Source organism: Luteibacter sp. (genome assembly GCF_036500425.1).
In the GTDB taxonomy this organism is placed as follows: domain Bacteria; phylum Pseudomonadota; class Gammaproteobacteria; order Xanthomonadales; family Rhodanobacteraceae; genus Luteibacter.
The window spans coordinates 1-55,999 of sequence record NZ_DASYCB010000059.1 but is presented as its reverse complement, the minus strand read 5'-3'; the positions used below and the strand labels follow the sequence as shown (position 1 = coordinate 55,999).

The 55,999-nt window shown below is 65.0% G+C and carries 57 protein-coding genes and 1 tRNA gene (1 of these 58 cut by a window edge); 35 read left to right on the top strand and 23 right to left on the bottom strand.

The annotated features are described in order from the left end of the window. The 16 genes from aspS to queC form a co-directional block, all read left to right on the top strand. Positions 1–1,760, top strand: the 3' portion of a protein-coding gene (aspS, locus tag VGN46_RS15195; RefSeq protein ID WP_331644668.1) for an aspartate--tRNA ligase. The gene continues 13 nt to the left of window position 1, outside the view; 1,760 of the gene's 1,773 nt are visible here — the last part of the coding sequence; its start codon lies beyond the left edge, outside the window; the stop codon is at positions 1,758–1,760. Positions 1,761–1,779: 19 nt separating this feature from the next. Then, complete coding sequence (locus tag VGN46_RS15190) at positions 1,780–2,418, top strand: alpha/beta hydrolase (protein ID WP_331644666.1); 639 nt, start codon at positions 1,780–1,782, stop codon at positions 2,416–2,418. 150 nt (positions 2,419–2,568) lie between these two features. Beyond that, positions 2,569–3,315 (top strand): YebC/PmpR family DNA-binding transcriptional regulator, encoded by a 747-nt coding sequence (locus VGN46_RS15185; RefSeq protein ID WP_331644664.1) that lies wholly within the window; start codon positions 2,569–2,571, stop codon positions 3,313–3,315. A gap of 44 nt (positions 3,316–3,359) precedes the next feature. Continuing rightward, the gene (gene ruvC, locus VGN46_RS15180) at positions 3,360–3,881 is read left to right on the top strand and encodes a crossover junction endodeoxyribonuclease RuvC (protein WP_331644662.1); all 522 of its coding nucleotides are present in this window, start codon (positions 3,360–3,362) and stop codon (positions 3,879–3,881) included. After that, positions 3,878–4,474, top strand: coding sequence for a Holliday junction branch migration protein RuvA (gene ruvA, locus VGN46_RS15175; RefSeq protein ID WP_331644660.1), 597 nt, complete (start codon positions 3,878–3,880; stop codon positions 4,472–4,474). Before ruvC ends, ruvA begins: the two co-directional genes overlap by 4 nt. 8 nt (positions 4,475–4,482) lie before the next feature. Then, positions 4,483–6,375 (top strand): potassium transporter Kup, encoded by a 1,893-nt coding sequence (locus VGN46_RS15170; RefSeq protein WP_331644689.1) that lies wholly within the window; start codon positions 4,483–4,485, stop codon positions 6,373–6,375. Between the two features lie 150 nt (positions 6,376–6,525). After that, positions 6,526–7,566: a Holliday junction branch migration DNA helicase RuvB gene (gene ruvB, locus VGN46_RS15165; RefSeq protein WP_331644658.1), complete on the top strand. Its 1,041-nt coding sequence runs from the start codon at positions 6,526–6,528 to the stop codon at positions 7,564–7,566. After that, entirely contained in the window at positions 7,563–7,961 is a 399-nt protein-coding gene (gene ybgC, locus VGN46_RS15160; protein WP_331644656.1) for a tol-pal system-associated acyl-CoA thioesterase, read from the top strand. Before ruvB ends, ybgC begins: the two co-directional genes overlap by 4 nt. A 39-nt stretch (positions 7,962–8,000) precedes the next feature. Further along, positions 8,001–8,684: a protein TolQ gene (tolQ, locus tag VGN46_RS15155; RefSeq protein WP_331644654.1), complete on the top strand. Its 684-nt coding sequence runs from the start codon at positions 8,001–8,003 to the stop codon at positions 8,682–8,684. A gap of 16 nt (positions 8,685–8,700) precedes the next feature. Beyond that, complete coding sequence (gene tolR, locus VGN46_RS15150) at positions 8,701–9,141, top strand: protein TolR (protein ID WP_331644687.1); 441 nt, start codon at positions 8,701–8,703, stop codon at positions 9,139–9,141. Beyond that, a complete protein-coding gene (locus VGN46_RS15145) occupies positions 9,128–10,069 on the top strand; it encodes a cell envelope integrity protein TolA (RefSeq protein WP_331644652.1) in 942 nt (313 codons plus the stop codon). The genes tolR and VGN46_RS15145 overlap by 14 nt, the downstream gene beginning before the upstream one ends. A gap of 113 nt (positions 10,070–10,182) precedes the next feature. After that, positions 10,183–11,499, top strand: a complete 1,317-nt coding sequence (gene tolB, locus VGN46_RS15140) for a Tol-Pal system beta propeller repeat protein TolB (protein WP_331644650.1) — start codon at positions 10,183–10,185, stop codon at positions 11,497–11,499. A gap of 254 nt (positions 11,500–11,753) precedes the next feature. Then, positions 11,754–12,263, top strand: a complete 510-nt coding sequence (pal, locus tag VGN46_RS15135) for a peptidoglycan-associated lipoprotein Pal (protein ID WP_331644648.1) — start codon at positions 11,754–11,756, stop codon at positions 12,261–12,263. Further along, the gene (ybgF, locus tag VGN46_RS15130) at positions 12,263–13,105 is read left to right on the top strand and encodes a tol-pal system protein YbgF (RefSeq protein WP_331644646.1); all 843 of its coding nucleotides are present in this window, start codon (positions 12,263–12,265) and stop codon (positions 13,103–13,105) included. Before pal ends, ybgF begins: the two co-directional genes overlap by 1 nt. A gap of 4 nt (positions 13,106–13,109) precedes the next feature. Continuing rightward, complete coding sequence (queE, locus tag VGN46_RS15125) at positions 13,110–13,802, top strand: 7-carboxy-7-deazaguanine synthase QueE (RefSeq protein WP_331644644.1); 693 nt, start codon at positions 13,110–13,112, stop codon at positions 13,800–13,802. A 20-nt stretch (positions 13,803–13,822) separates the two neighbouring features. Further along, complete coding sequence (gene queC / locus VGN46_RS15120) at positions 13,823–14,506, top strand: 7-cyano-7-deazaguanine synthase QueC (RefSeq protein WP_331644642.1); 684 nt, start codon at positions 13,823–13,825, stop codon at positions 14,504–14,506. 46 nt (positions 14,507–14,552) lie between these two features. Here queC and VGN46_RS15115 read toward each other — a convergent pair whose 3' ends face one another. From VGN46_RS15115 to VGN46_RS15070, 10 genes are all read right to left on the bottom strand, one after another. Continuing rightward, on the bottom strand, positions 14,553–14,966 hold the full coding sequence (locus VGN46_RS15115) for a hypothetical protein (RefSeq protein ID WP_331644640.1): 414 nt from the start codon (positions 14,964–14,966) through the stop codon (positions 14,553–14,555). 130 nt (positions 14,967–15,096) lie between these two features. Beyond that, positions 15,097–15,172 (bottom strand) — tRNA-Lys (locus tag VGN46_RS15110). A gap of 59 nt (positions 15,173–15,231) precedes the next feature. Next, positions 15,232–16,176 (bottom strand): DedA family protein/thiosulfate sulfurtransferase GlpE, encoded by a 945-nt coding sequence (locus VGN46_RS15105; RefSeq protein ID WP_331644638.1) that lies wholly within the window; start codon positions 16,174–16,176, stop codon positions 15,232–15,234. Between the two features lie 82 nt (positions 16,177–16,258). Further along, the gene (locus VGN46_RS15100; protein WP_331644636.1) at positions 16,259–17,623 is read right to left on the bottom strand and encodes a HAMP domain-containing sensor histidine kinase; all 1,365 of its coding nucleotides are present in this window, start codon (positions 17,621–17,623) and stop codon (positions 16,259–16,261) included. 139 nt (positions 17,624–17,762) lie between these two features. Further along, a complete protein-coding gene (gene phnD, locus VGN46_RS15095) occupies positions 17,763–18,797 on the bottom strand; it encodes a phosphate/phosphite/phosphonate ABC transporter substrate-binding protein (RefSeq protein ID WP_331644634.1) in 1,035 nt (344 codons plus the stop codon). A gap of 99 nt (positions 18,798–18,896) precedes the next feature. Then, a complete protein-coding gene (locus VGN46_RS15090; protein ID WP_331644632.1) occupies positions 18,897–19,595 on the bottom strand; it encodes a response regulator transcription factor in 699 nt (232 codons plus the stop codon). A gap of 87 nt (positions 19,596–19,682) precedes the next feature. After that, positions 19,683–21,539: a hybrid sensor histidine kinase/response regulator gene (locus tag VGN46_RS15085; RefSeq protein WP_331644630.1), complete on the bottom strand. Its 1,857-nt coding sequence runs from the start codon at positions 21,537–21,539 to the stop codon at positions 19,683–19,685. 121 nt (positions 21,540–21,660) lie between these two features. After that, on the bottom strand, positions 21,661–22,335 hold the full coding sequence (locus tag VGN46_RS15080; protein ID WP_331644628.1) for a TVP38/TMEM64 family protein: 675 nt from the start codon (positions 22,333–22,335) through the stop codon (positions 21,661–21,663). Positions 22,336–22,372: 37 nt separating this feature from the next. Then, positions 22,373–22,930, bottom strand: a complete 558-nt coding sequence (locus tag VGN46_RS15075; protein ID WP_331644626.1) for a nucleoside deaminase — start codon at positions 22,928–22,930, stop codon at positions 22,373–22,375. Next, positions 22,930–24,657: a glutamine--tRNA ligase/YqeY domain fusion protein gene (locus VGN46_RS15070; protein ID WP_331644685.1), complete on the bottom strand. Its 1,728-nt coding sequence runs from the start codon at positions 24,655–24,657 to the stop codon at positions 22,930–22,932. Before VGN46_RS15070 ends, VGN46_RS15075 begins: the two co-directional genes overlap by 1 nt. 101 nt (positions 24,658–24,758) lie before the next feature. On the opposite strand from VGN46_RS15070, the gene VGN46_RS15065 reads away from it, so the two are divergent. Next, the gene (locus VGN46_RS15065; protein ID WP_331644624.1) at positions 24,759–25,028 is read left to right on the top strand and encodes a DUF2007 domain-containing protein; all 270 of its coding nucleotides are present in this window, start codon (positions 24,759–24,761) and stop codon (positions 25,026–25,028) included. Positions 25,029–25,057: 29 nt separating this feature from the next. Then, positions 25,058–25,576, top strand: coding sequence for an adenine phosphoribosyltransferase (locus tag VGN46_RS15060; protein ID WP_331644622.1), 519 nt, complete (start codon positions 25,058–25,060; stop codon positions 25,574–25,576). Here VGN46_RS15060 and VGN46_RS15055 read toward each other — a convergent pair. Continuing rightward, positions 25,566–26,183, bottom strand: coding sequence for a hypothetical protein (locus VGN46_RS15055; protein ID WP_331644620.1), 618 nt, complete (start codon positions 26,181–26,183; stop codon positions 25,566–25,568). The genes VGN46_RS15060 and VGN46_RS15055 overlap by 11 nt on opposite strands. A gap of 12 nt (positions 26,184–26,195) precedes the next feature. After that, positions 26,196–27,155 carry a DNA-binding transcriptional regulator OxyR gene (gene oxyR / locus VGN46_RS15050; RefSeq protein WP_331644618.1) on the bottom strand — a complete coding sequence of 320 codons (960 nt, stop codon included), beginning with the start codon at positions 27,153–27,155 and terminating at the stop codon, positions 26,196–26,198. Between the two features lie 158 nt (positions 27,156–27,313). Between oxyR and VGN46_RS15045 the strand changes: the two genes are divergently transcribed. From VGN46_RS15045 to VGN46_RS15025, 5 genes are all read left to right on the top strand, one after another. Further along, the gene (locus VGN46_RS15045; RefSeq protein WP_045830364.1) at positions 27,314–27,862 is read left to right on the top strand and encodes a peroxiredoxin; all 549 of its coding nucleotides are present in this window, start codon (positions 27,314–27,316) and stop codon (positions 27,860–27,862) included. Positions 27,863–28,121: 259 nt separating this feature from the next. Beyond that, entirely contained in the window at positions 28,122–28,664 is a 543-nt protein-coding gene (locus VGN46_RS15040) for a carboxymuconolactone decarboxylase family protein (RefSeq protein WP_331644614.1), read from the top strand. Between the two features lie 160 nt (positions 28,665–28,824). Beyond that, positions 28,825–29,184 (top strand): DUF1428 domain-containing protein, encoded by a 360-nt coding sequence (locus VGN46_RS15035; protein ID WP_331644612.1) that lies wholly within the window; start codon positions 28,825–28,827, stop codon positions 29,182–29,184. A gap of 95 nt (positions 29,185–29,279) precedes the next feature. After that, positions 29,280–31,958 (top strand): M1 family metallopeptidase, encoded by a 2,679-nt coding sequence (locus VGN46_RS15030; protein WP_331644610.1) that lies wholly within the window; start codon positions 29,280–29,282, stop codon positions 31,956–31,958. A gap of 92 nt (positions 31,959–32,050) precedes the next feature. Continuing rightward, positions 32,051–33,043: a LacI family DNA-binding transcriptional regulator gene (locus VGN46_RS15025; protein WP_331644608.1), complete on the top strand. Its 993-nt coding sequence runs from the start codon at positions 32,051–32,053 to the stop codon at positions 33,041–33,043. Positions 33,044–33,115: 72 nt separating this feature from the next. On the opposite strand, the gene VGN46_RS15020 is transcribed toward VGN46_RS15025, so the two are convergent. Continuing rightward, a complete protein-coding gene (locus VGN46_RS15020; RefSeq protein WP_331644606.1) occupies positions 33,116–34,231 on the bottom strand; it encodes a Gfo/Idh/MocA family oxidoreductase in 1,116 nt (371 codons plus the stop codon). Positions 34,232–34,419: 188 nt separating this feature from the next. Here VGN46_RS15020 and VGN46_RS15015 point away from each other — a divergent pair, with 188 nt between their 5' ends. Next, positions 34,420–35,301, top strand: a complete 882-nt coding sequence (locus tag VGN46_RS15015) for a phytanoyl-CoA dioxygenase family protein (RefSeq protein WP_331644604.1) — start codon at positions 34,420–34,422, stop codon at positions 35,299–35,301. On the opposite strand, the gene VGN46_RS15010 is transcribed toward VGN46_RS15015, so the two are convergent. From VGN46_RS15010 to VGN46_RS15000, 3 genes are read right to left on the bottom strand one after another with little or no spacing between them, the layout of a single operon-like run. Beyond that, positions 35,295–36,005, bottom strand: a complete 711-nt coding sequence (locus tag VGN46_RS15010; RefSeq protein ID WP_331644602.1) for a TIGR02117 family protein — start codon at positions 36,003–36,005, stop codon at positions 35,295–35,297. The two genes, VGN46_RS15015 and VGN46_RS15010, sit on opposite strands and share 7 nt — an antisense overlap. Positions 36,006–36,058: 53 nt before the next feature. Further along, on the bottom strand, positions 36,059–36,913 hold the full coding sequence (locus VGN46_RS15005; protein ID WP_331644600.1) for an alpha/beta hydrolase: 855 nt from the start codon (positions 36,911–36,913) through the stop codon (positions 36,059–36,061). 41 nt (positions 36,914–36,954) lie between these two features. Further along, positions 36,955–37,809 carry an alpha/beta hydrolase gene (locus VGN46_RS15000; protein ID WP_331644598.1) on the bottom strand — a complete coding sequence of 285 codons (855 nt, stop codon included), beginning with the start codon at positions 37,807–37,809 and terminating at the stop codon, positions 36,955–36,957. A gap of 88 nt (positions 37,810–37,897) precedes the next feature. Between VGN46_RS15000 and VGN46_RS14995 the strand changes: the two genes are divergently transcribed. The 3 genes from VGN46_RS14995 to VGN46_RS14985 all read left to right on the top strand — a co-directional run bounded on the left by VGN46_RS14995 (position 37,898) and on the right by VGN46_RS14985 (position 39,914). Further along, a complete protein-coding gene (locus VGN46_RS14995) occupies positions 37,898–38,659 on the top strand; it encodes a hypothetical protein (protein ID WP_331644596.1) in 762 nt (253 codons plus the stop codon). A gap of 84 nt (positions 38,660–38,743) precedes the next feature. Next, positions 38,744–39,568 carry a peptide chain release factor N(5)-glutamine methyltransferase gene (gene prmC / locus VGN46_RS14990; RefSeq protein ID WP_331644594.1) on the top strand — a complete coding sequence of 275 codons (825 nt, stop codon included), beginning with the start codon at positions 38,744–38,746 and terminating at the stop codon, positions 39,566–39,568. Positions 39,569–39,605: 37 nt separating this feature from the next. Next, entirely contained in the window at positions 39,606–39,914 is a 309-nt protein-coding gene (locus tag VGN46_RS14985; RefSeq protein ID WP_331644592.1) for a hypothetical protein, read from the top strand. Positions 39,915–39,939: 25 nt separating this feature from the next. On the opposite strand, the gene dxs is transcribed toward VGN46_RS14985, so the two are convergent. Further along, entirely contained in the window at positions 39,940–41,835 is a 1,896-nt protein-coding gene (gene dxs, locus VGN46_RS14980) for a 1-deoxy-D-xylulose-5-phosphate synthase (protein ID WP_331644590.1), read from the bottom strand. Positions 41,836–41,912: 77 nt separating this feature from the next. Next, positions 41,913–42,515: an HNH endonuclease gene (locus VGN46_RS14975; RefSeq protein WP_331644588.1), complete on the bottom strand. Its 603-nt coding sequence runs from the start codon at positions 42,513–42,515 to the stop codon at positions 41,913–41,915. 271 nt (positions 42,516–42,786) lie between these two features. Here VGN46_RS14975 and VGN46_RS14970 point away from each other — a divergent pair, with 271 nt between their 5' ends. Then, positions 42,787–43,548 (top strand): SapC family protein, encoded by a 762-nt coding sequence (locus VGN46_RS14970; protein ID WP_331644587.1) that lies wholly within the window; start codon positions 42,787–42,789, stop codon positions 43,546–43,548. Positions 43,549–43,685: 137 nt separating this feature from the next. Here VGN46_RS14970 and VGN46_RS14965 read toward each other — a convergent pair whose 3' ends face one another. The 3 genes from VGN46_RS14965 to VGN46_RS14955 all read right to left on the bottom strand — a co-directional run bounded on the left by VGN46_RS14965 (position 43,686) and on the right by VGN46_RS14955 (position 46,634). Next, complete coding sequence (locus VGN46_RS14965) at positions 43,686–44,165, bottom strand: GNAT family N-acetyltransferase (RefSeq protein ID WP_331644585.1); 480 nt, start codon at positions 44,163–44,165, stop codon at positions 43,686–43,688. Between the two features lie 165 nt (positions 44,166–44,330). Then, entirely contained in the window at positions 44,331–46,109 is a 1,779-nt protein-coding gene (locus tag VGN46_RS14960) for an acyl-CoA dehydrogenase C-terminal domain-containing protein (RefSeq protein WP_331644583.1), read from the bottom strand. Between the two features lie 33 nt (positions 46,110–46,142). Continuing rightward, positions 46,143–46,634 carry a hypothetical protein gene (locus VGN46_RS14955; protein ID WP_331644581.1) on the bottom strand — a complete coding sequence of 164 codons (492 nt, stop codon included), beginning with the start codon at positions 46,632–46,634 and terminating at the stop codon, positions 46,143–46,145. 151 nt (positions 46,635–46,785) lie between these two features. On the opposite strand from VGN46_RS14955, the gene VGN46_RS14950 reads away from it, so the two are divergent. After that, a complete protein-coding gene (locus tag VGN46_RS14950) occupies positions 46,786–47,265 on the top strand; it encodes an SET domain-containing protein (RefSeq protein WP_331644579.1) in 480 nt (159 codons plus the stop codon). 106 nt (positions 47,266–47,371) lie between these two features. On the opposite strand, the gene fusA is transcribed toward VGN46_RS14950, so the two are convergent. Continuing rightward, a complete protein-coding gene (gene fusA, locus VGN46_RS14945) occupies positions 47,372–49,411 on the bottom strand; it encodes an elongation factor G (protein WP_331644577.1) in 2,040 nt (679 codons plus the stop codon). Between the two features lie 192 nt (positions 49,412–49,603). On the opposite strand from fusA, the gene VGN46_RS14940 reads away from it, so the two are divergent. Beyond that, complete coding sequence (locus VGN46_RS14940; RefSeq protein WP_331644575.1) at positions 49,604–50,602, top strand: hypothetical protein; 999 nt, start codon at positions 49,604–49,606, stop codon at positions 50,600–50,602. Positions 50,603–50,688: 86 nt separating this feature from the next. After that, the gene (locus VGN46_RS14935) at positions 50,689–52,620 is read left to right on the top strand and encodes a hypothetical protein (RefSeq protein ID WP_331644573.1); all 1,932 of its coding nucleotides are present in this window, start codon (positions 50,689–50,691) and stop codon (positions 52,618–52,620) included. A 37-nt stretch (positions 52,621–52,657) separates the two neighbouring features. On the opposite strand, the gene VGN46_RS14930 is transcribed toward VGN46_RS14935, so the two are convergent. Further along, entirely contained in the window at positions 52,658–53,137 is a 480-nt protein-coding gene (locus VGN46_RS14930; protein WP_331644571.1) for an RDD family protein, read from the bottom strand. A 153-nt stretch (positions 53,138–53,290) separates the two neighbouring features. Here VGN46_RS14930 and VGN46_RS14925 point away from each other — a divergent pair, with 153 nt between their 5' ends. The 4 genes from VGN46_RS14925 to VGN46_RS14910 all read left to right on the top strand — a co-directional run. Continuing rightward, a complete protein-coding gene (locus VGN46_RS14925) occupies positions 53,291–53,701 on the top strand; it encodes a hypothetical protein (RefSeq protein WP_331644569.1) in 411 nt (136 codons plus the stop codon). A gap of 41 nt (positions 53,702–53,742) precedes the next feature. Next, positions 53,743–54,654, top strand: a complete 912-nt coding sequence (gene xerD, locus VGN46_RS14920; protein ID WP_331644567.1) for a site-specific tyrosine recombinase XerD — start codon at positions 53,743–53,745, stop codon at positions 54,652–54,654. Positions 54,655–54,747: 93 nt separating this feature from the next. Then, positions 54,748–55,500: a DsbC family protein gene (locus VGN46_RS14915; RefSeq protein ID WP_331644565.1), complete on the top strand. Its 753-nt coding sequence runs from the start codon at positions 54,748–54,750 to the stop codon at positions 55,498–55,500. Positions 55,501–55,658: 158 nt separating this feature from the next. Continuing rightward, the coding region (locus VGN46_RS14910; RefSeq protein ID WP_331644563.1) for a hypothetical protein at positions 55,659–55,999 on the top strand (341 nt) is incomplete at its 3' end.

Sequence of the window (55,999 nt, the reverse complement as noted above, 5' to 3'; positions counted from 1 at the left end):
TTTGCGGCCTCATCGATGAGTCCCTGGTCGGCCAGGAAGTCACCCTGTGTGGCTGGGTCAACACCTTGCGCCTGCAGAGCCACGTGGCTTTCGTCGACCTGCGCGACCATGAGGGCATCGCCCAGGTCGTGATCGAGCGCGAAAATACCGATGCCTTCACCGTGGCCGGCGAGCTGGGTTACGAGTACGTCATCAAGGTGACCGGCCAGATCCGCAAGCGCCTGTCGGTGAACGACAAGCTGAAGACCGGCACCATCGAGCTGCTGGCCGACAAGGTCGAGATCCTCAACGCCGCGCGCGACCTGCCGTTCGCGCTGCACGAGAACCCGAACGAGGATATGCGGATGACCTACCGCTACCTCGACCTGCGCCGCCCCGAGATGCAGAAGCTGATGCGCACGCGCACGGCGCTGGTCCGTGAGCTACGCCGCTATCTCGATACCGCGGGGTTCCAGGATATCGAGACCCCGATCTTGACCAAGGCCACGCCCGAAGGCGCACGTGACTACCTTGTGCCCAGCCGCGTGCATCCGGGCCAGTTCTACGCGCTGCCGCAGTCGCCGCAGCTGTTCAAGCAGATCCTGATGATGGCCGGCTTCGACCGCTACTATCAGATCGCCCGCTGCTTCCGTGACGAAGACCTGCGCGCCGACCGCCAGCCGGAATTCACCCAGCTCGACCTTGAGTTCGCCTTTGTTGAAGAGCGTGATGTGCAGGGCTTTGTCGAGAACCTGATCCGCCACGTCTTTCGCGAAGTGCGCGGCGTCGAGCTCGATGCCACCTTCCCGCGCATGACCTATGAAGAGGCCATGCGCCGCTTCGGCTCGGACAAGCCCGACCTGCGTATCGCGCTGGAACTCACCGACATCGCCGAAGCGGTGAAGCACGTGGAATTCAAGGTCTTCGCCGATCCGGCCAATGACCCGGCGGGCCGCGTGGCCGCGCTGCGCGTCCCGGGGGCTGCCGATCTGTCGCGCAAGGATATCGACGTGCTCACCGAGTACGCCGGCCGTTACGGCGCCAAGGGCCTGGCCTGGCTGAAGGTGGATGACCTGGCCAAGGGCCGCGAGGGCATCAACTCGCCGGTTGCCAAGTTCCTCGACGATGCTGCGCTCAACAAGGTGCTGGAGCTGACCGGCGCCGGCAACGGCGACATCGTGTTCTTCGGCGCCGGCCGCTGGAAGGTCGTCACCGATTTCATGGGCGCCTTGCGCCTGAAGCTGGGCCGCGACCGTGGCCTGGTCGAAAACAGCTGGAAGCCGCTGTGGGTCACCGATTTCCCGATGTTCGAGTGGGACGAAGAGGAAAAGCGCTTCGTGGCGCTGCACCACCCGTTCACTGCCCCGAATATCGATGACATCGCCGATCTGCGCGCCAACGCTGCCGTGGCACTGAGCCGCGGTTACGACATGGTGCTCAACGGCAACGAGATCGGCGGCGGTTCCATCCGTATCCACCGCCCGGAGATGCAGAGCGCGGTGTTCGAGCTGCTGGGCATTGGCCCGGACGAGGCCGAGGCGAAGTTCGGCTTCCTGCTCAAGGCACTGCGCATGGGCGCGCCGCCCCACGGTGGCCTGGCCTTCGGTATCGACCGCATCGCGGCCCTGATGGGCGGCACCGAGTCGATCCGCGACGTCATCGCCTTCCCCAAGACCACCAGCGCGCAGGACCTGATGACCGACGCCCCGTCGGCGGTCTCGGCCCCGCAGCTAAAGGAACTGCATGTCCGCGTCGATGCCGCGGAGCCGTTGAAAGTCTGACCGCTGTCCTTCGAAACCGATGAATGCCGTATTGCCCGATGTGATCCTGCTCCACGGCCTGTGGATGCGTGGCTTCGCCATGGCGATGTTGCACCGGCGCCTGCGTGAGGAAGGTTTCAACGTCCATCAGTTCGAGTACATGAGCGTGGCCGCGCCGCCTGAACAGGCGATCGCGCGGCTGCGCAAGCGGATCCGGGCCCTCGCCCCTGGCCCGGTTCACGTGGTGGGCCATAGCCTGGGCGGGATCCTGGCCCTGCTGGCCTGCCGGGAGATGGACGAACCGGGTGGGCGTATCGTCTGCCTGGGTTCACCGCTCAACGGCAGCGGCGCGGCCCGTGGCCTCACCCACCACTGGGGTGGCGATGTGCTGCTGGGCCGTTCCCGCGAGTTGCTGGCGCACGGGCTGGACCACTGGGATGGATCGCGCGAGGTCGGCATGATCGCCGGCCGCCAGCAGGTCGGCCTGGGTTCGCTGCTCGGCGACGTGGGCGACCAGCATGATGGTTCGGTCGGCGTGGAAGAGACCCGCCTGCCGGGCCTCACCGCCCACTGCATCCTCGAAACCAGCCACACTGGCATGCTGGTCTCCGCTGACGTAGCCCGCCAGGCCGCGTTTTTCCTCAGGGAAGGCCGCTTCGATACTCCCCTCATCCCCTGACCGCACTGCCCCTTGTAGGAGCACGCTTGCGCGCGATGGGTGCTCGCCACGCGCCCCATCGCGCGCAAGCGCGCTCCTACAGAAACACGTTGCGCTCCAGTTCCGTTAGAATCCCGCCCCTGTCTATCTGGTTAGGTCCGGGAAACGCTCATGGGTAGAGGCCCGTCCATCGAAGGTCGCAAGAACGCCGAAGACGCCAAGCGCGCCAAGGTATTCACCAAGCTGATCCGCGAAATCACCATTGCTACCCGTGGCGGCGTGCCCGACCCCAACGGCAACCCGCGCCTGCGCGCGGCTGTCGACAAGGCCCTGGCCGCCAACATGACCAAGGACACCATTGAGCGCGCGATCAAGCGCGGCTCGGGCGCCGATGGCGGCGCCGATATGCACGAGATGCGCTACGAGGGCTACGGCCCGGCGGGCACCGCGCTGATCATCGATTGCGTCACCGATAACCAGACCCGCACCGTGGCCGACGTGCGCGCCGCGCTGACCAAGCTCGGCGGGAACATGGGCACCACCAATTCGGTGGCGTTCCAGTTCACCCGCGTGGGCCAGGTCGTGATCCACACCGGCGGCGATGCCGATGTGGAAGCGAAGCTGGAAGAGGCCGCGATCGAGAACAACGCCGAAGACATCGTGATCGCTGATGGCGTGGGCACCGTTTTGCTCGCCGCCGACCCGATTGCCGTTGAGGAGATGCGCAAGGCGATGGTCGCGGCTGGCTTCGAAGTGGAAAGCTCCGACGTGGTCATGCACCCGAATGGCCCGCTGGTCACGCCCACGGGCGAGGCCCTGGAGCAGTTCCAGAAGCTGCTCGCCCGCCTGGATAGCCTCGACGATGTGGATGAGGTCTACCACAACGCCGTGCTGCCGCAGGACGCGGACGACGAGTAAGGCCCCGGCCTTGCCCGCACCGCACGCGATCCGCTTTCGCCGCCATGACACGAATCCTCGGCATTGACCCGGGCAGCCAGCGCACGGGTGTCGGAATTATCGACGTCGCCGAGAACGGCGCCCTGGTCCACGTCTGGCACGGCGCCCTGGTGATCGGGGGGGAGGCCACCTTCCCCCTGCGCCTGAAACGCATCTTTGACGAACTTTGCGCCATCATCGGCACGCACGGTCCGGCGGAAGCCGCGATCGAGCGTGTCTTCATGGCGCGCAACGCCGATTCGGCCCTGAAACTGGGCCAGGCGCGTGGCGCGGCCGTGTGTGCCGTGGTCAGCCAGGGAATCGTCGTGCACGAATATGCAGCGACCGAGGTCAAGCAGGCGGTGGTCGGTACCGGCCGCGCCGACAAGACCCAGGTCCAGCACATGATCGGGATGATCCTCGGCCTGAAGGGTCCGCTGCAGGCGGATGCGGCCGACGCGCTGGCGATCGCGATCGCCCATGCGCATACCCGTTCCAGTATTGAACGCGTGGGTATCCCGCGCACGGCATGGAGACGTCGCCGATGATCGGCCGCCTGCGCGGAACCCTGGTTAGCAAGCAGCCGCCCTCGCTTCTCATTGAAGTGTCGGGTGTCGGCTACGAGGTCGATGCGCCCATGTCGACCATCTACGACCTGCCGGCAACCGGCCAGGAAGTCATCCTGCTCACCCACTACGCGGTACGCGAAGATGGTGTGTCGCTGTACGGCTTCCTCCGTGATGCCGAGCGGGCGATGTTTCGCAACCTGCTGAAGGTCAGCGGCATCGGCGCGAAGATCGCGCTTGCCGTGCTTTCGGGGGTCTCCACTGACGAACTGTCGCGCCTGGTGCATGCCGGTGACGTGGTGGCACTTACCAAGATTCCCGGCATTGGCAAGAAGACCGCCGAACGCATGGTGGTGGAACTGCGCGATCGCGTGGATGCGGTGGGCGTGCGCCTGCCGGCGGGTAACGGTGGCGCCGCCGCCCCGGTCGATCCGGTGGGCGAGGCCACGGTGGCGCTGCAGCAACTCGGCTACAAGCCGCCCGAGGCCACTCGCCTCGTTAGTAAGGTGGCCGCTGAAGGCGATACCGCCGAAGCCATCATCCGCAAGGCGCTGCGCGCCGCGCTGGGAAGCTGATCATGGGCATGTCCCACGCTGAAGAATTACGCAACGCGCACGGCAAGAAGCTGGCGAAACTGGCACTGGGCGCCATCGGTATCGTGTTCGGCGATATCGGCACGAGCCCGCTGTACACCATGAAGGAAACCCTGGGTACGCACGGCATGACGCCACAGCCCCTGGCGGTGCTGGGTGTGCTTTCGCTCATCTTCTGGTCGCTGCTGATGGTGATCTCGCTGAAGTACGTCACCTTCGTGATGCGTGCGGATAACAAGGGCGAGGGCGGCATCATGGCGCTGATGGCCCTGGCCCAGCGTAGCGTGGCGGGGTCGCCGCGCACGCGTTGGGTGCTGGCGGCGATCGGTATCTTTGGCGCCTCGTTGTTCTATGGCGATGGCGTGATCACGCCGGCCATGTCCGTGCTCTCGGCGGTGGAAGGCCTGGAAGTGGCCGCACCGACGCTGGATACGTACGTATTGCCGATCTGCCTGGTGATCCTGTTCGTGTTGTTCGCGATCCAGCGCCACGGTACGGACCTGGTCGGCAAGGCCTTCGCGCCGGTGATGGTCGCGTGGTTCATCGTGCTGGCCATCCTTGGCGTTCGCCAGATCGCCCAGCACCCACAGGTGTTGTTCGCGTTGAACCCGTACTACGCCGTGAAATTCTTCACCGAGCACGGCATGCAGGCATTCATCGCCCTCGGTGGCGTGGTGCTGGCGCTCACGGGCGGTGAGGCGCTGTATGCCGACATGGGCCACTTCGGCAAGAAGCCGATCCGCATGGCCTGGTTTTTCTTCGTCCTGCCGGCCCTGTTGCTGAACTACTTCGGCCAGGGTGCGCTGCTGCTGCATGACCAGACCGCGATCGAAAACCCGTTCTACAAAATGGTGCCGGAGAACCTCCTGTACCCGATGATCGCGTTGTCCACGGCAGCCGCGGTCATTGCGTCGCAGGCCGTCATCTCGGGCGCGTTCTCGATGACCCGCGAAGCCATGTCGCTGGGCTACTCGCCGCGCATGGCCGTCGTGCATACCTCGCGCGAGATGTCCGGGCAGATCTTCGTGCCCTGGATCAATCGCCTGCTGCTGGTGCTGGTGTTCGTCGCGGTGATCTTCTTCCGCTCCTCGAACAACCTTGGCGCCGCTTACGGTATTGCCGTGACCGGCACCATGACCATGACCACGCTGCTGGCGCTGGTCGTGGCCAAGCGTCGCTGGAACTGGCATTGGTCGGCGGTCATCACCGTCGGCGTCATCTTCCTGGTCACCGACCTGGCGTTCTTCGGCGCCAATGCGCTGAAGATCGCCCACGGCGGCTGGTTCCCGCTGGTGCTCGGCGTGGTGATCTTCACCATGATGACCACGTGGCGGCGTGGCAGGGACCTGGTGGTGCGCGAGATCAAGCAATCCGGCCTCGCGCTGGAGCCCTTCGTGGCCAACATCGCCGACCACCCGCCGCTGATCGTGCCGGGCACTGCGGTGTTCCTCACGGCGAACCAGAACAGCGTGCCGCATGCCATGCTGCACAACCTCAAGCACAACAAGGTGCTGCACGAGCGCAACGTGCTGCTCACCGTGGAAATGCTGGAAACGCCGGTGGCCGATTACGAAGAGCGGATGGAAGTGCTCGAGTTCGGCAATGGCTTCTATGGCCTGCAGCTGCGCTACGGTTTCGCCGAGGATCCGAACATTCCGCAGTCGCTCTCTCGGGCCAGTTCGCTCGGCCTCGATTTCGACATGATGGACACCACGTTCTTCCTCTCGCGCGAAACGATCGTGGCGGATGTCCGTCGCCCGGGCATGGCCCTTTGGCGCGACAAGCTGTTCGCCTTCCTTGCCCGTAACGCGCTGCCCGCCACTGCGTTCTTCCAGATCCCGGGTAACCGCCTGATCGAGCTGGGCGCGCAGGTCGAGATCTAGTCGCGTGCGCGGATCGCGCGCAAGCGCGCTCCTACAACCGCCGCTCTGTCTGTAGGAGCGCGCTCGCGCGCGACCCGGCAAGACCCCATAGCACCTGTAGGAGCGCGCTTGCGCGCGATCCGGGCTGGCGTGGCATGCCATAATGCCGCTATGTCCGAGCACCGCATCATCTCTTCCGCCGCCGCCATGGATGACGAGGCGCTGGAAGCCAGCATCCGCCCGAAGCGCCTGGCCGAATACCTCGGCCAGCAGACGGTGCGCGAACAGATGGCCATCTATATCGAGGCCGCCCGTCGTCGCGGCGGTGCGCTCGACCATGTCCTGATCTTCGGGCCGCCTGGCCTGGGCAAGACCACGCTCTCGCATGTCATCGCCAATGAGCTCGGGGTCAATGTCCGTTCCACCTCGGGCCCCGTCCTCGAGCGCGCCGGTGACCTGGCCGCGCTGCTGACCAACCTCGAGGCCAATGACGTCCTCTTCGTGGACGAGATCCACCGCCTTTCGCCCGTGGTCGAGGAAGTGCTCTACCCGGCGATGGAAGACTTCCAGATCGACATCATGATCGGCGAGGGGCCGGCCGCGCGCTCGATCAAGCTGGACCTGCCGCCGTTTACCCTGATCGGTGCCACCACCCGCGCCGGCCTGCTCACCGGCCCGTTGCGCGATCGTTTCGGCATCATCCAGCGCCTGGAGTTCTATAGCGTCGACGAGCTGACCGCGATAGTGCGCCGCGCCGCGAAGATCTTCGGCATCGACTGCGACCTCGAGGGCGCGATCGAGATTGCCCGCCGTTCGCGGGGCACGCCGCGTATCGCCAACCGCCTGTTGCGCCGCGTCCGTGATTACGCCGAGGTGCGTGGCGATGGCCGCATCACCCATGAACTGGCCCGGGCGGCGACGGATATGTTGAAGGTGGATGCACAGGGCTTCGATGACCTCGATCGCCGCCTGCTCAGCACCATCATCGAGAGTTTTGAAGGCGGCCCGGTGGGCGTCGAGTCGCTCGCGGCCGCGCTCAGCGAGGACCGTGGCACCCTGGAGGATGTGGTGGAGCCCTACCTCATCCAGCAGGGTTACCTGATTCGCACGGCCCGTGGCCGGATGGCCTCGGCCAAGGCCTGGCGTCACCTGGGCCTGAACCCGCCGCCCCGCCAGGCCGCCGCCCCCGACCTGTTCCAGGACGCCCCGTGAGCCTGTTTTCCTGGCCCGTGCGGATCTACTGGGAAGATACGGATGCCGGTGGGGTGGTCTACCACGCCAATTACGTTCGCTTCATGGAGCGCGCGCGCACCGAGTGGCTACGTGCCCAGGGCATCGACCAGTTGGCCCTGCGCGAGACCACGGGCCTCGGCTTCGTGGTCCGGGACATGACCCTGGAGTTCCTGCGCCCGGCCCGTCTGGATGATGAACTCCTGGTCACCCTGGCCGTCAAAGAACGGCGTTCAGCAAGTATGCTGTTCGGTCAGGAGATCGTGCGGGGGGATACCACGCTGTTACGCGCCACGGTGCGCGCGGCATGCGTCAACCTCGACTCGATGCGCCCGGCCCAGATTCCCCCGGATCTGTTCCGCCCCGAATTCCCCTAATTACCAAGCCCCAGATACCCGGCGGAGAGCCTTCAAGCGATGAACGGTGGACTTAATATTTTCAAGCTGGTGATGGAAGCCAGCCTGCCCGTGCAGCTCGTGATGCTGCTGCTCCTGGTCTTCTCGTTCATGTCGTGGGTGATCATCATCCGCAAGTACGGCCAGCTGAAAGAAGCCCACAGCAACGCGGAAGCGTTCGAGGACCGTTTCTGGTCGGGCGCCGACCTGGCCGCCCTGTTCCGCGAAGTGGGCAATCGCGATGGCAAGCACGGCATCGAGAATATCTTCGAAGCCGGCTTCCGCGAATTCGCCCGCCAGCGCCAGCGCCGTGTTTCCGATGCCGATCGCATCACCGAAGGCACCGAGCGCGCCATGCGCGTGGCCGGTACCCGTGAGATCGGCAAGCTCGAGCAGAACCTCGAGTTCCTCGCCAACGTCGGCTCGATCAGCCCGTATATCGGCCTGTTCGGTACCGTGTGGGGCATCATGGGCGCCTTCCAGGGCCTGGGCGAAATGAAGGACGTGACCATCTCCGTGGTCGCTCCGCACATTTCCGAAGCCCTGATCGCCACCGCCATGGGCCTGTTCGCCGCCATCCCGGCCGTGTGGGCGTACAACCGCTTCGCCACCAAGGTCGAACGTGTGGCATCGCGCTACGAGGTCTTCCAGGAAGAGTTCTCCTCGGTGCTGCAGCGTCAGATCCACGCCGACGACGTCGCCTGAGCCCGCCGCCATGGCCATGCGTAACACCCACCGTCAAAAGCGGAAACTGAAGTCCGAGATCAACGTCGTGCCGTACATCGACGTGATGCTCGTGCTGCTGATCATCTTCATGGTCACCACGCCCATGATGAACCTCGGCGTCGACATCCAGCTCCCGCAGACCAATGCCAAGTCCCTGCAGGACAAGAAAGATCCGATCGTCGTCTCCGTGGACGAGCAGGGGCAGATTTACCTGACCGCCAACGGGACCAAGCGCGAGCCGGTCAGCGTCGATGATTTCACCAAAAAGATCACGGCCTTCCACGATGCCAACCCCGAGCTGCAGGTGCTCCTCGCGGGCGATGCGCGCGTGGGCTACGGCAAGGTCTACCAGATCCTCCCGATCCTCCAGGCCGCTGGCGTCTCCAAGATCGGCCTCATGAGCCAGCCCCAGTCCGCGCCGAATGGAAAACCGTAACGGTACGCCGCGCGCGGTCGTCCTGGCCGCGCTACTGCACCTGGGCATCGTGGCCTTCCTGGCCATCGCGGTGATCCCCTGCACGGACTACGAAAAGTGGGCCGAGGCCATCGGCGTGCCTGCGGAATGGAACCCGATGAAGTGCCCGGCGCCGATCATGCTGCCGGGCGAAATCATCGAGGCGACGATCGTTGGCCCCACGGGCGCCCCGCCACCCAAGGCGACCAAGGCCAAGCCGGTGCCGGATTCCACGCCGCCTCCGCCGGTCACCCCGACCCCGACTCCCCCCAAGGAGAAGGTGCCGGTGCCGACCTTGCCACCGCCGCCCAAGCAACCTGACGTGGTCGACCAGGAAAAGGTCGTCGACGATGCCGTGCAGAAGGCTGAAGACGCGAAGAAGCTGCAGGAAGAAAAGCAGCGCCAGCGCCAGGCCGAACTCGACGCCCAGCAGGAAGAAAAGAAGAAAGAGCAGCAGAAGAAGATCGACGACATCTTCAAGCAGCTCGATGCCGCCAAGGCGCAGACCAAAAAGGCGGATTCCTCGAAGAAGCAGGCCGAGCAGCAGCTGAAGGACCTGGCGAACGCCAAGGACGATGGCCGCGAGAACCTGCCCTTCGCCGAGAAGGCCCAGACCGGCCAGAACGGCAAGGATGACAGCAAGCAGGCCTTGTACATCGCGGCGATCCAGAACGCGGTGACGCCGAACTGGCTGCGCCCGGACAACACGCCCCCGGCACCTTGCATGGTCCACATCGTGCAGATCCCCGGCGGCCAGGTGCTGAGTGCCAAGGCCGACGCGAGCTGCCCGTACGATGCGGCCGGCAAGGCGTCGATCGAGAACGCCGTGCTGCGCGCCCAGCCGCTGCCCTACCAGGGCTTCGAGGACGTGTTCCAGCGCAACCTCACGTTCACGTTCAGGCCGCAATGATGTAGCCCGCCTCGCCCGGTCGCCGGGTGGGGCGGTTCAGATACGGGTCACGCTAAACGCGGCCCACACGTTAAGATTCCGTCGACGTCCCCAGCCAGGCCATGAACCCACCCATGCGCAGAACGCTTTCCCGCTTCGCTCTCCTTCTGGCGGCCATGGCCGCTTTCGTGGCCGGCCCCGCCGCCGCGCAATCGCTCAACGTCGATATCGTCGGCGGCCTCAAAACGGCCACCCCGATCGCGGTGGTGCCGTTTGCGCAGGCTGGTGGCGCCCCGCTGCCCACCGATGTGGCGGACGTGATCCGCGCCGATTTCAACCGCTCGGGCAAGTTCCGCTCGCTCGACAAGGCGGATATCGTCGAGACCCCGTCGCAGGGTTCCGACATCAAGTTCGCCACCTGGCGCCTGCTCAAGCAGGATTTCCTGACGATCGGCCGCATCAGCGATGCGGGCGGCGGCATGGTCAAGGTGGATTACGAACTATGGGACGTGAACCGCCAGCAGAGCCTGCTCGCCCAGTCGTTCACCGCCCCCACGGGTGACCTGCGTGGCGTCGCCCACCAGATCGCCGACCAGATCTATGAAAAGATCACCGGTGTCCGCGGCGCTTTCTGGACTCGCATTGCCTATGTCACCGCGGTGGGTACGGGTAACAACACCACCTATTCGCTGATCGTCGCCGACTCGGATGGCTTCAATCCGCAGGTCGTGGCCCGTTCGCGTGAGTCGCTGCTCTCGCCGGCGTGGTCGCCGGATGGCAGCAAGATCGCCTACGTGTCGTTCGAAAGCGGCAATTCGGCCGTCTATGTGCAAAACATCTCCACCGGTTCGCGTAGCTTGATCGCCGCACACCCCAAGGGCATCAACTCCGCCCCGGCCTGGTCGCCGGACGGCAGCAAGCTCGCGGTGAGCCTGTCCTACGTGGGTAACCCGGAGATCTTTATCATCGATGTCGCCAGCCACGCCGAAACCCGGGTGACCAACAACTTCGCGATCGATACCGAGCCCACCTTTACGGCGGACGGCCAGAGCCTGATCTTCACCTCGGATCGCTCCGGCAAGCCCCAGCTGTACCAGACCTCGATCTCGGGCGGTAACGCCCAGCGCCTCACTTTCCAGGGCGGCTTCAACGCCAGCGCCTCGGTCAGCTTCGATGGCAAGCAGATTGCGATGGTGCAGGGCAACGGGAACGTGTATCGTATCGCTATCATGGACCGCAGTCTGGGCGGGCAGGTGCGCTTCGTTTCCCCGGGTAACGTGGACGATTCGCCCAGCTTCGCGCCCAACGCAAGCATGCTGCTTTATGCCGCATCGCAGGGTACGCGTGGCGTCCTGTATGCGGTTTCGGCGGATGGCCTCGTGCGTCAGCGTCTTGTCCTATCGGATGGCGACGTGCGCGAACCGTCCTGGGGACCGTACCGACAGCGTTGATGGCGCGCCCGTCAGGGCTGCGACATCAACACCGTCCGGGGCAGGGCGCGGCTAAGTCCGCGCCTTTCCTGCGGGCGATAGAATAAAGGAACACCCGGTGGTCGCCCCCCAAGGCGGCCGACGGAGCGAAGGCGTAGGGTGCGGGACAGCGCCCCGTCTACGTGGAAGCAAGTACAAAAACAGCCGGTCAACCGGCGGTGTCTGTCCCGAAACCAAAAAAGACTGTCGGAACTCAACTGTTGAAGGAACGTCCCATGAATAAGACCGTTACCGTCACCCTGGCCGCTCTGCTCTGCGTGGGCGCGGCCGCGTGCGCCAAGAAGAACACCAAGCCGGCTCCGATGCCGGAACAGCAGCCGGTCGCCACGACCCAGGCCCCGACCAACGATGGCAAGTACCAGCCGTCGGATCTCGATACCGATGCCTGCCTGCGTCAGCGCGTCGTGTACTTCGATTTCGACAAGAACGACGTGAAGCCGGAATTCCAGCAGATCATCGCTTGCCACGCCAAGTACCTGCAGGATCGTCCGCAGTCGGCCATGACCCTCGAGGGTAACACCGACGAGCGCGGCACCCGCGAGTACAACCTGGGTCTCGGCGAGCGCCGTGGCAATGCCGTCTCCAGCGCCCTCCAGGCTGCTGGTGGTTCGGCTGGCCAGGTCAATGTCACCTCGTACGGCAAGGAAAAGCCGACCTGCAAGGAGCATAACGAGGATTGCTGGGCCAAGAACCGTCGCGTTGAGATCGTCTACACCGCGAAGTAATGAAGAAGTCTCTGGCTAAATGTTTCATGGCCAGGCTTGGCGTGGCGGGCGCAATCGCGTCCGCCACGCTTTTTGCGTCTGTGGCCCCGGCTCAGGATCGCCTAAGCCTCGCCGATCGCGTCGCGCGGCTCGAGCAGCAGAACCAGGCCAATTCGGGTACGACGCAACTGGTGAACCAGGTCAATGACCTGCAGCAGCAGGTGGCCCAGCTCCAGGGTCAGATCGAAGAGCTGCAGCACCAGAACCAGCAACTCCAGGATTCCCAGAAGGCGCAGTACGCGGATGTCGATTCGCGGCTGGGTCGTGTTGAAAAGGGTGGTGCGCCCGCCGGCCAGCCGGCCGCAGCTTCCGGCCAGGCACCGCAACAGGCCGCGCCCGCCGCAGGTGCTCCGCAGGCAGCTGCCCCGGCACCCGCCGCGAGCGCAGGCGGCAACAACCCGGGCGCCGCGTCGCCGGCCGAACAAGCCGCGTACGATGCTGCGTTCAAATCGCTGCGTGGCGGCGACTACGTCACGGCGTCACGCGGCTTCCGCGACTTCCTCGTGAAGTACCCGGATAGCCAGCTCGCGCCTAACGCCTATTACTGGCTGGGCGAGTCGTACTACGTCACGATGAATTATCAGGTGGCTATCGAGGCCTTCCAGCGTCTGGTCAAGAATTACCCGCAGAGCGACAAGGTCTCCGATGGCCTGCTCAAGGTGGGTTATTGCCAGATCGAACTCAAGCAGCAGGATGCTGCCGTCGCCACGCTCAAGCAGGTGACGACAAAGTATCCCGGCACCAAGGCCGCTGGCCTCGCCCAGGAACGCCTGCGCCGTCTGCAGCGCCAGACGGCCAACTGAGCCCATGAACGGTAACACCGCAATTCCGGCGGATGTTCCGCCGGCCGCTGCCGTCGCGGAGCGCCTGCGGATCACCGAGATCTTCCACTCCGTGCAGGGTGAGGCCGATGCCATCGGCTGGCCCACCGTCTTCGTGCGCCTCACCGGCTGCCCGCTGCGTTGCGTGTGGTGCGATACCGAATACTCGTTCCACGGCGGCCAGTGGCACGACATCGACGCGATCGTCGCCGAGGTCGCCAGCCATGGTGCGAAGCATGTCTGCGTGACCGGCGGCGAGCCGCTCGCGCAGAAACGCTGCCATATCCTGATGCGCAAGCTGTGCGATGCCGGCCACGAGGTTTCGCTGGAAACCTCCGGCGCGCTTGATGTCTCGCAGGTCGACCCGCGCGTGCGCAAGGTCATGGACCTCAAGGCGCCTGATTCGGGCGAAAGCGCCCGCAATCTTTGGTCCAACCTCGATCACCTGCTGCCACACGACCAGGTGAAGTTCGTGATCGCCAGCCGTGGCGATTTTGAATGGTCGCGTGACGTTGTCCGCGAACACGGCCTGGACAGCAAGGCGATGGTGCTGTTCTCCCCGGTGTGGGGCAAGGTCGGCCCGCGTGAGCTCGCCGAATGGATCCTCGCCGAACGCCTGCCCGTGCGTTTCCAGCTCCAGCTACACAAGCTGCTGTGGAACGACGCCCAGGGCCGCTGATTCCCGATCAAGGTACCCGCATGAACGCTTCGAACTCCTCCTGCAAGGCCGTCATCCTCGTTTCGGGCGGCATGGATTCCGCCGTCACGATCGCGATGGCCCGCGAACAGGGCTTCGACGTGTATGCGCTTAGCGTGGCTTATGGCCAGCGGCATAGCTCTGAACTGGAAGCGTCGGAGCGCGTGTCGAAGATGCTCGGCGCCGTGGCGCACAAGACCGTTCACGTCGACCTCCGCACCATCGGCGGCTCGGCCCTCACGGCTGACATCGATGTACCGGAAGACGGCGGCGAGGGCATCCCGGTCACCTACGTGCCGGCACGCAACACCATCATGCTTTCGATCGCGCTGGGTTGGGCCGAAGTGCTCGGCTCCAACGATATCTTCTGCGGCGTCAACGCAGTGGACTACTCCGGTTACCCGGATTGCCGCCCCGCTTTCATCGATGCGTTCCAGACGCTCGCCAATGTCGCGACGAAGGCCGGCGTCGAAGGTGCAGGTATCCGCATCCACGCACCGCTCATGCAGATGGGCAAGGGCGACATCGTCACCGAAGGCGTCCGCCTTGGCGTCGACTTCTCGGAAACCGTCAGCTGCTACCGGGCCGATGCGCAAGGCCGTGCATGTGGCCACTGCGATGCCTGCCGCCTGCGTGCGGAAGGGTTTGCAAAGGCCGGTGTGCCGGATTCGACGCGGTACGTTTAGCCCCGATGATAGGTACGCCGCCGCGTCAAACGCTGTGTCCGCCACATCACGCGCCGGATCCGGACGCGATGCGCATCATCGTGGCCACATAGGGCTGCAACAGCCACCACGCCACCCCAAGGATGGCAAGAAGAACGCCCCCACTCCCACCCAGGACCCACGCCTTCGAGGCGCCATGCGCGACCTTTTCCTCAAGCCGTGAAAGCGACTGCGCGATACTTGCAATGGACTCTTCGACGCGAGTGAAGCGATCATCGATGCGGGTGAAGCGCTCGTCGATGCGGGTGAAGCGCTCGTCGATACGATCCTCCAATTTCGTGAAGCGTGCATCGATGCGCAGCTCAAGGTTTGCGAAGCGATCATCGAACTTCGTGGAGAGCGCCTGTAGCTCGGCGCGCGTCGCCAGCTCACCCGGTGCGTGGCAGGGCGAGAGCAAGGGAGACGAAGGGTGGCGACTCATCTGGCGAACTCCGTGACTTAGGGAGTCGCTACGTTACCCGCTCAGGGTGGTCGCGAGGATGAGAATCGTGACCAACATCGACGCGGCAATGCCGATACGTGCTGTAGGGGAAGCGGAAGCATGGCGCACGTGGTGGGTCGTGACGGACTCGAACCGTCGACCTACGGATTAAAAGTCCGCTGCTCTACCGACTGAGCTAACGACCCATGCGCACGTAGCCGACTAGTTTAGTGTGCGGGGCGGGGTGGCACAACCCAAGCGCCGTTCAGGTGGCCAGAACAATCGCTTCGACGTCACGCCCGGCATCGCGCCAGGCGGTGATCCCGCCGGTCAGCGGCCGGACATTGGCGAAACCCAGCTTGGAGAGCCGTTCGGCCACCTTGGCGGCCGAAACCTCGTTCGGGCACGAACAATAGATCACTACCGACGTATCACGGGGCAGGGTGGCGAGGTCGGCGCTGGCCGTGCTCAGGTCGAATAGCTGCGAACCCGGGATGACGAACGGGTCGTCCCGGCGGTTGGACATGCTGCGCACATCGACGATGAGCGCGCCCGGGTCATTAGCCAGCAGGATCGCCAGCTCATCCACGGAAATGCGGCTCTTGCGCAACCTGGCGATCAGCAGCGTGCGGCGGATGTAGCGGAAGGTGATCCACACGACCAGGGTGATAGCTGCCAGGGTCACCAGGCCAACACCGAACTGTTTCAGCAGGGCCAGCACCGCATCGATCTGCCGGTAAAACAGCATGCCGACCGAAAGTCCCACCGAGATCCACAGGGCCGCGCCCACGAGGTCGTACACCGTGAAGCGACTGAACCGGGTGTCGCCGGCCCCCGCGATCGGTATAGCCACGAGCGAGAGGCCCGGGATGAAGCGCGACACCAGCAGCAACTTTACCCCGCGCTTCTCGAAGAACCCGCTGGCGCGGCGCACGCACGTATCCGGCGACAGCGAGATCCGGCACAGGCTATCCAGCACCCGGTAGCCATAGCGCCGGCCGGTGAGGAACCAGGCCGTATCGCCCGCGAAGGCGCCCGCGAGCGCGGCCGCGAACGTTGCCAGGATCAGGATGGGATCGCGGGCCAGCACCAGCGTGCTGCCGACAACGATGAGGGTGGGCATGGCGGGGACGGGCAGGCCGATCGCACCGGCGAACACACCAAGGAACGCCACTACCGGGGCGGTATCCGACCAGTTGACGCTCGCCACGACCGTATCCCCGGAAGCTTGGTTTCAGTGGCGCAAGCGTACCCCGGTCCCTGCACGAAACACAGGGGTCAGGCTCGCGTTTTCACATCGCCGTGTGGTGGCTTAGCCTCGACACCTGCCGGGGCGCGGAGCTGGCCGCCGCACCCTCGAGTTGCACCCAGAACAGCGTCCCGCGGCCTGGGCTGGAGCGTACGCCGATCGTGCCGCCGAGCAGGTCGGCGATACGCCGGGCCACTGCCAGACCCAGCCCGTAACCGGGGTGGCCGGGCAGGCGGGTGAAGTCTTCGAAAAGCCGTTCCTGCTGTCGGGACTCCAGGCCCATGCCATTGTCGCGCACCTCCAGACGCACGGCATCGCCACGGCGGCGCATGGCCACGAGGACACGGCCATGTGGGGTGCTGATGACCGCGTTGGAGACCAGCCGGTGAATCAGTTCGCCGAGCAGGTTGGCATCACTACGCACCGGTAGGCGACCGCCGCGCCAGTGGATATCCACGCTGAGCCGCTCGGCATCGTTGGCAATGGCATCACGCTCGCGTACGAACAGGTCGGCAGCGACCACGTCGTTGCTGGCGGGCTCGATCGCACCCGCGTCAAACCTGGCCAGGTCAAGCAGCCCTTCCAGCAGTTCGTTGAGCCGCGTGACGTTCGTACGCATCTGCCCCTGGACGGCACGCTGGCGCAGATCATCGCCAGGCTGCATACCGCCGACGAAGAGCGAGAGCGCCTGCAGCGGCTGTCGAAAATGGTCGCCGACCTGCTCGATGAAGCGGGTTTGCCGGGCCATTTCCTGCATGCGCTGGCGGAACGCATCGGCCAGCGCCGCGTCATGCCGGCTGCGCAACTCACGCAGTTCGCCGAGAAGGCGTCCGACGGCAAGTTCCAGCGATTCCGTATCACCCAGTCCGCGATCTTTTCGCGCGCGAAGATCAGCGTCGATTCGTGCCTTCACGCTATCCATGGCATCGAAGGCATCGGTGTGTTCGCGCTCCACGACCCGTTTGCTGGCGAGATAGACCGCGATAATGCCCGTGCCCAGCAAGAGCACCATCAAAAGGGCGGCCAGCCGCCGCTCGCGCAGCGCCGATGCATCCGAGACCGTCTCAAGCTCGCCCAACGGTGTCGCCACGCTGACGCGCAACTTTTGCCCCGTGTGCAACGGACGCCCGCTATCCAGCACCACATCGGTGCCTTCATTGCGGTGGAGGATCACGAGCACGGTTGGCGAACTGCGCGAGAGCGTGCGCGCGAGCGCGTCACGTATCGCATCGTCTCCCGAGTTCGGTGTAATCACGCCGGCCAGGCGCACGGCCTGGATGCGCGCCACATTGCGCGATTCCTGCGTGATGCCCCGGAGGTGCATGATGCCCAAGGTCCCGGTAAGCGCGAGCGCAATCGCCACCATCGGCAGCAAGCCCTTGCGGACCTGGTGCTCGCTCGACGGCATGGACCGTCCGGGCGGGGTGGTAGACACGATCATGCAGCGGCCTCGGGGAGGAACTCATGACGAATCTATGAAACACCCGGGCGTGGCGCGATAGACAAGGGGAGCTAAGACAGGCGGCGTATGCCTTTCGGCCGATGGCCTATTTGCCACGCAGGCGCGCGACCAGGCCATCGTGATCGGTCTGGATTTTCTTGAAACGCGCTTCGCGCGCGTTCTCGCTTACCCACTGCGCCGTGGTCGCGCGGCGCTTTTCAAGGGTGTATTCGATATCGGCGAACGGCACGAGGCACGCGTTACTTGCGGGCGCGAAGCCGCTGATGTCGTGGATGAGCTTCAGATTGGCTTCCTGGCGCGGCCCATCCTTTCCCTTGCCGTATTCCGTGATGAACGACGCCACCTTCTCGCGCAGCGGTGCGGGCAGGTCATTGCGGATGACGATGACGGCATGCGGGATCAGCGAGGATTTCCACAACACGCGCAAGCGGGCGTACTGATCCGGGAAGTGCTGCTGGAAGCGCTCGAGATCGGCGGTGTTGTTCGTGGCGACGTCAGCTTCGCCATTGGCCACGGCCAGCGCATTGTTCTGGTGGTTATCGACGTGCACCTTGGCAAAGAAGGTGTCGGAATCCACGCCGCGCGCTGCGAACAGCTGCGTTTCGGGGACCAGGTAGCCCGACACCGAGAGCGCCTCGCCGCGCGCGAAACGCCACTGCCCGGGCTTGGCGAACAGCTGGTCCAGGTTAGCGATGCGCGAATCGGCAGCCACCAGCAGCACGGCGTAATAACCCTTTGAGCCGTCACCACGGGTGAGCTGGCCGATCACTTGCATGTTCTGCCCCAGTACGGCATCGAGGGCGAGGCGGCCGGAGAGGAATGCGATATCCACACGCTGCTCGCTGATGGCCTGGGCAATGCCTTCATACGTGGTGACGGATACCGCCCGAACGGGGCGGCCAAGGGCTGTGTGCAGGTCATCGAGCATGGGTCGCCAGGCTTCAAGCGACTCCGCGGGCCCCCCGATAGGGAGGATGCCAAAGGTCAGCGGGGCGTTCGGATCGATATCGGTGCCGCCAGCGCAGGCAACACCAGGATGCAGGCTTAGCCATGCCAGCAGCATGGCGGCGAGCCAGCTGCGAACATACCCCTTGGTCGTGCCCGCACTGCCTGCCCGCATGCGACCGCCTCGCGTCGTGTGACGTACCGTCCCCCGGCGCTCCCTGCCTGCCCGGGCGCCAGCTTACGCCGGCACCATGGCAAAAGCGTGTCCTGTGTGTCAGTCCCCGAGGTGCTGTGCAGCCACGAGGGCCTCAAGCCGGTTGCGCACATGCAGTGCCCGGAAAATCGCCGCGAGGTGGATCTTGACCGTGCCCTCGCTGATGCCGAGTTCACGGGCGATCAGCTTGTTTGGCCGGCCCTTGGCAAGCAGCTTGAGGACGTCGATCTGGCGATCCGTCAGTACCGTCGCCAGGCGCTCCTTGGTGGTCAGGCCATCGCCGCCGGCCGTGGCAAACGCTGGGAGCATGGGGCTGGCTGAAGCCGCCTTCATGGCCTCGGGCGGCACGTAGATGCCGCCACCGACCACCAGGCGTACGGCGTTCAGAATGACATCCGGGGGGGACGATTTGGGGATATAGCCCTGCACACCCAGGTCCAGAACGTGCCGGATGGCCGCGGGATCTTCGGTGCCGGAAAGCACGATGACGGGACGGGCACGGTCGACCGGAAGGCCCTCGCCCTCGTCAGACGGTTCCTTCAGCGCCGCGACCGCATCCTTGATGTGCTGGACACCATCGGCGCCAGGCATGGCCATATCGATCAGCGCGATATCGGGCAGGGGCTTCTTGTTAAGTTGGGCGCGTAGTGACGCCACCGTTTCAGCCTCGACGAAATCGACGTCATCACCCAGCTCGCGAAGCTTCAGCTTCACGCCCTCGATGATCAGACGATGATCGTCCGCGATCAGAACTCGCATGCCACTCCTCCGCCCGCACTGCCACGAGCATCCCCGTTCAAAGGACCATAGCCCTCCCGGCTCCCGGCGGCAAGCAGGCCATTTGCCTCAGACGGCTGCATGATGGACAGACCACGCGGAAACCATTACATCGTGGAGCCGTTCGGGTGAGACCGGCTTGTACAGGACCTGCGTGGTTGTGGTGTCCACGCTGGCGAGGAAGTCGCTGCGGGTTTCGCCGGTGATCAACACCCGGGCAAAGGGTGGTGGGTCGCCCGGCCGGCGCCGGTAGTAGCGGTCGAGCAGGGCCAGCACATCCAGGCCGGTGCCCTCGCGCAGGCGCAGGTCGGAGATGACCAGGTCGGGCGGCTGCATCCACAGGTGCACGGCCTCCATCGCCTGCTGGGCATCCTCGGCGGTCATCACCTCGCACCCCCAGCTACCCAGCAGGTAACTGATGCCCGCCAGGATGCTTGGCTCATCATCAATCACCAGCACGCGCATGCCGGCCACATCGCGCTGCACGCCAGGTTCGGGTGCCGGCGACGGCGCCGGTTCCGGCATGGGGTTGGCGGCCACCTCGGGCAGGGTGATCGAGAAAACACTGCCCTTCCCGGGCCGCGATATCACCGTGGCTTTCGTGCCAAGCAAGACGGAGAGGCGCTGCACGGTAGAGAGACCCAGGCCGAGCCCGCGCCGGGTTCCCTCGGGACGCCCGGCTTCCGGACCACTTTCGATCCGGTAGAACTCATCGAAGATGTGTTCCAGGTGTTCACGCGGGATGCCCAGGCCGGTATCCCATACATCGATGCGTACCGTGCCGTCGTCACGCCGGCGGGCACCCACGAGTACGCCACCACAGCGCGTATAGCGAAGCGCGTTGCTCACCAGGTTGTTGAGGATGCGGGCGAGCATCGTGCGATCGGTGCGTACCCAGGCCCCGGTGGTGCGCACGACCAGGCGCAGGTCGTGCTGTTCGGCCACCATGCGGAAGTTGACGCTCACCTCTTCAAACACTTCGTCCAGCGCCACATCGCGCGGCACGGCCTTCATGGCACCGGTATCCAGTCTCGAAAGGTCGAGCAGCTCGCTGAACAGGTGGTCCAGCGACTCGACGCATTCCTGGATGTGCGCGATACGATTCAGCCGTACCGGATCGAATTCATCCACCGCCAGGCCGGACGAGAACAGCGTCAACGCATACAGGGGCTGGCGAAGGTCGTGCGATGCCGCGGCGAGGAAGCGTGCCTTGGCCACGCTGGCGGCTTCCAGCGCTGCGTTCTTGCGGGCCAGTTCGTCGGTGGCCGTCGCGATTTCGCGTTCCATGCCGATCTGCGCGTGCAGCAGCTTGGACGCGGCGCCGTTGAAACCGCGCTGCAGATCGCCGATTTCCGTGTCGTCGGTAACCGGCACCACCACCGTACGGTCGCCGAGGCCGAGCTGGCGCACGGCGATCGCGAGGTTGCGCAGCGGCGCGCTCATCCACCGCGCGGCCGACCAGCCGATCATGATGGCGATGAGCAGGCTCAGCGATAACCAGATAAGTGCGTTATGGACGCTGGCGCGCTGCGCGGCGACCGCGTCCTCCACGCTGACATCCACGGTGACCGCACCGACCACGCGGTGGCTGACCGGATCGAGCACATCGCGTGACACCGTGAGGTTGTCGTCGTCCTCGACCGAACCGTTCACGCGATCCGCCAGGATCTCACCATCGCGATCGGCGATGCGTACGCGGGATACCTGCGGAAGCTGCACGATGGATTGGGCGATGCGGCCCAGTTCGCGGCGCTGCTCGCTGCGCAGGGCCTCGCCGGAGACGGTGGCGGCCTGCTGGGCGATGGCGTCCGCGGTGGAGCGGCCCATCTCGTGCAGCGTATCCATCTGGTGACGAGTGAGCAGCGTGACGAGCAGGACCGCGCTGATTGCGGTAGGGGCGAGCGCAACGCAGGTCAGGCGCTGCACAAGCGATGTGCGCCGCCATACCTTTTCAAGCCATGAAGCCGATCCATCCCGCATGCCTGTCCCCTGGCGCCGCCCGGGCCGGCGCGAGCCATTAGCCTAGCGCAGTTTGCCGCGCCGGGCGTCAGTTCCGGCGGCGTCCTTGCCATGCCTTCAGTAGCGCGGGCAGGGTCGAGATGAGCAGGAACAAGGCGAGTGGTACGAGAAGACGCGCGTTGGCCAGGTGGGATGCAGTCACCGGACCCTGGCCCAGCGTATCGGCCAGGCCGGCGCCGATCGCACTTTCCACGGCGATCGACACCGTCCCGCCGACCCAGGTCGCTGCCACGAAAAGCCAGAGCGGGCAGCCTACCCATGCAAGCGCGAGCGTCATGGCGCCGAGCGGGACGATCGGAACAAAGCGTAAGGCGAAGGTGTGCCGCACCGGGTGCCGTTGGTAGCGCTCGCGCAAGCGTTCGGCGAAGGCGGGAGGCTGGCGCGTGCCGGCGGAAAACGCGTGCCGGCCCGCCGCGTACAGGGCGACCGAGCCGACGACGAGCGCGACCGACCCGAACAGCGTGCCCTCCAGGGTGCCAAACAGCAGGCCGCCAGCCAGCACCAGCACGATCGTACCTGGCACGCCGGTGGCGATGGCCAGCGCGAGGGCGACGGTGAAAGCGAGGCGGGAGAGCAGGGGATTCGCTTCCACGAAGGCGCGCACCGAGCCTTCACCCTTCACGAGGTGCGATGCGTCGACGTTTTCGAGGACGCCGCTGGCGATGACCGCGATGCCGAGGACAACCAGTAGAACAAGCGGCAAGGCGGCGCGCCATGCGCGCCGGCCGTCGCCCTGTGCCTTAGTAGGTGGCGCCGATCTCGCCATAGTGGCGCAGCACTTTGCGTGCATCGTCACGCAGGATATCGCGGCGCACGGCGATGCCGCGGCGCTCCAGTTCGCCTATCCAGTCGGTGGGCAGCGGGCCTTCATCAAACGTGGTGAGTTCTTCCACGTCGCTGGCGCGCGCGCCAATCAACAGCGTATCCACACCGGCCCACACCGTCGCGCCGTAGCACTGGCAGCAGGGCTGCGAGCTGGTGGCAAGGGTGAAATGGCTGCCATCTTCGTTTAGGCGGAAGCGTTGCAGGCGTTGCTGGGCCAGCATGTACGCCATCATCTCCGCGTGCGCCACGGAACAGCTATGTGGCACCACGCGGTTCACGCCCACGGCCGCGATGCGGTCGTTGCCGTCAAACACCACCGCACCGAACGGGCCACCGGTGACGCTATCGACATTGCGTGCCGAGAGCTCGATCGAGAGCCTGACCTTGGCCTCGTCGCCTTCATAACTCTTGGAGGCATCGACGAAATCGTGGACCCAGGCGGGCAGGGTGAGATGAACCTGTGCGTACAACATCAGCCCTGCTTCGCCCATGAATCGCGCAAGGTCACCACGCGGTTGAAGACCGGGGCATCGTGCGTGTGGTCGTGCATATCGGCAACGAAGAAGCCAAGACGCTCGAACTGCACGCGGTCTTCGCGCGCGAGACCCGCAGCGGCCGGTTCCACATAGCCGTGCACGACGCGGCGCGATTCCGGGCTCAGGTGATCCTTGTAGGTCTTGCCGTCGGTGTCGTCATCCGGATCGGTCACGTCGAACAGGCGATCGTAAAGGCGCACCACGGCCGGCACGGCATCACGTGCGCTTACCCAATGGATGGTGCCCTTGACCTTGCGATCGGCACCCGGCAGGCCGGAGCGCGATTCAAGATCGAGGGTGCAACGCAGCTCGATGACTTCGCCGGCGTCATCCTTCACCACTTCATCGCACCGGACGATGCCGATGCCGCGCAGGCGCACTTCGCCTTCCGGCTTCAGGCGGTGGAAGCCCTTCGGCGGCACTTCGGCGAAGTCTTCGCGCTCGATCCACAGCGAGGGCGAGAACGGCACGTTGCGCGTACCAAAGCTCTCATCCTTCGGGTGGTTCGAGAAGGTCAGTGTCTCGGCGTGATCGGCGGGAAGGTTGGTGATGGTGAGTTTCACCGGATCGATCACGGCAAGGCGGCGCGGCGCCTTCGCGTCGAGATCTTCGCGGATGCAGCCTTCCAGTACGCTCATGTCGATCGTGCTGTTCTGCTTGCTTACGCCGACACGCTCCCAGAACAGGCGGATGCCAGCCGGGGTAAAGCCACGGCGACGCACGCCGGCGATCGTCGGCATGCGCGGATCATCCCAGCCATCGACCAGGTTTTCCGTGACCAGGGTGATCAGCTTGCGCTTGCTCATCACCGTGTAATTGAGGTTGCCGCGCGAGAACTCGATCTGGCGGGGCTTGCTCGGCACGGTCGGCAGGCCGGCGGCGACCAGCGATTCCCACAGCTGCGGGTCATTGGCCAGGTCGACCTTGTCGACGCACCAATCGTATAGCGGGCGGTGGTCTTCGAATTCCAGCGTGCACAGCGAGTGCGTGATGCCTTCGACCGCATCGGAGAGCGAATGCGCGAAGTCATACATCGGGTAGATCGGCCATGCGTCACCGGTGTTCTGGTGGTGCACCTTGCGGATCCGGTACAGCGCCGGGTCGCGCAGGTTGATATTGCCCGAGGCCATGTCCATCTTCGCGCGCAGGGTCTTGCTGCCATCGGCGAACTCGCCGGCGCGCATGCGCTGGAACAGGTCGAGGTTTTCTTCCACCGAACGGTCGCGGTGCGGCGAATTACGGCCCGGTTCGGTCAACGTGCCGCGGTACTCGCGCACTTCGTCGGCGGAGAGATCATCCACATAGGCCACGCCCAGGCGGATCAGCTTGAGCGCCGCGCGATAGAACACCTCGAAGTAATCCGAAGCGTGGCGCAGTTCGGCCCATTCAAAACCCAGCCACTTCACGTCGCGCTGGATCGCTTCGACGTATTCCACGTCCTCTTTCGACGGATTGGTGTCGTCGAAGCGCAGGTTGCAGGTACCGGCGAACTCCCCGGCCAGGCCGAAGTTCAGGCAGATGGACTTGGCGTGCCCCAGGTGCAGGTAGCCGTTCGGCTCCGGCGGGAAGCGCGTGTGGATCACCGTGTGCTTGCCGGAGGCCAGGTCGTCGCGGACGATCTGGCGGATGAAATGCTGCTGCAGGATGGGTGTTTCGGTCGACATCGTGGGGTGGCTCTGCTGTGGGTGCGGCACAAACATGTGAGTTTACCTTCCCTGCGCGCGGGATGCTTGCCGTGGCGCCGTGGGCCGGGTAGCTTGCCCCCATGCGGATCGTTTACCACGCCCAGAGCCTTATCGATGCCCATCTCGTGCGGGATGCGCTGGAGCAGGCGGGGATCCCCGCATTCATATCCGGCGAGTACCTGACCGGCGCCATGGGCGAACTCCCCGTCATGGGCCTGGTGGCCGTGATGGTGCCCGACAGCGCGGTGGAAGCCGCCGAAGGTATCGTCCGCTCCGTGGATGCCAGGCTGGCCGAGGCGCGCGCCGCGGCGGCAGAAGGTGACTTCGACGCCGGTATCCTGCCGGCCTGAAAGCCGGCACTCCCCTACAGGAACGACCCATGCAGGCCATTTTCGACCTTGTCCGCGACGTCCCGGATTTCCCGCGGCCGGGCATCATGTTCAAGGACATCACCCCACTGCTGGCCGATGCCGCTGCCTTCGCCGAGTGCATCGAGGCGCTGTGCGGCCCGTGGCGCGGGCAAGGCATTGGCGCCGTATGCGGTATTGAGTCGCGCGGGTTCATTTTCGGCGCTGCTATGGCCCAGTCGCTTGCCGCCGGTTTCGTGCCGCTACGCAAGGCCGGCAAATTGCCGCCGCCGGTGGTAGGCATGGATTACGGCCTGGAATACGGGCTGGATCGGCTGGAAATCGGTACGGATGCCCTGAAACCCGGCGAGCGCGTGCTCATCGTCGATGATGTGCTGGCGACCGGCGGGACACTGGATGCCGGGCGCCGTCTGGTCGAACGCCTCGGCGCCGAGGTGATGGGCGCGAGCGTGGCGATCGAGCTGGGTGGCCTGAACGGGCGCGCGCGCTGGGCCAGCGTGACGCCATTGCACGCGCTGGTTACTTACTGACCGGTTGCCCCGGACGCTCTTCGGTAATGCTTTCCACGAGCACGATTTCGCAGCCGCCGGCACCGGTGTCCTCGCGGGTGAGCGAAGTGTCCCAGTGCCAGCCGTCGTCGCGCTTCACATCGACGAGAAAACCTTCGAAGTGGACCACCTCGCCCTGGCGTACATCGCGCAGCTGGGCCGCGGCGGTGTCGTTGGCCGGGATCATGTGCATGTTGGCGCTGGAATCCTCGATCTCGTGGCGTGGGATCGGGAAGTGGTCGGTGTACCAGAAATAGAACCGGTTCGACTGCGAGATGCGGATCTTGTCCAGGACAGAGGCATCTGACATGCGGCCCCAACCCATCGCAAGATCCGTCGGTGCGATCGGCGCCAGGTCATCGAGCTGGTAGTCCTCGCGCGAAAGCACGCGCCCGGTCATCGCGAATTTCGCCCTGGGTTCGAGTTTGAAACGGCCGCGGCCCAGCTCCGTGCCGCGGCGGATGTCCTCCTGGTCCGGCACATCGCCCGCGACAATGCCTGGCGCATTGTGCACCGGCCTATGTCGCCACCAGTTGTAGCCGCCCCAGCTACACAGCACCAGCAGCAGGACGACGAGCCATGAACGCATCAGCGAAAACCGTCAGGGTGTCGGGGAGGCAACGGTTGACGGCCGCCCCGGTTGACCGGTGGCACAACCCTGCGCGCTGAAGAGTTCGGATGGGATATCCCGCATCACCTCGGCGAGGGCCTCGAAGAACGGCGTCATGGCCGAGCTCTTACGCCAGAGCATGGCGATGCGTCGGCTGGGTGCGGGTTCCTCGAACTCGATGAGCTGTACGTTGGGCGATTGCGCGACAGGTGGCTTCACCGCCAGGGTCGGGAGCAGGGTGATGCCCACATTGGCCGAGACCATCTGGCGCAGCGTCTCCAGGCTCGTGGCGCGGAAACCGGTCTTTTCGCCGGCGCCGGCCAGGTGGCAGACCTCGAGCGCCTGGTCCCGCAGGCAGTGGCCATCCTCCAGCAGGAGCAGGTTCTGCTCGGCGAGGTCGTCCATGCGCAGGCGGCGGTGCCCCGCCAGCGCGTGGCCGCTTGGTACGGCGAGCACGAACGGCTCCTCGAACAGGAATTCGGTATGCAGGGAGTCGTCGTGGACCGGCAGCGCGAGGATGCCGGCATCCAGGGTGCCCTCGCGCAGCATGTGCAGCACCTGCTCGGTTTTTTCTTCGCGCAGCAGTAACTCCAGGCGTGGGAATCGCTCACGGAGGTGCGGGATCACATGCGGCAGCAGGTACGGTCCCAGGGTGGGGAAGATGCCCAGCCGGATCGTGCCCGATTCCGGATCCCGCGTGCGCTGCGCGATCGCCTTGATCTCTTCGACCTGGGAAAGCACGCCCCGGGCGCGACGGGCGATCTCGCGGCCGGTCTCGGTCAGTAACACCTTGCGCGGTGTCCGTTCGACCAACGCGACCCCCAGCTCATCCTCCAGCTTCTTGATCTGGGTGGAGAGCGTGGGCTGGCTGACAAAGCTGGCTTCGGCGGCCCGGCCGAAATGGCGGTGCTCGGCCAGGGCGACCAGATAGGATAAGTCTCGAAGGTTCACGGGACGGTCTCGAGAGGTGTTGCGATAGCCATAGACTATCACATTCATGCCTACAATCGATTTGAGATATATGTCCCCCTTCGTTAACCTTGCTTCATCGCTCGCTTCCCCAGGCGGGCAACCCTTGTAAACCAACCCTCACTCTGGAGAGTCGATCCATGCTGACCATTGGCGATAAGTTCCCCGAATTCAACCTCCTGGCCGTCGACGGTGGCCCGCTGGCCAACAAGATCGAAGACGCGTTCACCACGATCTCCGACAAGTCGTACGAAGGTAAGTGGAAGCTGGTGTTCTTCTACCCGAAGGACTTCACCTTTGTCTGCCCGACCGAGATCAAGGGTTTCAGCGACCTCAATGAGCAGTTTGCCGACCGTGACTGCCAGATCCTGGCCGCCTCGACCGACAGCGAGTTCGTCCACCGCGCATGGCGCATGGACCACGCCGACCTGAAGGACCTCAAGTTCCCGATGCTGGCGGATATCAAGAAGGAGCTCACCTCGGCTCTCGGCATCCTGACCAACGACGGCGTCGCCCAGCGCGCGACCTTCCTGGTCGATCCGAACGGCGAGATTCAGTTCGCTTACGTCACCGCCGGTTCGGTCGGCCGTAACCCGGACGAAGTGCTGCGCGTCCTCGACGCCCTGCAGACCGACGAGCTGTGCGCCTGCAATTGGAAGGCCGGCGAAGAGACCCTCAAGGTCGCTTAAGCCTTAGCGTTAAAAGTCCCGCGCCGCATCGCTCCCTCCCCGCGCGGCGCGGGCAACTCGTGTAGGAGCGCGCTTGCGCGCGATTGGGGGTCTGCGCAAGCACCCATCGCGTGCAAGCACGCTCCTACACAACCCTCTGCTACGCCCCCTATTCCCCCGGCACGCACCCCGCGTGCCCCGCGTGAACCGGTGCTCCCGCGCCGAGCCATTCCGCGACCCTCTTTCCCTTTGTCCTTTAATTACGATCAGGAGCACACCGATGAGCATTGCCGACCTGCGCAGCCAGCTGCCCGAATACGCCAAGGACCTCAAGCTCAACCTCGATTCCGTGCTGAGCGAAGCCGGCGCCCCTGGCCTGAACAAGGCGCAGATCGCCATGATCGCGCTGGGTTCGGCCTACGCCGCGCGCTTCAAGCCGCTGACCGAAGCCGTCGCCGCGTTCGCCGCCGAGCACGCCACGGCCGAGCAGCTGACCGCCGCCAAGGGTTCGGCCGCGATCATGGGCATGAACAACATCTATTACCGCTTCCAGCACCTGGTCTCGCACCCCGAGTACGAAACCATGCCGGCCAAGCTGCGCATGAACGTGATCGGCGCTTACAAGGGCGATGCGAAGAACGACTTCGAACTGGTCTCGCTGGCCGTGTCTGCCGTGAACGGTTGCGGCATGTGCATCGATTCGCATGACAGGGTGCTGCGCGAAGGTGGTGTCACCGTGCAGGGCATCCAGAGCGCCGTGCGCATCGCCTCGGTGATCCATGCGGTCGCCGTGGTGCTCGACCAGGCTGATGCTGCTGGCTGAGTAACTTCGTAGCTCCGCCGCAACACCTATCGCGCGCAAGCGCGCTCCTACACCGGCCCGCGCAGGTCTTTTGTAGGAGCGCGCTTGCGTGCGATCGTCTTAACGAGGCCTTACCCAAGTCAGGACCATGCTCCGCCGACCAACACGCGGAGGGTGTGCCATGAGCTACGTCGATGGTTTCGTTCTGCCCGTACCCGAGGCCAACCTGGCCGAGTACAAGAAGATGGCCCGCCTGGGCGCCAAGGTCTGGATGGACCACGGGGCACTCTCCTACACGGAAGCGGTGGCGGACGACGTCAAGCCTGGCAAGTCCACCTCCTTTCCTCAGTCCGTGAAGCTCAAGCCCGGCGAAACCGTGATCTTCGCGTGGGTCGTCTACAAGAACCGCCGCGACCGCGACCGGATCATGAAAAAAGTCATGGAAGATCCACGGCTTGCAAAGTTCATGGACCCGAAGAACATGCCGTTCGACGGCAAGCGGATGTTCTGGGGCGGGTTCAAGCCCATCGTCGAGATGTGACGCGGTGCAGTACGGAAGGGGTGCCTTCCGGCACTGGGTCAAAGGTCACCCCTCTACGCACGATGGGCGGGATTTTCCACAGGGACCCCACCCACATGCGCCGTATCGTCCGTCCTCTTCTTCTCACCGCGCTCGCCGCTTGCTGTGGCGCCGCGTTTGCCGCCGGCACGGACGCCGCGCCGCCGCTTGGTCACCTCCCGGACTGGGCCCAGCCGGAAAGCTACAAGCTCGCTTTCAAGGTGGACCCGAAGCAGGAGAACTACTCCGGCTCGACCACGATCAAGCTCAAGCTCACCCAGCCGTCTGATTTCGTCTGGATCCACGGTAAGGAGCTGAAGGTCTCCAAGGTCGTCGTCACCGACGCCGCCGGCAAGAAGCACAACGGCAAGTACACCGTGGCGGCCGAGAAGGAAGGCGTCGCCCGCCTCGACCTCGGCGCTAAGCTCGACGGCGAGATCACGGTCGCGATCGACTTCACCGCGCCGCTGAACAAGCAGCTGCAGGGCCTGTACAAGGTCTCGCACGAGGGCGTGCCGTACGCCATGACGCAGATGGAGCCGGTCTCGGCCCGTTACGCGTTCCCCGGCTTCGACGAGCCGCGTTTCAAGACCACGTATGACTTGAGCCTCACCATCCCGGCTGACGATCAGGGCGTGGCGAACACCGCGCAGGTGAAGGAAGAAAAGGCAGGCGCTGGCTGGAAGACCCTGACCTTCTCCACCACCAAGCCGCTGCCGACCTACCTGGTCGCTTTCGCCGTCGGCCCGTGGGATGTGGTGAAGGGCCCGGATATCAGCCCCACCCAGTACCGCACCACGGCCACCCCGCTGCGCGGCATCGCTGCGAAGGGTGAAGGCCACCGCATGCAGCACGTGCTGGGTGAAACCAACTCGATCATCCACACGCTCGAGGATTACTACGGCTTCGGCTACCCGTTCGACAAGCTCGACCTGCTCGCCGCGCCGGACTTCAGCGCAGGCGCGATGGAAAACGCGGGCCTGGTCACCTTCCGCGACTGGCTGCTGCTGATCGATCCGGATTCGGCCGCAAATTATGTGCGTGGTTCGTTCAACGTCAACGCGCATGAGCTGGCCCACCAATGGACCGGCGACACCGTCACCATGGCGTGGTGGAACGACCTGTGGCTGAACGAAGCGTTCGCCACCTGGATGCAGCAGAAGGTGACGCAGAAGGTGCACCCGGAATATCGCGCCGATCTTGACCGCGTCCGCGGCGCCCAGGGCGCGATGACCAACGACAGCCTGGTCAGCGCGCGCAAGATCCGCCAGGAAATCACCGGCAACGGCGATATCGAAACCGCGTTCGACGGCATCACGTACCAGAAGGGTGCGGCCGTACTCGGCATGTTCGAAGGCTTCGTGACAGAGCCCGTGTTCCAGAAGGGCATGCGTGCCTACATCCAGAAACACAAGTTCGCCAACGCGACCGCCGACGATCTCGTCGATTCGATCGCCGAAGCCGCGGGCCAGGGCGAGCAGTTCAAGAAGGCGTTCAACAGCTTCCTCGACCAGTCCGGCGTGCCGTATGTGACGACCGAAGTGAAGACGGAAGGCGGCAAGACCGTGCTGCACGTGAAGCAGAGCCGTTACCTGCCGCTCGGCAGCACCGGTGATGCGAACCGCGTGTGGGGCGTGCCGATGTGCGTGCGCTACGCCGTCGCCAGCGGCGACAAGGTGAAGTGCGAGATCTTCGATGCCGCTGAAGGCAGCATCGTGCTCGACGGCGCCGCGAAGAACACCTGGGTGATGCCGAACGCCGACGGGCGCGGTTACTACCGCTTCGCCGAGAGCAAGGCGGACCTCGCCAACCTGGCCAAGGTGGTCGGCAAGCTGACCGACGCCGAGCAGCTGGCCTATGCCGATGCCGTGCGCGCCGGCTTCCAGCACGGTGACCTCGACGCCGGCGACGTGCTCGCCGCGCTGAAGCCGATCACCGCGGCGAACACCCGCGAAGTGTTCACCGCACCGATGGGCGCGTTCACCTGGATCATGGACCACGAAGCCACCACTGACACCCAGCGCGCCGTACTGCGCAAGTGGGCCATCGACGCGTACAAGCCGAGGCTGGCGTCGCTGGGCTATCGCAAGAAGGCCGGTGAGAAGGACAACGACACGCTCACCCGCAATGCGCTCGTCGCCTTTCTTGCCGACAAGGACATCGCGGACAAGGACGTGCGCGCTGAGATGCTGAAGCAGGGCGATGCCGCGCTGACGCTGAAGGATGGCCGCCTCGACCTCGACGCCGCTGACCCCGACCTGCTTGCCACTGCCTTGGGCGTATCGGTGCAGGAGCACGGTGCAGCCGCCGTCGACGCGCTGATCGCCGAAGTGCCGAAGACGTCTGACCCGGCCAAGCGCAATGCGATGCTCGTGGCGCTGGGCGATGCGAATGATGCCGCTGTCGCCAACAAGGCCCGCGACTTTGCCCTCAGCAAGGACGTGAAGGTCGGTGAGATGGCGATGGTGCTGGCTGGCGGTCGCGATAGCGAAAAGTCGCGTGACGAACTGTGGCAGTGGTTCACCACGAACTACGACAAGATCGTCGCCCGCACTGGCAGCTTCGCCGGTGGCAAGCTCCCGGCACTGGGTGCGAAGGGTGGTTGCTCCAAGGCCGAAGCCGACCGCCTCAGCGCGTTCTTCAAGCCGCGCATGGGCCAGGTCAGCGGCGCCGAACGCGGCCTCGCCCAGACCAGCGAGGAAATCCTCCTGTGCTCGGCGCTGAAGGACAAGCAGGACGCGAAGACCATCAAGTGAGTTGATGTGACGCCGTGACATGAAAGGGCCGGGGATTTCCCCGGCCCTTTTTTGTTGGGTTGTCGGGGCTGGGTATGGGTTACGCTTAGTCCATGCACAGCCGCACCACCACCGCCCGTGATGTCGCCGAACTTGCCGGGGTTTCGATCTCGGCGGTTTCGCGCACGTTCACGCCGGGCGCCAGTGTGTCGGCGAAGACGAAGGAGAAGGTGCTGGCTGCGGCGGAGTCGCTTGGCTACCGCCCGAACCAGCTGGCGCGCAGCCTGATGACTGGCCGCACCGCGCTGATCGGTCTGGTCTCCAACCATTTCGCGAACCCCACCTTCATGGAGGTGTTCGATCTGTTCACCCGCGAGCTCCAGGCCCGTGGGTTACGGCCGCTGCTGGCGAACCTGGGCGAAGACGAGGATGGCAGCCAGGCGCTGGACATGATGCGTCAGTACAGCGTCGATGCCGTACTGATCGCCACCTCGGCACCGCCTGCCGGCTTCGCGGCCTCTTGTCGGGCGGCGGGCATGCCGGTGATCCACGTGTTCGGAAGGGCAGGGCGGGGTTCGCCCGTGCCGGTGGCGACAGTGGATAACGTGGCGGGTGGGAGGCTAGTCGGCGAGACCATGCGCCAGCGCGGGCTGAAGAAGCTCGTATTCCTCGGTGGCTCGCCGCATGACGCGTCTTCGATCGACCGCGCCAATGGTTTTGCCGAGGCCGCGGGCAAGGCGCTGCGCCGCACGGTGTTCGCCGGCAACTACACGCACGACCACGGTCGTGATGCGATGCTGGCACTGCTGGACGACGATGCATTGATCGACGGTGTGTTCTGCGGCGATGACGTCCTCGCCATGGGCGCGATGGACGCCTGCCGCGAACGCGGCGTGGACGTGCCTGGGCAGATCAGCGTCGTCGGCTTCGATGATATGCCGCTCGCCGCGTGGGCCGCGTATTCGCTGACTACGGTCCGGCAGCCGATCCGCGCCATGATCCTCCACGCCATCGAACGCATCGCCGCCTGGGTCGAAGACGCCAACGCCGTGCCCCGCAGCAAGCTCTTCCCCTGCGAACTCATCGAACGCACGAGCCTTCGATAAACACGCTTTTGTAGGAGCGCGCTTGCGCGCGATGGGGTTTGCGGCAAGATCTGATCGCGCGCAAGCGCGCTCCTACAGGTTGATCCAGCGCCTTTCGTGCGTCGATACCAGGGCCGCCTCGACGATTCGATCTACCGCATACCCGTCGCGAAACGTCGGCCAGACCGCTTCGCCCGTCTCCACCGCCCGCAGGAAGTCGCGCATCTCAATCACGATCTGGTCGTTGTACCCCGTGCCATGGCCGAAGCCCATGTTGAAGGCGAGGTAATCCGGGTGGGGCGGCCCCATCAACAGCTTCTGGAAGCCACGCCGCGCAGGTTCGCGCGAGGCGTCGTATAGCCATAGCGCGTTCTGGTCTTCCTGGTCGAAGTACAGCGCGCCCTTCGTACCGGTCACGCGATACGTGTAGCCCATCTTCCTCCCCGCAGCGACGCGGCTGAAACTCAGGCTGCCACTGGCGCCATTGGCGAAGCGCAACAACATCTGACCCTGGTCGTCGTTCTCTACCCGCTCAGGTCCGTTCGGACCAGGTCGGGTGGCGTGCACGATTTGCGTGTCGGCGATGAGGCTGCTGATGGGGCCCACGAGGCGAAGGCATGCATTGACGATATGCGGTGCCACGTCGGCAAGGGCGCCTGCCGCGGTTCCCGTGCTGATCCGTGTGCGCCACGAAGCGGGCAGGGCAGAATCATGCAGGTAATCCTCGACGTGTTCCGCCGTCACCTGGATCACGTCACCGATCTCCCCCGCGTCGATCATCTGCTTCGCCAGCTGGCTGGCCGGCGTACGGATGTAGTTGAAGCCGACCATGCCCGCCAGTCCGGCGCTCTCGATCGCCTCGACCATGCGCAGCGATTCGGTGGCATCGCACCCCAAAGGCTTCTCACACAGCACCGGCTTCTTCGCTGCCACGCAGGCAAGCACCATCTCCAGATGCGTGCGCGGCGGCGTGGCGATGATCACGGCATCGACCGCCCGATCATTCACCAGCTCGAGCCAATCGCCCGTTGAACGCCGCCACCCCCATCGCGCCGCATGCTCCGCTGCACCCGTCGATGTGGACGTCGCGATCATCTCGCACACGGGACGCAGCCCCGTGTCGAAAATGGCCCCCACCGACTGCAAGGCGACGGTATGCGCCTTACCCATGTAACCCGCGCCAATAAGTCCCACACGAAGCTCAGTCATGCACCGTTTCCAGTAAGGGAGAGCCAGGCTCCTGTAGGAGCGCGCTTGCGCGCGATCCACCCCGCGACCACGCCAGTAGCCCCGATACTGCCCATGCTGCAGCGCAATTTGCAAGCGCTTGCAAAACGGCCTAGCGTAGAGCCTGACCACGCCCCCATCGCCGCCGCTCGCGGCCGGAGACCTCATCCATGAACGCCGTTCGCCAGCCTGCCGTCGCCCCTCTGGTTTTCACCGAGGCCAACCTCGACACGGATGCCATCGTCCGCGAGCTACTGGAAGGCAAGGGCGCGGTCACATTACGCGGCCTGTTCACGAACGAAGAAATCGCCGAAGCCCGCGCCATCGTCATGCGCGAATCCAGCGGCGACGATCGTGGGGCCAAGGTCACCCACTTCCAGGGCGACGCGGAGAAAGCAGGGCGGATCAACCTGCAACGCCGCGTGTGGAACCTGCTGGCCAAGGGCGATATCTTCTCGCGCATGGCGGCGCATCCCGCGATCATGCAGGTGATGCGCGCCTTCCTCGGCAGCGAATTCATCATGGGCTCGATCGCCGCTAACCGGATCCTGCCGGGCGGTCCGGGGCAGGAGCCGCACATCGATTACCCCTACTGGGATTTCCATTCACCCGAGACCCACCCGACCCGGATCAACGCATCCTTTCCGTTGAATGGCCAGGTCACGATCATGCTGGACCCGTTCACCGACGAAACGGGCGCCACGGCGTATGTCCCTGGCAGCCAGCGCGAACTGCGCTACCCGGACGAAGGCGACGGCTTTTTCGACCGCTGCGAGCGCATGCTCGGCGAAGCAGGTGACACCGTCGTGTTCTTCGGTGCCGTATGGCATTGCGCCATGCCCAACCGCAGCACCATCGACCGCTCCGCGATCATCACGCAGTATCTGCCGAAGTTCATCAAACCGATGGAAGACCTGCCCGCCGCACTTCCCGAAGCCTTCGTGAAGGCTGCAAGCGCGGATATCAAACAGCTGCTGGGACTTAACTACCCCTACCCGGAAGTACTGGATGCCGCGCGCGGGGGCAACGCCGAAGGTCGCAAGCGCTACTGATCCGGCTGCAATGCCTTGTCGACCTGGTGGAACAGCGGTTTATCGAAAGGTGACCAGGCTGCCGTGCGTACTCCGCTCACACTGAGTGCATCGCGCGTCCACTGATTGCAGGTGACAAATAAGCTGTAGTGGCCATTGCCTTCGTAGAACGCATCGTCGTCGCTATAGGCATGGCCTGGGATCCACGCGGCGTTTCCCTTCGTATCCACCGATGTGCTGGCATGAATGTAGGCAACCAGGCGCACGTACTGTTCTCGGGTCAACATGAGGCGGCGCGCCTGAACACCTTCCGCGGGCGGCGGGCCGTATTCCACGTGCATGGCGGTCCGGTCCAGCCCGCTTAGCGCATAGGCGGCGGTGGATGGTTTGAGGTCACCCCACGTCGGTACCTCAAGGAAGAAGGTGCGGTCTCCCCAGCCTATGTAGGCGACATCGCCGTTGAGTGGTTCGTGCGGCGCGCGCGCGTGCACGGGCGGAAATAGTCGCGTCCAATCCATGGAGAGGTCCCGCGCCGGGAGCGCGAACCCGGCATGTACGCCGTTGGTGGTCAGCCATACGACGACGCCATCCGCTGGTGGCTTCCAATGGCGATTCACCGGTACGAGTCCGAGTACGAACGCCAGTAGCAGATAAATCGCCGGAAGGGCGATCACGCCAGACAATACGAAAGCGAACCAGCGAAGCGGTCGAGGAAGGCGTTTCATAGCACCGGCACGTAGGGCTCGTCACAAATCTACCGTACCCGTCGGCGCCGACGCTACTTCGCACCTCGGCGGGGAGCAGCGATGAAGGCCGAGATATCGTCAAGCACGGGCGCCTTGTCCTTCGATGGCCCCAGCGCGAACAGGATGCTCATATGGGTGACGCCGGGGTAGATCTTCAGCGTCACCGGCTCACCCCGTGCTCCGTAATGCCGGGCCAGCGACTGGGCATTGGAAGGCCTTACCGTCGTATCGGAACCGCCTTGCAGCAGTAGGGCAGGCGGCTCGTCGCCATCCACGAAGTTCACGGGTTGCGAACGGGCCTGTGTCTCCGGCGTGCTGCCGAACATGTCGATGAATTTTGCTCGCTTCAGCGGCAGGAAGTCATACGGGCCCGCGAGGCCAATGAAGCCAGCAAGCTCGCGCGGCTGCATGTCCACCGGCTTCAGCCATCGGCTGTCCGTGGCGAGCAGCGAAGCGATATGTGCCCCCGCCGAATGCCCCATGACGAAAAGGCGCGAAGGATCGCCACCGAAGCGGGCCACGTTACTTTTGGTCCAAGCGACCGCATGTGCCGCATCCTCCATGAACCCATCCAGCTTCGCCTTCGGCCAGGTGCGGTAATCCGGGATCACCACCACGATGCCGCGGGAAGCTAGCGATTCGCCGACCCACCGGTACCACTGACGCTTCCCGCTGCTCCAACTGCCGCCGTAGAAGAACACCACGACAGGCGCGTGCGCAGCGTTCTTCGGCGTGTAGACGTCGAGCGATAGGGCGCCATCGAAAGGGATGCCCTGGTGCGCGACGGTATCGCCCACCGGCTGGCGGGCATTCACGGCGCCGAACAAGACGGACTGGCACCCGGCTAGGAGCAGGGTAGCGAGCGAGGTAATCAGGAGTCGGGTCATACCCAACGTTTACGTACCGGGCGTGAAAAGGGATGCAGCGTTCAGTGCCCGGGGTGGCGACGGATGAACTCGAGCGTATCTGCCAGCGCCGGCGCGCGGTGCTTCATGGGCCCGAAGGTAAGCAGCAGGCCTTCGTGTCCCACATCCGGGTAGAGGCGCAGCTCCGCAGGCTCGCCAGCGGCCTCATAACGTGCCGCCATGGACACGGCCTCTGACGGATACACCTCGGTATCCTTTTCACCCTGGAGGAGCAGCGCGGGCGGCTCATCGCCATCCACGAAGTTCACCGGCTGCGAGGCGGCTTGCTCGGCCGGGGTATTGCCGAACATGCCCACATAGTCAGCGTCGTCATCGATCGGCAGGAAGTCGTATGTGCCAGCTATGCCAATCCAGCCTGCGAGGTCACGCGGCTGCATGCCGACCTTTTCCAGCCACTGTTTGTCGGTAGCGAGCATCGCCGCGACATGCCCGCCGGACGAGTGACCCATCAGGAACATATCTCCGGGCGAGCCGCCAAACTCGCCGACTTGGTCGTGCACCCAGCGCACGACGTTCGCCGCGTCGGTAAGGAAGCCCGCCATACCCACGGCAGGCCAAAGCCGGTAGTCCGGGATGACCGCGACAATGCCGTTCTTTGCCAGTGCTTCGCCCATCCAGCGGTTCCACTGGCGCTTGCCCTCCTGCCAGTCACCGCCGAAGAAGTAGACGACCACAGGTGCGTGGTGCGCATTCGGCGGTGCATACACATCCAGCACCAGGTGGTGGGAAGGGTCATAGACCAACCCCGGATGCGCCACCACGCCCTCGCCAGATTGCGTGGCGTTGAGGCCAGCAAAGAACGTGGCGTGGCAGGCCGTCAGGCAGAGCAGGGCGACGGCGAGGATGAAAGGGCGCATCGGCCCATTGTAGGGGCGGCTTCCGTTGACGGCATCGCAAGTTATTACCTATTGTCTCGCCGGTCCTTGGGGGAGACAGGAGAGCGACGTGTCGGGACGATTCGTGCCGTGGGGCTTGTGTATGAGGTGGTCGTGCCGCGCGGTGGCTTTCGCCTTCGCCGCGATCGCGTGTGCCACGCCGGCAAAGGAGCCTAACGGGGCCGACACGTCGGGCACGTGGTACTGGCGCAGCCTGGAGTCGGCGACCAATCGTTGGCACACGGCGCAGGGCGATGGGACGCTTTCATGGCACGGTGCCAGGTTTGACCTGGACCTCCGCGATGGCGCGTCAGGCACCCTCGCTTACCATCTGACGGGTACGCGTTCGGGCAAGCGACTTATCGCGACGGCCGTGGCTCCTGACACCGATCGTCAGGACATTCCCTTGGTCGGCGATATCGAAGGCGATCGCGCGCCGGATTCAACGAATCGCCAGACGATCGTGTTCCGCGGCCCCTATACCGTGCTTGCACTGACGCGCGATAACAGCGCCAAAACGGGTGGTGATGGCGCGTGTCGAGATCCTCGCTTCGACTCCCTCGTGGCCAGGGGCGCGCGCTCCACGCTGGCGACCCGGGAATTCGCCTTGCCAGCGGATGCCTGGAAGCTGGGCGATAACGCTGCGTGTGGCACGGTGATTTTCAGGGTGGGCGCGGAGGGTCGTGCCGAGAACCCACGCGTCGTGGAGAGCTACCCGGAAGAAGCCGCGGCTAAAGCCGCGCTTGAAACGATCCGGGCATTTCGATTTCAGGTGCCCGGGCAAACCGAGCTTGCCCTTCGTTTTCGCATTTATCACCCAGCCACAGAGTAGCGTTGACGGCCGCGCTGCGGACTCAATCGAATAAGCATTCACGGAGACCCATCGAAGTGCAGTACTGAGCGATAGAATGCGCCCATGACCGATATCCGCACGATCCTGCGCACCGCCAGCCACGCCCTGGGCGATCGCCTCGAGGCTGAGCTGCTCCTGGCGCATACCCTTGGCGTGAACCGGGCCTGGTTCTTCGCCCACGCGGATGACGCTCTCCCGGCACCGGACGAAACGCGTTTTGCGGAGTTCGTTGCGCGTCGGGTGAAAGGGGAGCCGGTTGCCTACATCACCGGCCGTCGCGACTTCTGGTCGCTTCCGCTGGAAGTGACGCCCGCGACGCTAATCCCGCGTCCGGAAACCGAGTTGCTGGTTGAGCTGGCACTGGCACGGCTACCCGAGGGCGGACGCCTGCTCGACCTGGGTACAGGCAGCGGAGCCATCGCCCTCGCCATCGCCAAGGAGCGCCCGGATGCCACGGTGCATGCGCTGGACGCCAGCGAAGCGGCACTCGTGGTGGCGCAGCGCAACGCACGCTCGCTTGGCCTGCGCGTCAGCTTCTTCCATGGCGACTGGTTCGCGCCCGTGGCTGGCGAACGCTACGACATCGTGGTGAGCAATCCGCCCTATATTGAAGATACGGACGAACACCTGTCGCTGGGCGACCTGCGTTTCGAGCCAAAGGGCGCTCTTTCATCCGGTGCAGACGGTATGGACGACATTCGCCGAATCGTCACCGCCGCACCAGCCCACCTGTACGAGCAGGGTTGGCTGCTTTTTGAGCACGGTTGGAACCAGGGCGAAGCGTCGCGGGCGTGCTTTGACGTCAATCTGTGGACGAGCATTACGACCACGCCTGACCTTGAGAGTCGGGAGAGGGTGACGGGTGCACGGCGAAGGTCTAATCCCTGAACTTCGGTATTCCGGTTTCTAACCGCAACGATCCAGGTTGGATAGCGCCGTGGGGAAATTAAAAGACCTTCTGGAAGATAACAGTGTGTCCGTGATGGAACGCGCGGGCTCGATTCTTATGGATGACGCTAACCTTATGAAGGCGTTAGCGATCGTCCGCCGATACAACATCATGCCGCTAGGTTTGGAAGGCTTTCACCTGGATGGCGAACGGCTAACGCCAATCATGGAAATGATTGTGGACACCGCTGGCGCACAAAGCGTGCATGAGGCTGTCGATTTCATTCAACATGCTGTGACATCGCAAGGCGACAAGACCCTGCTCTACGAACTCATCGTGGCATAGCCGAAACCCATCGGCGTACGCCGACTCAGCCCGCGCTAGCCACCGGAGTCGCCGCATACTGCGGGAATCGCCCACGAATCGCCGCGCGGATCTGCGGGAGATCCAGCCCCGCCATCGTCAGCACTTCCTCGCGGCTGCCATGCTCGAGGTATTCGTCGGGCAGGCCGAGGTGGAAGATGGGCACGGTGACGCCCTTCGATGCGAGGAACTCGGCAACGCCCGCGCCAGCACCGCCAGCGACCGCGTTGTCTTCGATGGTGACAAAGGCTTCGTGCGTGCGCGCCATCTCGAGAATGAGTTCCTCATCCAGCGGCTTCACGAAACGCATGTTCACCAACGTCGCATCGACCTCGGCGGCGATCACGGCGGCCGGTGCGAGCATGGTGCCGAACGAAAGAATCGCCAGGCCGTGGTGCCCACGACGACGCACTTCGCCCTTGCCGATCGGCAGCGTGTCCAGCCCTTCGGCAATCTTCGCCCCCGGACCGGTGCCGCGCGGATAGCGAATAGCGGCGGGGCCGTTGTAGGCGTAACCCGTGCTCAGCATCATCCGGCATTCGTTTTCATCGGCCGGCGCCATCACCACCATGTTCGGCAGGATGCGCAGGAACGACATGTCGAAGCTGCCGCAATGTGTGGCGCCATCGGGGCCGACGACACCCGCGCGATCGATCGCGTAGGTGACGTCGAGGTTCTGCAGGGCCACGTCGTGGATGGCCTGGTCGTAGGCGCGCTGCAGGAAGGTCGAGTAAATCGCGACGACCGGCTTTGCCCCTTCGACCGCCATGCCGGCGGCAAGCGTCACCGCGTGCTGCTCGGCGATCGCCACGTCGAAGTAACGCTGCGGGTATTCCTTCGAGAAACGCACCAGGCCTGAGCCCTCGCGCATGGCGGGGGTGATGCCGAGCAGGCGTTCATCGGCGGCGGCCTGGTCGCATAGCCAGTCGCTGAAGATGTCGGTGTAGGTCGGCTTGGCCGGCGCGCCCTTTTTCACCACGCCAGCGACCGGATCGAACGGACCCACGGCGTGATATTCGATCTGCGCCTTTTCGGCAGGCTCGTAACCCTTGCCCTTGGTCGTCATGACATGGAGCAGCTGCGGACCCGGCAAGTCCTTGACCAGTTCAAGGGCCTGGACGAGCTGGCCGATGTTGTGGCCATCGATCGGGCCGGTGTAGTGGAAGCCCAGTTCCTCGAATAGCGTGGAGGGTACGAACATGCCCTTGGCATGTTCCTCCCAGCGCTTGAAGAAGCGGCCGAAGAAGGATTCGCGTGGCATGGCCTTCTTGGCCCGCTCGCGCCAGAGGTTGAGCGTGCGGCTGGACATGGCGCGAGCGGCCATCTTGGTCATGGCGCCCACGTTTTCGCTGATCGACATGCCGTTGTCGTTGAGGATCACCAGCATGTTCGGCTCGACATCGCCACCGTGGTTCATGGCCTCGAACGCCATGCCCGCGGTGAACGCGCCATCGCCGATCACGGCCACGACCTTGCGGTGATCGCCGCGGCGCTGCAGGGCGATCGCCATGCCCAGCGCGGCGGAGATCGAGGTGGAGGAGTGGCCGACGCCAAAGGTGTCGTACTCGCTCTCGTCGCGGCGCGGGAAGGGGGCCAGGCCGTCCTTCTTCTTGATCGTGGTGATCCGGTCGCGGCGGCCGGTCAGGATCTTGTGCGGGTAGCACTGGTGGCCCACATCCCAGACCAGGCGGTCTTTCGGCGTTTCGAACACGTGGTGCAAGGCCACGGTGAGCTCGAGCACGCCCAGCCCCGAGCTGAAATGGCCGCCCGACGAGGCCACGGCCTCGATCAGGTAGCGGCGCAGCTCATCGGCGATAGCCGGCAATTCATCCGCCGGGAAGCGGCGGAGATCCTCCGGCGATTCGATCTGCGCCAGATAGGGGTAATGGGAGAGGTCGTTCATCCCCGTATTGTTCGCCCTAGGCGGGGCGGGGGCAAGGGACGGGGTGTGAATCCTTGCGGGCGAAACCCGGGCAAGGTTCAGGCGGGGCGGCGATCCCGGGGCAGGTGGCTGACCAGGAACTCCATCTGGTCGGCCAGGATATTGCGGTTGGAAAGGATCAGGTGTTCGACCCAGCTGGGCCGGTAGGGCACGGCCAGCAGGGGCATGTGGGCCTGCTGCGGGGTCCGGTTGCTCTTGCGCAGGTTGCAGGCCAGACAGGCGCTAACCACGTTCTCCCACTCGTCGGCTCCCTTCTTGGAGAGGGGGACGACGTGGTCTCGGGTGAGCTCGTGGCGGGTGTACTGGTGGCCGCAATACAGGCAGATGTGCCGGTCGCGGGCGAAAAGGGCGGTATTGGTCAGGGCCGGGGCCGGGTCGATCGCGTGGTCGCGGCAGTGGCCGGTGCTGGCCACGATCGGGTGAAGCTCGAGGCTGCTGCGCACGCCGGAGGCCCGGCTGATGCCGCCGCGGACCGTGACGCAGGGATCGCCCAGGGTCCAGGCCACCACCCCGCGCACGTACAGGCAAACCGCGTCCTGCCAGCTGATCCAGTCGAGGATGCGCCCCGAGGCGTCGAGCGAAAGGACCCGGGTGGCGTGCAATGCCGCCACCTTGGGGAGGTCCTCTTGAAGCACTTCCATCGTCATCTAGTCTCGTCCTTCACCTACGCGAAAGAGCGTTCCAGCAAGCCGAACTCCGTGCGGGCCAGGTGCACCGGCCCAGGCCCGCAAGGGGCGTTGACCCGAGCATACCCCACAATTACGACAGAAAAGCATTGCTCCGGTACGGTTCTTGCGGGGCTTTTCCTGTCACCCGCCGCTGATATAGTGGGCGTTCGATTGTGAGCCCGCGGGGTTTGGAAGGGGGGCCGGGGTGGCTTCCCAGGCCTTGCGGGTCCTAGAGGGAATGAAAGTGGCAGAAGTGCTTTTCTACGAGCGTCCGGTTGCGCTCAACCGTACCGCCCACCGCGACCTTCGCCTGAAGGCCGTGAATAACATCCATTTCGCCGCGAAGGCGCACTCCGTGCCGCTTACCGGCGTCGAGTTCGCCCCGGCCGCGCGCGATTTCCCGATCCTGTTCGCTGGCAACAGCATCGAGGACGCGGGCCCGATGGCGCTACTCGGCCTGCGCCAGGGTGAAAACCTGCTGGTCGGCCAGAACGGCTTCTGGGAAACCGGCCTCTACATCCCGGCGTTCGTCCGCCGCTACCCGTTCGTGCTGGCCGAGAAGCCGGCCGGCGCCGAGGGCGACGATTTCACCGTGTTCCTCGATGAGGCTTACGAAGGCTTCAACGAAACCGAAGGCGAGCGCCTCTTCAATGAAGATGGCACCGATGCCCCGGCCCTGACCAATGCCGTGAACTTCCTGGGCGAGTTCCAGGACCACGTCGCCCGCACCCAGTGGTTCATGGGCAAGCTGCGCGAGCATGACCTGCTCGAGCCGCGCACCATCACCCTGCAGAAGGAAGGCCGCGGCATCAACCTCAACGGCCTGTTCGTGATCAACGAAGAGAAGCTGCGCAAGCTGGACGACAAGGTCGCCGGTGAGTTCCTGCGCGAAGGCGCCTTCGGCTGGATCTACGCACACCTGGTGTCGCTGGCCAACATCGACCGCATGGCGGCTCGCCTCGACTCGCGCGAGACCGTGGAAGATGGCGCGAAGGCTAACGCCTGATACGCCAGCGCACGTCGCGAAATGAAAGGCCGCCCACCGGGCGGCCTTTTTTTTGCTCGTGTAGGAGCGCGCTGTTAGCGATGGGTCTTGCCGCAAGCACCCATCCATCGCGCGCAAGCGCGCTCCTACAGGTGCTGTTAGCGAACGGGGCGGGCCATGCGCACCAGGTCGGTGTCGAAGCCGTGTTTTACATAGAGATCGCGGGCGCGTTCGTTGCCGGGGAACACCGCCAGGGTGACGAACTGGCAGCGGTGTTCCTTCGCCCACGTATACGCGTGGTCGAGCAGGAACTTGCCGGCACCGGAGCCTTCGAACTTCTCATGCACCGCGATATCGGAGATATGGCAATTCTCCCGGTGGGTGAAGAAGTCCTTGGTCTTCTGCAGGCGGATGAAGCCCACCGCATGGCCGTCGTCGTTTTCCGCGACGAAGATGTAGCTGTTGGAAGGCTGCTCGTCGAGGTGCTTCACCAGGTCGGTCTCGATGCCTTTCAGGCAATCGGACTTGGTGCGGCCATTGGGCAGCGGGAAGTGGATGAACCGGTGGACCAGGCCAAGGATAAATTCATCATCGTCGCTTTCCGCGAGACGAATCAGGAACGCCGCTGGGTCGCTCATCGTGTAGGGAACCGTGGTTGGCTTGGGAGGTCCGGGCTCGTTCAGTTCTACACCTGAACCGGGGCCGGGAAAAGCCCCATCGCCTCGCTACCTGTAGGAGCGCGCTTGCGCGCGATGGTTGCTTGCCATAAGACCCATCGCGCGCAAGCGCGCTCCTACAAGGGGTTAGAGGATCTCGGGCAGGGTCGCCACGCCGGCGTCGATCGCCGCCTTGTGCAGGTGGATGCGCGGCAGGATGCGGGCGAAGTAGAAATTCGCCGTATCGCGTTTGGCCTGCTTGCCGTCGGCGTTCAACAGGCTGCTGCCCTCGGCCGCCAGCACGCTGCGGGCCAGGAAGTAGGCCAGGGTGATGTACCCGGAGTAGTACAGGTAATCGACCGCGGCCGCGCCCAGTTCTTCCGGGTTGGCCTGGGCCTTGCCAGCAATCTCCAGGGTGAGATCGCCCCAGGCCTTGGCGGCGGTGGCGAGCGGCAGGATGTATCCCTTCACCGCGGCGTCGCCCGCGTTGGCCTGGCAGAACGCGGAGATCTCGCCGAGGAACAGTTTCAGGCCCGCGCCCTGCAACTGGACGATCTTGCGGCCGAGCAGGTCCAGCGCCTGGATCTGCGTGGTGCCTTCGTAAAGGGTGATGATGCGGGCATCGCGGACGAACTGTTCCATGCCGTGCTCGGCGATGAAACCGTGGCCGCCGAAGATCTGCAGGGCCTCCTTTGTGCACTCCTGCGCGGCTTCGGTGAGCAGGCCCTTGGCGATCGGGATCAGGAAGGAGAGCAGCTCGCCAGCCTGTTTGCGCGCCTGCGGATCCGCATCGCGCGATTCGATATCGCTCTGCAGCGCGGCGTAGGCCGCCAGCACACGGCCGCCTTCGACAAAGGCGCGCTGGGTGAGCAGCATGCGGCGCACATCGGGGTGCACGGTCAACGGATCGGCCGGCTTTTCCGGCAACTGCGGGCCAGAAAGCGCGCGCATCTGCAGGCGTTCGCGGGCGTAGTTCAGGCTGTTTTGCAGGGCGCGCTCGGAGACGGCGAGACCCTGGATGCCCACGGCGAGGCGCGCTGCGTTCATCATGGTGAACATCGCCATCAAGCCTTTATGCTCCGGCCCGATCAACCAGCCCTGCGCGCCATCGAAGTTCATGACGCAGGTGGCCGAACCCTTGATGCCCATCTTGTGCTCGATCGCGCCCGCGGCGGCGCCGTTGCGCTCACCCAGCGAACCATCGGCGTTCACCTTGAACTTCGGCACCACCAGCATGGAGATGCCACGGCTGCCTGCTGGCGCGCCCGGCAGGCGGGCAAGCACCAGGTGGATGATGTTCTCGGCGAAATCATGTTCACCGGCGCTGATGAAAATCTTGGTGCCCGTCACACGGTAGCTACCGTCACCATTGGGTTCGGCACGGGTCTTCAGCAAACCGAGATCCGAGCCTGCCTGGGGTTCGGTGAGACACATGGTGCCGGTCCAGCGGCCCTCCACCAGCGGCTTGAGGAAGGTCTCCTGCTGTTCCTTGGTGCCATGGTGCTCGAGCGCATCGGTCGCGCCGTGCGAGAGCAGCGGGTAGATGCCCCAGGCCAGGTTGGCCGAATCGATCATCTCCTTGACCAGTGCGCCGAGCACGGCCGGCAAGGCCTGGCCGCCGAAATTCTCGTGCGCGGTAAGGCCTGCCCAGCCGCCTTCAGCGTACTGGCGGTAGGCTTCCTTGAAGCCTTTCGGCGTGGTCACGGAGGCGGTGGCCTTGTCATACACGCAGCCCTCGGCATCGCCGGAGGCGTTCAGCGGCGCAAGTACCTGCTCGTTGAAGCGGGCCGCCTCGTCCAGCACGGCATCGAACAGTTCGCGGTTGTGGCCTTCGCCACCTTCGAGGCGGCCCAGGATGGCTTCGGCGCCGAGCACATCGTAAAGCGCAAAACGCATGTCATTGAGCGGGGCTTTGTAGATCGTCATGGTGGATCCTGGCGAATGCGGCTGGGGATGGGGTCAGGGCGAGCGGTAGGTATCGGGGATGCCAGGCACCGGCGATAGCCAGCTCTTGCCGTGTACGGGGTAGGTGCTCGGCTTGTCTTCTTTTTCAGGGGTGCCGGTGACACGCCCCTCGATCGCATAGGGCAGGGCGCCCGCGCTGCCCTTGGTGGCGAGCTCGGCGAGGGCTTTCGCCATTTCGGGGGTAGGCAGGATGTCGACGCGGGTTACGTCGGCGGCAAACGAGGGAATGTCCTGGCTGATGTTCGCATCGAGCAGCACGCCGCCCAACTGGCCGACCTGCAAGGTGCCCTGGAAGCGGTCGAACGACATGCCGCCGTAGCTGTTGTTACGCACGCGCAAGGTCAGGTGCCAGGCGCCACCGGGCTTCGCCGTGACTTCCTGCAACGTCACCGCGGGCGGAAAGACGCTCTTCTTGGCGGGGCCGCAGGCGGCCAGGAGGGTAAGGCCGGCAAGCGCGGCCACACGGACAATCGTTAAGCGTCGCATCAAGGTCATTCCCTGGGTATCGGGTGTCGAACACTCGTTCGATGGTAGCGCCGGGCGGCCTGCGTGCGCGAGACGGCGTTTGAAACGCGGTTCCCAAGCGGAGGCCGAGCAGGCATCATCCGGGTTTGCCTTCCATGACGATTATTCTTTTATGACCCGACGCATAGTCGCGCGCCGCTCCCCCATCCACGGCAACGGTGTGTTCGCCGTCGCCCCCATCAAGGCAGGCGAAGACGTCGTCGAATACAAGGGCGATCGCATCACCCACGCGCAGGCTGACAAGAAGTACGGCGATGGTGGTGAAACCGGCCATACCTTCCTGTTCACGCTGAACGATACCTGGATCGTCGACGGCAACAGCCACGGCAATACGGCGCGCTGGATCAATTATGGCTGCGACCCGAACTGCCAGGCAGTGATCGTCGAAGACGTGCCGGGAAAGGATTCGAAGACCGACAAGGTGATGATCGAGGCCATTCGCGATATCGCCCCGGGTGAAGAACTCACCTACGACTACGGCATCACGCTCGACATGCCGCACACCGCACGCCTGAAGAAGATCTGGGCCTGCCGTTGCGGCTCGCCCAAGTGCATCGGCACCATGCTGAAGCCCAAGCGCAAAGCCGCCTGATCTCCTGTAGGAGCGCGCTTGTGCGCGATGGGTGCTCGCCGCAAACCCCATCGCGCGCAAGCGCGCTCCTACAGAAATCCGACTTGTCCGGCCGGGTGGTGCTGGTCTAGTCCTCTTCGGCCTTAGGCTTCCAGACCTCGACCAGTTTCTTCTGCACGCCGGGCGGAACCGTGTCGTAGTGGCTGAAGTCCATCGCGTAGCGGCCCTGGCCACCCGTCATCGCTTTTAGCTGGGTGGGGAAGTCCGCCAGTTCAGCCAGCGGCACCCGCGCCCGGATCAGTGTCTCCCCGCCGCGCAAGGTCTCCGTGCCCATGATCTGCGCACGCCGTGAGGCAAGTCCACCGGTCACATCGCCGACCGCCGGGTTGGGGATCGAGACTTCCAGGTCGACGACCGGCTCCAGCACGACGGGCCGAGCTCGCGATACCGCATCCAGGAACGCCTTGCGGCCCGCGCTGATAAAAGCCACCTCCTTCGAATCGACCGGATGGTGCTTGCCGTCGTACACACTGACGCGCACATCCTGCATCGGGTAGCCCGCCACCGCGCCCGTATCCATCGCCTGGCGGATGCCTTTCTCGATCGCCGGCATGAACTGGTTCGGGATCGTGCCGCCCTTGGTTTCATCGACGAAGACAAAGCCAGTCCCGCGATCCAGCGGTTCCACGCGCAGGAATACTTCGCCGAACTGGCCAGCCCCGCCGGTCTGCTTCTTGTGCCGGTGATGGCCATCGGATTTGCCGCCGATAGTTTCACGGTAGGCGATGCGCGGTGGGTGGGTCAGCACTTCCACGTCGTAGCGGGTCTTCATCCGCTCCAGCATCAGCTTCAGGTGCAGGTCGGAAAGCCCGCGGATCACGGTCTGGTTGACCTCCGCATGGTGCTCCACGACGAAGCACGGGTCTTCTTCTGCCAGGCGGGCGAGCGCGTTGGCCAGCTTCTGTTCCTGGCCCTTGTGCGCCGGCTCCACGGCCAGGCCGAACATGGGTGAGGGGAACGGGCAGGGCTGCAGGTGGATGCGGCCTGCATCGGCGGCATCGTGCAGCACGGCATCGAAATGGATGTCGTCCACTTTCGCCACCGCGACGATATCGCCCGGCAACGCCTCATCCACTTCCACGTGATCCTTGCCTTTCAGGCGGAACAGGTGGGCCACCTTGAATGGCTTGCGCCCGTCATCCACCAGCAGCTGCGAATCCTTGCGCACCGTGCCTTGCCACACGCGAAACACGCCGAGTTTGCCGACGAAGGGATCATTGACGATCTTGAACACATCGGCGACCACGTGTTTACCTGCGTCGGCCGCGATATCGAAGTGGATGCCCTGGTCATCCTGGAATGGCGGTGGATTGGCCTCGCTGGGGCAGGGCAGGATGCGTTCGATCAGTTCGAGCAGCTCATTCACGCCAACGCCATCGCGCGCGCTGGTGAAGACGATGGGTACGAGGTGACCATCACGCAGACAGTGCTCGAGCGCATCATGCAGCTCAGCGGCGGTGAGGGACTCCTCGCCTTTGTCGAGATAATGCTCCATCACCGCATCGTCGATCTCGACCACCTGGTCGATCAGTTGCTGGTGCGCGTCGCCGGGTGAGGAGAAGTCACTTTCGCCCGCTTTCTGGAAGAAGGCGTCACGCACGGCGTGCCCCTGTGACGCGGGCAGGTTCACCGGCAGGCATTCGCTGCCGAACTCCGTGCGCAGGTCGTCGACCAGGGCGGCCAGGTCTACGCCTTCCGCGTCAATGCGATTGACGATCAGCAGGCGCGCCAGGCCGCGCTCCTTCGCGTGCGCCATCATGCTGCGCGTGCCGTGTTCGATGCCGTTCGCGGCGTTGACCACGATCGCGACGGTATCGGTCGCGGCAAGCGCCGCCAGCGCCGGCCCGCGGAAATCCGCGTAGCCCGGGGTATCGACGAGGTGTATTCGAAAACCGTTGCGCTCGATCGAGGCGATCGACGCATCGATGGAATGGCCCCGTGCGCGTTCCATGGGGTCGTTATCTGAAACGGTACTGCCCTTTTCCACGCTGCCCATGCTGTTGAGCGCGCCGCCGGCGTGGAGCATGGCTTCAAACAAGGTGGTCTTGCCGGCCCCGGCATGGCCGGCAAGTGACAGACTGCGGATGCGTTCCGTGGATGGCGACACGATGCGACCCTCCGTTAAGGATGGCGGTCCCCCCGTCCTTCCAAGCCTTCTCCGATCGGGGCGAGGAATCAAGGGGGGGTGGGAATCTTCTTTCGGGGGTGGTGTCTGTAGGCGCAGGCTTAAGGTGCGGTCATCCAGCCGCGCTAAGCTGTATGGCTTTCTCCATGGCCCGGACCGGGAACCCCCTCTAGCGTGCAATACCCAGGCAAGGCGCCCCCGCCCTACGTTGATTCGCACCGGCTTCCGCCGGAGGCGACGCGCCGCCATGGGTTGCACCCGATCGACCCGGCCACGATCACGGCCTTGCGCGCCATTCGCTACCGTAAGCCACCGCGCGACCGTGTACGCGCCACGCTGGGGATCGCGGGCACGCTGATCCTGCATATCCTCATCATCCTGCTGGTGAAGTACGAGATGCAGCCGCGCCCGCTGATCGGGTATGCGCGGCCGGACGACAAGGACGATGTGCTTGAGGTCCGCTTCATCGAGCCCGCCGCCCCCCCGCCGCCGCAGGCCAACGTGCCGCCTCCGCCGCCGGTCAGCGAGCCGCCACCGAAGGTGCGCTCGCCCGAGGCCACACGGCCGGAGCCGCCGAAGCCGAAGGAGCCGCCGAAGGACGCGACGCCTGCCGAAAACGAGGTTCCGCCCGCTGCGGCACCCGCGCCACAACTGTTCGGCAAGGATGGCCAGGTCCACCTTGCACAGCCCACGGCCGCGCCAGCGACGACACAGGCTGATTTCGTGGCACGTAAACCCACCGACTCGGCGGGCGTTATGACTCGCAAGGGCTCGGTGACCTACACGGAAACCCGCTTTGAAAAGGACTGGGCACCGCGCGACGAAAACGTGCTCAATGGCGGCATCCGCAAGGCGATGGAAGCCACGACGCTGAAGAAGCAAGTCAACGTCGGTGGCACGCGGATCAACTGCGCCACGGTGTTCTTCGTGCTGCCCGTGGGCTGCCGTGGCGAGGATCCGCCGAAGCCGCCGCCGAAGTCCGCCGACGGGCGCCTGAACATGGCGCCATCGCATCCGCTTGCCGATGGCCCCGATGTGGTCCCGCCGCCGAGCGAGGCCGAATGCATCGCCGCCTTCCGCGCCGACAAACCGTTGCCGCAAGGTTGCCCGAGCGATGTGCCGTTGAAGGCCATCGATCTCGAAAAAGCCGAGCAGGATCGCCGCAGTAAGTAGGAGCCCGCCCTGTGGGCGACGCCGTTCGCCGGGAAGCCTGAGCTCGTGATTGTGCGGCGCACGCGCAGCATGGACACTACCGCCCAATGCCTACCCATTACACACCGGACAGCGAGCCCGAGGCCGCCGAGCCGTCGTTGCCCATGTCGCCGCGCGAAGCGGCGATGCACGCGCTCGTCTATCGCCGCCAGCTGCGCCAGAAGCCGAGCCCGAGCGCGCGGCGTATTGCCGGTTGGGTCGGTACGCTGCTTATCCACCTGCTGTTCCTGTTTGGCATGATCCTGGGCCCGGCGTACGACATCCTGCCGCCGCCCCCGGAACCCGATAACCCCGAAGCGCTACAGGTCCGGCTGATCGATAAGCCACCCGCGCCGGTGCCGCCCGTGCGCGGCACGCCTTCGAAGGCGCCGGTGGCGAAGGCAAAGCGAACGACCAGCAAGGCGGTGGCCAGCCGTGCCTCGCGTGGATCGCACGCGGCTGCCGTGGCATCGGCAGACAAGGCGTTGCCGGCGATCGCGGTACCCGTCGCGCCACCGCCGCAGGTCAAGCCGGATGTGAAGCTCACCGCGCCGCCGCCGAGCGTGCAGGCCGTGGCAGAGAAGCCGCTGGTCCAGCCCACCGCGCCGCCCCCGCAACCCGATCTGCAGAAGGTGCCGTTGCCCACCCCGGCACCGCCGGACCTGGCCGTCGATACGCCCAAGCCTCAGGTCGTGCCACCGCGCTTCCAGCCGGAACCGGTGCGCAAGGCACAAGCCGAGGGCACGACGGCGATGCCTCCACCCGCATCGCTGTCGCTGCCGCCGATCCCGGCATCGCAGCCAGCGGTCACGCCGACACCGCCACAGATCACGGCGGAGAAGACGACGCCGGTGCCGACCACGTCGATGACGCTGGCGAGCGTGCCGCGTCCAGAAGTGCAGGAATCGTCCGCCCCGCCGACGCCGCAGGACACGCCGCTGCCCGCGATCGCGCAGGAACCGACCGCACCGCCCGCGCCACAGGTCACGGCCGATATGCCTCGCCCGGTGCCACCCAAGGTCGCGGTGGAAACCGTGCGCGCCCCGGCCGTGCAGGCGGAAGCGGAACTCGAGGCCGTGCCTTTGCCGGATGCCACGGCCAGGCCGAGCCTCTCCGCCCCCGTCGCTGACGTCGCGCGGCCCAGCGTGCAGGCACCGGCCGTCACCCCGGGCGATATCGCCGCGGGCGAAGCCACGGCGCAAGCACAGAACGAGCAGGGCAGGGCCACCAGCGACACCAGCGCAGCGGCGAAGGAAGGCGCCTCAGGTGCGCCTTCGGCCGCGGGCGACACCACGGCCGCGAATGCGGGAACCAACACACCGGGCGCCACCGCTGATACGGGCAAGCCCGGTGCGGCGAAGGGCGTTGACGAAGGTGAGCGGGTGACCGGCGCGAACGGCACATCGCAGCGTGCCGACGGCGTGGAAGGCGGGCAGGGCGACAAGACGGGTCAGGTAGGCGCGTACGTGGAGCTGAAACCGCGTGGCAATGTCACGCCACAGAATGGCGCGCATGTGCACATCGATTACAAAGCCACGCGCTTTGACGGCGCATGGACCCCGAAGGGCGAAAGCTCGGTCGATACGGCCCTGCGCCACGGTGTGGAAGCGACCACGGTGAAGTTCACCGTTCCGCTGCCGCGCGGCGTGCGGATCAACTGCACGGCGGGCCCGGGTAGCTCCGGCGGCGCGATGAAACAGGCGATTTCGCTATTCACCCTGGGCTGTGGCGGCGATCCGCCGCCGAAGCCTTCAGAGCCCGACAAGCTGGTGAAGAACCAGACCCTGGCCTCGAAACCGCTGGCCGACAACCTGCCGCCTGCGAACGCAAGCACGGTCGCCGCTGCAGGCCAGCCGCTCGACAACACCGCGTTCTGCACCACCGCCCGCGTCGCAGGCGGCCCACTACCGCCCGGCTGTGAGCCCACGATCAAAATCAACGTACAGGCCGCGCCCCAAGCCAACGGTTCATGGGTCCCCGCGAGCGACCAGTTCAAATAAGAAACCCCCTGTAGGAGCGCGCTTGCGCGCGACGCCCTCAGCGAATCTCCGTCCCCGCCGCCATGTCATGCAGCCCCCGCCGCCGCGCATCGAACAGACTCGGCAGCAAAATCACCGCCCAACCCGCCAGCGGCGCCAAAAGCGCCACCCGCAACGACGTCACGCTGTAAAGCATCAGCAGCAGCACTGGCAAACCAGCAACCACGAGCCGGATAAGGCCGCGCTTCAAATCCACGGCACCGCCATCGCGCGCCACCACGCGGATCTTCCACGGCCGCATGCCCAGCGTCTGCCCGCCACGCATCCACGAAAACAGGAAATAGGCGCCGACGACGACGCCTTGCAGCGGCTGGTACCACCACGCAACCACGTGGCCCTTGTCATCGGCCACATGCCCCCCGGTCACCATCTGCGCGATAAGCCCGACCACCATCACGATGGCGACCACAGCCAGCGCGTCATAAACAATCGCCGCAAAACGGCGCCAGGCAGGGGCGGGTAGGGGCATCGTACTCATGCGGGCTCGCAGTGTGGTCTCGCCGCATTATGGGGTATTCGCGGCCGAACAACGGGTTGCGTTGCAGCGTGCCGCAATTCGCTGACGATTTCCCGCGACGTCCTGTGCGCGTCGGCATACGCTGCGAATCAACGTCGATCGAGGAGGCAGTCCATGGCACTGGAGCTAAGCACTACGCGTTCGCGGGTTAAGCCGTCACCCGTCACGGTCAAGAGTCCGCTCTGCGACCTTATCGCGGCACTCGCGGACACAGAAAACGCCTTTGGTGAGTTCCGCTTGTTCCGCGATGCGGCCGATGAACGCGTGAGCATGTTGTTGCCGGGCCTTCCCAAGGAGCTGGTCGATGCGGTGAAGAGCAGCATGGCGGCTATGGATGAAGCGGCCGAGCGCCTGCAGAAGGTGGCGGTGGTGGCACGCAGGGGGAAACTCGCGCAGCCGGAGGCCGACAAGCTTTCCGCCGCGCTTGAGTTCCAGGTGGCTTACGTGTGGGCGGCATTCGTCACCAGCGTGGATGAGTACCTTGCCGTGGATGGCGGCGCCACGCGACGGGCCGCCAGCACCTAGCGTATTTGGATGCGCTGGTTTGGCCATGCGACCATCGGCGCATGGCAGATACGACTGAACTCCCCGCCGAAGATGCGCGCCTGATCGATCGCTTCATCGAGCGCGTGTGGTCGGAAGATGGCCTCGCCGATCGCACGCTCGAGGCGTACCGGCGCGACCTGGCGCAGCTTTCCCGCTGGCTGGAAACACGCGGCCATGGCCTTGCGACGGCCACGCGCGAGGATCTTTCCGCCTACCACGGCAGCCAGCCGGTCTCCGTGCCCAGCATGGCGCGTCGCCAATCGGCGTTCCGCCGCTTCTACGCGCACCTGGCGCGCGACGAAGGCCAGCGCGAAGACCCGACACTGCTGATGCAACGGCCGAAGATGCCGCGCGGGCTGCCCAAGGCCTTGGCTGAACGCGAGATCGAGGCGCTGATCGTCGCGCCTGACACGGGTACGCCCCTGGGCCTGCGTGACCGCGCCATGCTCGAATTGATGTACTCCTCAGGCCTGCGCGTATCGGAATTGGTCGACCTGCCGCTCGCCGGGCTGAATACCCGCCAGGGCGTGCTGCGGGTCACCGGCAAGGGCGGCAAGGATCGCCTCGTGCCCGTCGGCGAAGAGGCTCTGAACCACGTCGAGCGCTACATGGCCGAGGCCCGGCCCCTGCTGGCCAAAGGCCATGGCCAGCCGCTCGCGCTATTCCTGTCCAACCGCGGCAGTGCCATGAGCCGCCAGCAGTTCTGGACCCTGGTGAAGCGCTACGCCATGCAGGTCGGTATCCCGGGCAAGCGCGTCTCACCGCATGTGCTACGGCACTCCTTCGCTACCCATTTGCTCAACCATGGCGCGGACCTGCGCGCCTTGCAGATGTTGCTCGGGCATAGTGCGCTGAGCACCACCCAGATCTATACCCTGGTGGCGAAGGAAGGCCTGAAGCGCCTTCACGCGCAGCATCACCCCCGCGGATAACCGGCCGTGCCACAATCGGGGGAACCGTTCGCGCGCCACGCGTTCCAAGGCAGGGCTCGCGGAATCCCCCGGTACCCCATGGAGCCTTACCCGATGTTCAAGAGAATCCTCCCGGCCCTCCTCGCCGGCGTGTTTGCCATGACCGCCGCTGCCGCCGATGACACCAAGGCCGTGCGCGCCGCCGTCGAAGGCCTTGGCCCCGGTATCAAGGTCGATAGCATCCAGCCGTCGCCGATGCCCGGCTTCTATCAGGTGGTGGCCTCGGGCCGCATGGTTTACGTCACGGCCGATGGTCGTTACATGCTCAATGGCAACCTCATCGACCTGAAGAGCCAGACGGATCTCTCCGCCGCCAGCTGGGCGGCGACGCGCAAGGCCGAATTGGCCAAGGTGCCGGCCTCGCAACGCCTGATCTACTCGCCGGCGAACCCCAAGCACACCGTTACCGTGTTCACCGACGTGGATTGCGGCTTCTGCCGCCAGCTGCACGCGCATATCGATGAGTTCAACAAGCAGGGCATCGCGGTGGAATATGTGTTCTGGCCGCGCGAGGGCATCAAGACCACCGGTGGCAATGACACCCCGTCGTATACCAAGGCTGTGTCGGTCTGGTGCGCGTCGGATCGCAAGAACGCGTTCAATGAGGCGATGAAGGGCGGCTCGGTGAAGGCGGCCAGCTGCACCAATCCGGTGAAAGACGAGTTCGAGCTGGGCGAGCGCCTGGGCGTGAACGGTACCCCGACCGTGGTGACGGAAAGCGGCGACGTGGTCGGCGGTTACCTGACCCCGGACCAGCTCCTCAAGGCGGTGAACGCCCCGGCGGGTACGGTGGGCAAGGGCGGCTGAGGTTGTCGTACGCCCGATCGCGCGCAAGCGCGCTCCTACCACAGCGGCCCGGTAGGAGCGCGCTTGCGCGCGATCAGGCCGGCCTCACGCCCCACCCGGATGCTGTCCCGCAACATCATGTAGAATAGGCGTTTTCCTCCAGCGCCTATTCCCCCCGCATGATCGCACTCGACGGGCAGAGCGCCCTCTCGCCGTTTCGCCTTGAACGCCTGAATGCCCGCCTCGATGCCCTGCATCGCGGCACGCGTGTGCAGGCCTGCTGGTTCATCTACCTGCTGGATGCCGACCGCGTGCCCGAAGGTGCGCTGCGTCAGCGTCTGCTGGCGGTGCTCGAAGCGAAGGATGCCGCGCCCGAGCCGGCAAGCCTGTGGGTAGTGCCGCGGCTAGGCACGATTTCGCCGTGGTCGAGCAAGGCGACCGACATCCTGCATGGCGCCGGCTTCGATGTGCGCCGGGTCGAGCGTGGACTGGCCTGGCAGGTGGCGGGCCTGCCTGCGGT

Excerpts from the sequence above, each read along its gene's own strand:
- dxs (WP_331644590.1), bottom strand. The coding sequence starts at position 41,835 with ATGAACGACCTCTCCCATTACCCCTATCTGGCGCAGATCGAATCGCCG.
- ruvA (WP_331644660.1), top strand. The coding sequence starts at position 3,878 with ATGATCGGCCGCCTGCGCGGAACCCTGGTTAGCAAGCAGCCGCCCTCG.
- VGN46_RS15075 (WP_331644626.1), bottom strand. The coding sequence starts at position 22,930 with ATGTTGTACGCACAGGTTCATCTCACCCTGCCCGCCTGGGTCCACGAT.
- prmC (WP_331644594.1), top strand. The coding sequence starts at position 38,744 with ATGACCGATATCCGCACGATCCTGCGCACCGCCAGCCACGCCCTGGGC.
- VGN46_RS14930 (WP_331644571.1), bottom strand. The coding sequence starts at position 53,137 with ATGAGTACGATGCCCCTACCCGCCCCTGCCTGGCGCCGTTTTGCGGCG.
- VGN46_RS15015 (WP_331644604.1), top strand. The coding sequence starts at position 34,420 with ATGAACGCCGTTCGCCAGCCTGCCGTCGCCCCTCTGGTTTTCACCGAG.
- VGN46_RS15005 (WP_331644600.1), bottom strand. The coding sequence starts at position 36,913 with ATGACCCGACTCCTGATTACCTCGCTCGCTACCCTGCTCCTAGCCGGG.
- VGN46_RS15030 (WP_331644610.1), top strand. The coding sequence starts at position 29,280 with ATGCGCCGTATCGTCCGTCCTCTTCTTCTCACCGCGCTCGCCGCTTGC.
- VGN46_RS15145 (WP_331644652.1), top strand. The coding sequence starts at position 9,128 with ATGGAAAACCGTAACGGTACGCCGCGCGCGGTCGTCCTGGCCGCGCTA.
- VGN46_RS15020 (WP_331644606.1), bottom strand. The coding sequence starts at position 34,231 with ATGACTGAGCTTCGTGTGGGACTTATTGGCGCGGGTTACATGGGTAAG.
- VGN46_RS15000 (WP_331644598.1), bottom strand. The coding sequence starts at position 37,809 with ATGCGCCCTTTCATCCTCGCCGTCGCCCTGCTCTGCCTGACGGCCTGC.
- VGN46_RS14965 (WP_331644585.1), bottom strand. The coding sequence starts at position 44,165 with ATGAGCGACCCAGCGGCGTTCCTGATTCGTCTCGCGGAAAGCGACGAT.
- ybgF (WP_331644646.1), top strand. The coding sequence starts at position 12,263 with ATGAAGAAGTCTCTGGCTAAATGTTTCATGGCCAGGCTTGGCGTGGCG.
- VGN46_RS15100 (WP_331644636.1), bottom strand. The coding sequence starts at position 17,623 with ATGCCGTCGAGCGAGCACCAGGTCCGCAAGGGCTTGCTGCCGATGGTG.
- VGN46_RS14925 (WP_331644569.1), top strand. The coding sequence starts at position 53,291 with ATGGCACTGGAGCTAAGCACTACGCGTTCGCGGGTTAAGCCGTCACCC.
- VGN46_RS15025 (WP_331644608.1), top strand. The coding sequence starts at position 32,051 with ATGCACAGCCGCACCACCACCGCCCGTGATGTCGCCGAACTTGCCGGG.
- VGN46_RS15070 (WP_331644685.1), bottom strand. The coding sequence starts at position 24,657 with ATGTCGACCGAAACACCCATCCTGCAGCAGCATTTCATCCGCCAGATC.
- VGN46_RS14950 (WP_331644579.1), top strand. The coding sequence starts at position 46,786 with ATGACCCGACGCATAGTCGCGCGCCGCTCCCCCATCCACGGCAACGGT.
- VGN46_RS15065 (WP_331644624.1), top strand. The coding sequence starts at position 24,759 with ATGCGGATCGTTTACCACGCCCAGAGCCTTATCGATGCCCATCTCGTG.
- phnD (WP_331644634.1), bottom strand. The coding sequence starts at position 18,797 with ATGCGGGCAGGCAGTGCGGGCACGACCAAGGGGTATGTTCGCAGCTGG.
- queC (WP_331644642.1), top strand. The coding sequence starts at position 13,823 with ATGAACGCTTCGAACTCCTCCTGCAAGGCCGTCATCCTCGTTTCGGGC.
- queE (WP_331644644.1), top strand. The coding sequence starts at position 13,110 with ATGAACGGTAACACCGCAATTCCGGCGGATGTTCCGCCGGCCGCTGCC.
- VGN46_RS14935 (WP_331644573.1), top strand. The coding sequence starts at position 50,689 with ATGCCTACCCATTACACACCGGACAGCGAGCCCGAGGCCGCCGAGCCG.
- VGN46_RS15190 (WP_331644666.1), top strand. The coding sequence starts at position 1,780 with ATGAATGCCGTATTGCCCGATGTGATCCTGCTCCACGGCCTGTGGATG.
- VGN46_RS15115 (WP_331644640.1), bottom strand. The coding sequence starts at position 14,966 with ATGAGTCGCCACCCTTCGTCTCCCTTGCTCTCGCCCTGCCACGCACCG.
- VGN46_RS15010 (WP_331644602.1), bottom strand. The coding sequence starts at position 36,005 with ATGAAACGCCTTCCTCGACCGCTTCGCTGGTTCGCTTTCGTATTGTCT.
- VGN46_RS15055 (WP_331644620.1), bottom strand. The coding sequence starts at position 26,183 with ATGCGTTCATGGCTCGTCGTCCTGCTGCTGGTGCTGTGTAGCTGGGGC.
- ruvC (WP_331644662.1), top strand. The coding sequence starts at position 3,360 with ATGACACGAATCCTCGGCATTGACCCGGGCAGCCAGCGCACGGGTGTC.
- VGN46_RS14955 (WP_331644581.1), bottom strand. The coding sequence starts at position 46,634 with ATGCGACGCTTAACGATTGTCCGTGTGGCCGCGCTTGCCGGCCTTACC.
- VGN46_RS14915 (WP_331644565.1), top strand. The coding sequence starts at position 54,748 with ATGTTCAAGAGAATCCTCCCGGCCCTCCTCGCCGGCGTGTTTGCCATG.
- VGN46_RS14960 (WP_331644583.1), bottom strand. The coding sequence starts at position 46,109 with ATGACGATCTACAAAGCCCCGCTCAATGACATGCGTTTTGCGCTTTAC.
- ruvB (WP_331644658.1), top strand. The coding sequence starts at position 6,526 with ATGTCCGAGCACCGCATCATCTCTTCCGCCGCCGCCATGGATGACGAG.
- tolB (WP_331644650.1), top strand. The coding sequence starts at position 10,183 with ATGCGCAGAACGCTTTCCCGCTTCGCTCTCCTTCTGGCGGCCATGGCC.
- VGN46_RS15045 (WP_045830364.1), top strand. The coding sequence starts at position 27,314 with ATGCTGACCATTGGCGATAAGTTCCCCGAATTCAACCTCCTGGCCGTC.
- VGN46_RS15185 (WP_331644664.1), top strand. The coding sequence starts at position 2,569 with ATGGGTAGAGGCCCGTCCATCGAAGGTCGCAAGAACGCCGAAGACGCC.
- tolR (WP_331644687.1), top strand. The coding sequence starts at position 8,701 with ATGCGTAACACCCACCGTCAAAAGCGGAAACTGAAGTCCGAGATCAAC.
- VGN46_RS14975 (WP_331644588.1), bottom strand. The coding sequence starts at position 42,515 with ATGGAAGTGCTTCAAGAGGACCTCCCCAAGGTGGCGGCATTGCACGCC.
- tolQ (WP_331644654.1), top strand. The coding sequence starts at position 8,001 with ATGAACGGTGGACTTAATATTTTCAAGCTGGTGATGGAAGCCAGCCTG.
- VGN46_RS15035 (WP_331644612.1), top strand. The coding sequence starts at position 28,825 with ATGAGCTACGTCGATGGTTTCGTTCTGCCCGTACCCGAGGCCAACCTG.
- pal (WP_331644648.1), top strand. The coding sequence starts at position 11,754 with ATGAATAAGACCGTTACCGTCACCCTGGCCGCTCTGCTCTGCGTGGGC.
- VGN46_RS15060 (WP_331644622.1), top strand. The coding sequence starts at position 25,058 with ATGCAGGCCATTTTCGACCTTGTCCGCGACGTCCCGGATTTCCCGCGG.
- VGN46_RS15090 (WP_331644632.1), bottom strand. The coding sequence starts at position 19,595 with ATGCGAGTTCTGATCGCGGACGATCATCGTCTGATCATCGAGGGCGTG.
- xerD (WP_331644567.1), top strand. The coding sequence starts at position 53,743 with ATGGCAGATACGACTGAACTCCCCGCCGAAGATGCGCGCCTGATCGAT.
- VGN46_RS15170 (WP_331644689.1), top strand. The coding sequence starts at position 4,483 with ATGTCCCACGCTGAAGAATTACGCAACGCGCACGGCAAGAAGCTGGCG.
- VGN46_RS15040 (WP_331644614.1), top strand. The coding sequence starts at position 28,122 with ATGAGCATTGCCGACCTGCGCAGCCAGCTGCCCGAATACGCCAAGGAC.